The following is a 57,671-nucleotide window of genomic DNA, read 5'->3' as shown; positions in this document are numbered from 1 at the left end:
ATTGCAGATCAAGCAAAAGAAAATATTGAAAAATATGATCCAAAAGCTGATACAGAAGTTAAGAAACCAGATGTAACAAACCTTGATGAAGAAAAAGCGAAAGCAAAAGCTGAAATACTGGAAGAAGCTCAAAAACGCATTGACGAAATCAAGAACAATAAAGATTTATCAGACGAAGCGAAACAAAAAGCTATCGAAGAAATCAATAAGGCCAAAGATAAAGCGATTGAAGACATCAACAAAGGTCAATCTAAAGATGAAATCAACGCGGCGAAAGAAGCTGGTATTCATAAGATAAATGAAGTTCAACCAGATGGCTCTATTGCATCTAAATTCGAGCCGAAAGTTCCTGAAAACAAAGTGGAAGTAGAAAATCCAGCAAAACTTTCAGATGAAGAAAGAGAACAAGTTCGTCAAAACATCGAAGGAGCTAACACATTCCCAGATGGAACAACAGTAGAAGTAAAACCAGATGGAACGGCTGTTATCACATATAAAGATGGTTCAAGCGATACGATTTCTAAAGATAAATTAGTAGCACCAGTTAACAAAGAGACAGGAACAATCGCGTCAAGAACCGAGCCAGTTATCCCAGGAAAAACACAAGTAGGAAATACTACGAAGTTAACACCAGAAGAACAAGCTGCGGTTAAAAAAGCGGTTGAAGAAGCGAACAACTTCCCAGCAGGAACTACGGTAGAAGTAAGACCTGATGGAACAGTAGTCATCACCTATCCAGATAAATCTGTAGACACAATAACAGGGGATAAACTTGTTGAAAAAGGAAGCAAACAAGAAACTCCAAAAGTTCAGACAGATGCAGAGAAGAACCCAGCGCAAGTTCCAGGAAACTTTGTACCTGTTGAAAATACTCACAACTTGACACAGACGGAGCAAGATACTGTAGCAGCTAAGGTTAAAGAAGCAAATCCAGCGGCGACAGATGTTAAGGTATCTAAAGATGGAACAGCAACGCTAACATATGGAGATGGTTCAGTAAACACAATTCCAGGAACCAGTCTAGTAGTAGCCAAAGATACTGACAATGAAGCTTCAACACAAGCCGCGCAAAATCCAGCAGTGGTGCCAGCAACTACAGAAGTTGGAAATGCTCACAGCTTAACACCTGAGGAACAAGCTGCAGTAGCTACGAAAGTGAAACAAGCAAATCCAACTGCGACAGATGTTAAGGTATCTAAAGACGGAACAGCGACATTGACATACTCAGACGGTTCGGTAAATACAATTCCAGGAACCAGTCTAGTAGTTCAAAAAGAGGAAACTCCAACACAAGAGCAACCAACAATTGCAGAGAAGACAAAAGTAATCATCCCAGCTAACCCTACAAAAGTAGCAGAAGCTACAAGATTAACAGATGAAGAAAAAGAAGCTGTTAAAAAAGCTGTAGTAGATGCAAATGGATTCGGAAGCGATGTTAAAGTTGAAGTAGCTGGAGATGGCACAGCGACAATCGTCTTTAAAGATGGTTCAGCTATTACAATTCCAGGAAATCAATTGGTAGCACAAGATCCAAAAGCACAAGATAGCACTAAACCGACTGCTGAAAAATCAACTGTTAAAGCGCCTGCTCAAAGAGTAGATGTAAAAGATATAACTCATTTAACAGATGAAGAAAAAGAAAAAGTTAAGGTTGCTATTTTACAAGCAAATGGTTCAGCATTAGACGGAGCGACAATCACTGTAGCTGGAGATGGTACAGCAACAATCACATTCCCAGATGGTTCAGTAGTGACGATTCTAGGAAAAGATACAGTTCAACAATCTGCGAAAGGTGAATCTGTAACTCAAGAAGCTACACCAGAGTATAAGCCAGAAACTACACCAGGTGGAGATAATGGAGGCAATACTGGAAGCTCAGATGCTAATGCGAATGCAGGCGGTGGTAGCCAGGCAGGCGGACAAGCTAACACAGGTTCACAAAACCCAGCTCAATCACAAGCTTCTAAGCAATTAGCTACTGAAAAAGAATCAGCTAAAAAGGCCATTGAAAAAGCTGCCAAGGACAAGCAGGATGAAATCAAAGGTGCACCGCTTTCTGATAAAGAAAAAGCAGAATTTTTAGCAAGAGTGGAAGCAGAAAAACAAGCAGCTCTCAAAGAGATTGAAAATGCGAAAACTGTGGAAGATGTGAAGGAAGCAGAAACGATTGGAGTGCAAGCAATTGCCATGGTTACAGTTCCTAAGAGACCAGTGGCTCCTAATGCTGCTCCTCAGGCAACAAGTGCACCGCAAGCAACTGCAGGAACAATGCAAGATGTTACCTACCAGTCACCTGCTGGCAAACAACTACCTAACACAGGTTCAGCATCAAGTGCAGCACTTGCTAGTCTTGGTCTAGTGGCGGCAACCAGTGGTTTTGCTTTGCTAGGAAGAAAGGCTAGACGTAGAAAATAGGACAGCTAGAAAATTCTATTCTCTACTTAAAGTGAGATTATAAGGGGGATTTTGAGAAATCATCAATCCTAGTGATGGGTGAGAGAAGAGAGAACCCAAGATAATCACACACTTTAGCTGAGAAGGGATATTCTATCAATGTAACCAGTCTCTTCTGTCTCTAACTGTGGAATAGAAGATGGGCAATATCGGATAGAAAAGCTAGCAGAATAGTTCTCTATTGGAGAGAGGAGGGAAACCGAAAAATTGGGTGCCCCTCCTCTTTTTTGGTATAATAGAAGATAGAAAACGAGGTTAGAAGAGATGATTTTTGATACACATACACACTTGAATGTAGAAGAATTTGCTGGTCGTGAGGCAGAAGAAATTACCTTGGCTGCTGAGATGGGTGTGACACAGATGAATATTGTTGGTTTTGATAAACCGACGATTGAGCGTGCCTTGGAGTTGGTAGATGAGTATGACCAGCTCTATGCGACTATCGGTTGGCATCCGACAGAAGCAGGGACTTACACGGAGGAGATTGAAGCCTACTTGCTTGATAAGCTCAAGCATCCCAAGGTTGTTGCTTTAGGTGAAATTGGATTGGACTACCATTGGATGACAGCACCGAAAGAGGTGCAGGAGCAGGTTTTTTGCCGTCAGATTCAATTATCTAAGGACTTGGATTTGCCTTTTGTTGTCCATACTCGTGATGCGCTGGAAGATACCTATGAGATTATCAAAAGTGAGGGCGTTGGTCCTCGTGGTGGGATTATGCACTCATTTTCAGGGACGCTTGAGTGGGCAGAGAAGTTTGTCGCGCTTGGCATGACTATTTCCTTCTCAGGAGTGGTGACTTTTAAGAAGGCAACTGACATCCAAGAAGCAGCTAAAGAGTTACCTTTGGACAAGATTTTGGTGGAAACGGATGCTCCCTACTTGGCTCCTGTTCCTAAACGTGGTCGTGAAAATAAAACAGCCTACACTCGCTATGTAGTGGACTTTATAGCAGATTTGCGTGGCATGACGACGGAAGAGCTAGCAGCGATAACAACTGCAAATGCAGAACGAATTTTTGGATTGGACAGCAAGTAATGAAAGAAAAAATATCCCAAGTTATCGTGGTCGAAGGGCGCGATGATACGGCCAATCTCAAACGCTATTTCGATGTAGAGACCTATGAGACACGAGGTTCTGCCATCAATGAGCAGGATCTAGAGCGGATTCAGCGCTTGCACCAACGTCATGGAGTCATTGTCTTTACAGACCCAGATTTTAATGGGGAGCGGATTCGTCGCATGATTATGACGGCCATTCCAACAGTTCAGCATGCCTTCCTCAAACGAGATGAAGCTGTTCCCAAGTCCAAGACCAAGGGGCATTCTCTGGGAATTGAGCATGCCAGTTATGAAGACTTGAAAACGGCTCTAGCTCAGGTGACAGAACAATTTGAACATGAGAGCCAGTTTGACATCAGTCGTAGCGACTTGATTCGCCTTGGTTTTCTAGCAGAGGCAGACAGCCGTAAGCGACGAGAATATCTAGGAGAAGCTCTCCGAATCGGCTATTCCAACGGCAAGCAACTCCTCAAGCGCTTAGAGTTGTTTGGGGTCACCTTGGCGGAAGTGGAAGAAGCTATGAAATATTATGAGTAGGAAAGATGTAGCCGTTACAATTTTTTAAGTTTCACAGTATTTTTCGAAGCAGGTAGAAGAGGAGGCGTCTGATGTTAATTGGTCAAAAAATTAAAGAGATTCGGATAGAAAAAGGAATTAGTCGTCCAGATTTTTGTGGAGATGAGCAAGAACTGACAGTTCGTCAACTGTCGCGAATTGAAAGTGGAGCTTCGCAACCGAGTTTGCCCAAGTTAGACTATATTGCTCGCCGGCTAGGAGTTCCAGCTTATAGCCTTATGCCGGATTTTTCAGCTCTTCCTTCTGCTTATTTAGAATTGAAATACCAGATTTTACGTGAACCAATCTATGGTAAAGAAGAGGAGTATGATAAGAAAGAAGCGTGTTTGGAAGAGATTTATAAAACATACTTTGATAATCTTCCTAAAGAAGAACAATTAGCATGTGAAGTATTGCAGGCGTGTTTAGATACTTCTAGAACTAGAAGGCCTGAATATGCAGAGTTAATACTTGAGGAATATATGCCTCAGATTATAGAAAAAGAAGCTTATTCAATAAATGATATGTTGTTGGTTCGTTTGTTTTTTTATCAAATGCTCATTAGAAACGATCTTGCCAAATTTGTGAATCAAATCGAAAAGATAATGTTCCTTCTTTTGGAACAGAAGAAGATAACTCAAATAGAGAATTACTTTATAATTAGAGATACTCTTATTTCAGGAATGTGTTGTCTTGAAAAGGTAGGAGTAACTGATTGTTTTAATGATTATCTATCGTGTTTACAAGAAATTATGGATAAAACTCAAGATTATCAAAAGAAACCTCTTGTATTTATGTTTTTGTGGAAGCAAGCATTAAGAGAAGAAAGAGATTTTAGTTTAGCTGAATCATTTTATCAGTCTTCTAAAACATTTGCGCAGCTAATTGGAGATGGATTTCTAGTAAAGAAATTGACAGAGGAATGGCAAGAGGATGTCAAAAAATATTTATAAACATAGTGAATCAGTGACAAAAATGTCCCTGTTCTCGCATCAAAACAGTTCTAAAGTTCGTCTTTAGAACTGTTTTTTTGAATGTGAGCCAAAAATGACACGAAATAGTTAGATTTTAAGGACATTGATGTCCTTGATAGTTCTTGAAAAAACGGATATAATATATTTGAAGATGTTGCTAGTAGAAAGAACTTAATAAACTTCTTAACATGGCGGTGACTGTGGTCACCTTCTCACTAAGTGACCAAGTAACTTTTTGGAGGAAGTGATGAAACGTTTATTTATTTTGATTTCAATGGTATTGGTATCGCTTTATATGGTGATAAATTCCGTTGATCATCGAGAAGAGATTTTATTTGGTAACTATCCCTCTGTTGACGTGATGGGTACTGGGCTAGACCAGCCAGTAGCTAGTCGCGAAGAGGTGACAGAGGCTTTGAGTAACTTTGCGGTAGAGCACAATAGTCTCATCGCTCGTCGGATTGTTGAGCCAAATGAAGCTGGAGAAACACGCTTTACCTATGCCACTTATGGTCAGGGAGAGCTTCCAGAAGGTTTGACCATTTCCTCCAAGGAGAGTGCAGAAACGAGTGATTTATTAGGGTCTTACTTGATTGTGTCAGGGAGTTTGGATGGAGTGAGCTTACAGACCGCCCTGCAAGAGCTTGGTTATAATGGTGTTGTCTCGAATAGAACAGAGGCATTTTCGATGGTCGTCCTCTTGTCTGCTACCCCAATGGGGCTACTGAGTCTAGCTATTTTTCTGCTGACTTTTATGAGTTTGACCCTGATTTATCGGATCAAGTCCCTTCGTCAGGCAGGGATTCGCTTAATCGCTGGTGAGAGCTTGTTTGGGGTGGTTCTCAGACCAGTGTTAGAAGATGTGAGACAGCTTATCTGCTCAGTGCTGGTATCCAGTCTTGTGGGATTGGGGCTTCTCTGGTATCAAGGTGCCTTGTTTATGGCAACGGTGCAACTTGTCATCATTGCTCTCCTACTTTATGGATTGACTTTGGCCGGGATTTCTACCTTACTAAGTGTCGTCTATCTACTCGGTTTACAGGAAAATAGTCTGGTGGATTTATTGAAAGGGAAACTCCCTCTCAAACGTATGATGACATTGATGATGGTGGGGCAACTCTTAGCTGTATTGGTGGTCGGATCGAGTGCGACAGCTCTCCTCCCCCACTACCGTGAAATGCAGGAGATGGAGAAGGCAAGCGATAAATGGAGCCAGTCCTCAGACCGTTACCGTCTATCCTTTGGTTGGTCTAGTGCATTTGCCGATGAAGAAGGAATGCGTAAGGATAATCGTGAGTGGCAGACATTTACTGAAGAACGGTTAGCCAATACAGACTCTTTTTATATCATGAGCAATGTTGACAATTTCTCAGATGGAGCAGAAGTGGACCTAGATGGCAATCGTCTCAGTGACTACACACCGTCAGGGAATGTTATCTATGTCTCACCGCGCTATCTGATAGAAGAAAAGATTACCGTTTCTTCAGAGTTTATGGATAAGATGCAAAACTTGTCTGAGGGAGAGTTTGGGCTGATCTTGCCTGAGAGCTTGCGAGAGCAGTCTGCCTACTATCAAAGATTATTTACAGATTACCTGCAAAGATTTTCATCTGAAAGTGTAGAGGCGACGAGTCAGAAACACTACCTTCCACAGTTAAGGCTAGCTTTTACAGAAACAGGACAGGAACGTTTCATCTATAATGATGGGTACAAGACAACACGTCAGTACCTAAAAGATCCGATTATTGTAGTTCTAACGCCGCAAGCGACTGGAACAAGACCTGTTGCAGGGATGTTGTGGGGAACTACGGCTAATAGTGCCTTGAAACTAGATCGATATGGAGACAGCATCACCGCTCTAAAAGAGCAAGGTCTGTATCACAAGGTCTCTTACTTGGTAAAAAGCCAGCTATTTTTTGCCAAGGTACTAAATGACAAACGGGTGGAGTTTTACTCTCTCCTTATTGGGACGATTTTGACCCTATCTACGGCTATCTTGTTATTTGATTCCATGAATCTTCTCTATTTTGAGCAGTTCAGACGGGAGATAATGATTAAACGTCTTTCTGGTATGACAATCTATGAGCTTCATGGCAAGTATTTACTGGCGCAAGGAGGAGTTCTCTTGTTTGGCCTAGTCCTATCTAGTATTTTGACAGGAGATGCTTTGATTAGCGCTCTAGTTGTAACTTTATTTACGCTTAACGCCCTCTTGATTTTAGTAAGGCAGGATAAAAAAGAAGAAGCTGGTAGCATGGCAGTATTGAAAGGAAAATAAGATGATTGATATTCAAGGATTGGAAAAGAAATTTAATGACCGCGCGATTTTCTCTGGTTTAAATCTCAAGCTGGAGAAGGGCAAGGTTTATGCCTTAATCGGAAAGAGTGGAAGCGGAAAGACGACGTTGCTGAATATCTTAGGCAAACTAGAAAAGATAGATGGAGGACGGGTTCTTTATCAGGGGAAAGATTTAAAAACCATTCCCACTCGTGAGTATTTTCGAGACCAGATGGGCTATCTCTTTCAAAATTTTGGCCTCTTAGAAAACCAATCAATCAAAGAGAATTTGGATTTAGGCTTTGTTGGTCAGAAAATCTCAAAAGTAGAACGTTTGGAAAGGCAAGTGGAGGCTTTAGAAAAAGTTAATCTAGGGTATTTGGATTTAGAACAAAAAATTTATACTTTATCTGGGGGAGAGGCTCAACGAGTTGCCCTTGCGAAGACTATTTTGAAAAATCCACCCTTGATTTTGGCAGATGAACCAACAGCAGCTCTTGATCCTGAAAATTCAGAGGAGGTTATGAATCTCTTGGTGGGCTTGAAAGATGAAAATCGAATGATCATCATTGCGACCCATAATCCCCTAGTCTGGAATAAGGCCGATGAAATCATTGATATGAGGGAGCTTGCTCATGTGTGAAAAAATCCGTATTCGCAGGGTGTCTGATTATCCTAGTGCCAGAGGTGGTTTAGAAGATATTCTCATCATGGAAAACATGACCAATCATCTCCTTTTGGTTCAAATCCGAGTGAATGGCTATTTGCTTGATTTTGCTAGCATTGAAGGGCAAAGGCAAAAGCATTATCGTTTGAAAAATTTACCTCAAACGGTTGAATTGACAGTGTACGATGTGGAGGAGGATGTAGATTTGACCCTACCTGAAAATCGAAGTTATCAAGAAGCTGATTTTTTGATACTCAATGAAAATNNTTTGAAGAGATTTTCGAGGAGTATGAACGTATGTTTCGAGAGAACCGCTCAGTCCCCCTTTAAAGATTTCCAAGACTATCTTTCTTCATGAGGAAAGATAGTTTTTTGGTATGATTTTCACCCCCAAAATACAAGGGGAATGTGTTACAATAGTAGTAACGGATAATAGAAAAGAGAATAGATGAGAATTGCAGATTATAGCGTGACCAAGGCAGTGCTGGAGCGTCACGGTTTTACCTTTAAAAAGTCCTTCGGGCAAAATTTCTTGACGGATACCAATATCCTTCAAAAAATCGTGGATACGGCTGAGATTGATGACCAGGTAAATGTTATCGAAATCGGGCCAGGGATTGGTGCCTTGACAGAATTTTTGGCTGAGCGTGCAGCTCAAGTCATGGCATTTGAAATTGACCACCGTTTGGTGCCTATTTTGGCAGATACCCTGCGTGATTTTGACAATGTAACAGTAGTCAACGAGGACATTCTCAAGGTCGATTTGGCGCAGCATATCCAGAATTTTAAAAATCCTGACCTGCCAATCAAGGTAGTGGCTAATTTGCCTTACTACATCACAACGCCTATTCTCATGCACTTGATTGAAAGTGGCATTCCTTTTAGTGAGTTTGTGGTCATGATGCAAAAAGAAGTGGCGGACCGTATCTCGGCTCAACCAAATACCAAGGCTTATGGTAGCTTGTCGATTGCGGTTCAGTATTACATGACTGCCAAGGTTGCCTTTATCGTGCCTCGTACGGTCTTTGTGCCAGCGCCAAACGTGGACTCAGCCATCTTGAAAATGGTGCGTCGTCCAGAACCAGCCGTAGCAGTAGAAGATGAGAACTTTTTCTTTAAGGTTTCCAAGGCTAGTTTTACCCATCGCCGCAAGACCTTGTGGAATAACTTGACAGGTTACTTTGGCAAGACTGAAGAAGTTAAGGATAAATTGACCAAGGCTTTGGATCAAGCAGGCTTGTCACCAAGTGTGCGTGGGGAAGCTCTCAGCTTGGCAGAATTTGCCAGCCTAGCAGACGCACTTAAAGGGCAAGGACTCTAAGATGCAGGGACAAATCATTAAAGCCTTGGCAGGTTTCTATTATGTGGAGAGTGATGGCCAGGTTTATCAAACACGCGCGCGTGGGAATTTCCGTAAAAAAGGCCATACCCCTTATGTTGGGGACTGGGTAGATTTCTCTGCCGAGGAAAATTCAGAAGGCTATATCCTAAAAATTCACGAACGGAAAAACAGTCTGGTCCGTCCGCCTATTGTTAATATTGATCAAGCTGTAGTAATCATGTCCGTCAAGGAACCTGATTTTAACAGTAATTTGCTGGATCGGTTCTTGGTTCTTTTGGAACACAAGGGGATTCATCCCATCGTCTATATTTCCAAAATGGACCTACTGGAAGATCGGTCAGAATTGGATTTTTACCAGCAGACCTATGGTGACATTGGCTATGACTTTGTGACCAGTAAAGAGAGACTCCTGCCTTTGTTAACAGGTAAGATTACAGTCTTTATGGGGCAGACAGGCGTTGGAAAGTCAACTCTTCTTAATAAAATCGCACCAGACCTCAATCTTGAAACAGGAGAAATTTCAGACAGTCTAGGTCGCGGGCGCCATACCACTCGAGCTGTTAGTTTTTACAACCTTAATGGGGGTAAAATCGCAGATACACCAGGTTTTTCATCTCTGGATTATGAAGTGTCAACAGCAGAAGATCTCAATCAGGCCTTTCCAGAGATTGACAGTGTCAGCCGAGACTGTAAGTTTCGTACTTGTACCCATACCCATGAGCCGTCGTGTGCGGTTAAGCCAGCTGTAGAAGAAGGAATTATTGCCACCTTCCGTTTTGACAACTACCTGCAATTCCTCAGTGAGATTGAAAATCGCAGAGAAACCTATAAAAAAGTCAGCAAAAAAATTCCAAAATAAGGAGAAACCTATGTCTCAATACAAGATTGCTCCGTCAATTCTGGCAGCAGATTATGCCAACTTTGAACGTGAAATCAAACGTCTAGAAGCAACTGGGGCAGAATATGCCCATATCGATATCATGGATAGTCATTTTGTACCGCAAATCAGTTTTGGTGCGGGTGTGGTAGAGAGTCTTCGTCCTCATAGTAAGATGGTCTTTGACTGCCACTTGATGGTGTCAAACCCTGAGCATCATTTAGAAGACTTTGCGCGCGCAGGTGCAGATATCATCAGTATCCATGTAGAAGCAACACCCCATATCCATGGCGCCCTCCAAAAAATTCGTTCTCTAGGGGTCAAACCTTCAGTTGTTATCAATCCTGGCACACCAGTTGAAGCCATCAAGCACGTCCTTCATCTAGTTGACCAAGTTTTAGTCATGACAGTTAATCCAGGCTTTGGTGGGCAAGCCTTTCTACCAGAGACCATGGATAAGGTCCGTGAGTTGGTTGCTCTTCGTGATGAAAAAGGCTTGAACTTTGAGATTGAAGTCGATGGTGGGATTGATGATCAAACTATTACCCAAGCCAAAGAAGCTGGCGCGACTGTTTTTGTAGCAGGTTCCTATGTCTTTAAGGGAGATGTCAATGAGCGAGTACAAACTCTCAGAAAACAACTGGACTAGGGTTGCCGTTTTTGCAGGAGGAGACCGCGGTCATTATCGGACGGACTTTGATAGTTTTGTCGGTGTAGATCGAGGATCGCTCTGGGTCTTGGAGGAAAATCTACCTCTTGCTCTAGCGGTTGGAGATTTTGATTCTGTGACGGAAGAAGAGCGACAGGTGATTCAAAAACGTGCCCAGCATTTTATCCAAGCCCGACCAGAAAAGGATGATACAGATCTGGAATTGGCTCTCTTAACTATTTTTGAGAAGAATTCTCAGGCTCAGGTCACTATTTTCGGTGCCTTGGGTGGTCGTATTGACCATATGCTTGCCAACGTCTTTCTACCTAGCAATCCCAAATTAGCACCCTTTATGCGCCAGATCGAAATTGAGGATGGGCAAAACTTGATTGCCTATTGTCCGGAAGGGACCAGTCAGTTACAGCCTCGTTCAGACTACAACTATCTAGCCTTTATGCCAGTTCGGGATAGCCAGCTGACCATTCTCGGTGCCAAGTATGAGTTGACAGAGGAAAATTTTTTCTTTAAAAAAGTGTACGCTTCTAACGAATATATAGATAGGGAAGTTTCGGTGACTTGCCCAGATGGCTATGTGGTCGTGCTACATAGTAAGGACAGGAGGTAGGATGGAAAGTTTACTTGTTCTATTATTGATTGCCAACCTAGCTGGACTCTTTCTGATTTGGCAGAGGCAGTATAAGCAGGAAAAACATCTCAGCAAGAGCTTGGAGGATCAGGCAGATCACTTGTCAGACCAGTTGGATTACCGTTTTGAACAAGCCAGACAAGCCAGCCAGTTGGACCAAAAAGACTTGGAAGTAGCTGTCAGCGACCGTTTGCAAGAAGTTCGAATCGAGTTGCACCAAGGCTTAACTCAAGTCCGTCAAGAAATGACAGATAATCTCTTGCAAACCAGAGACAAGACCGACCAACGTCTCCAAGCCTTGCAGGAATCAAATGAGCAACGCTTGGAACAAATGCGCCAAACAGTCGAGGAAAAACTAGAAAAGACCTTGCAGACGCGCTTGCAGGCTTCCTTTGAGACAGTTTCCAAGCAACTGGAGTCAGTCAATCGTGGCCTTGGAGAAATGCAGACAGTTGCCCGCGATGTCGGAGCCCTCAACAAGGTTCTCTCTGGAACCAAGACGCGAGGAATTCTGGGTGAATTGCAACTGGGACAAATTATTGAAGACATCATGACCCCTGCCCAGTATGAACGAGAATACGCAACGGTTGAAAACTCTAGTGAACGAGTGGAGTATGCCATCAAGTTACCCGGACAAGGCGACCAAGAGTACGTCTATCTACCAATTGACTCTAAGTTTCCACTAGCAGATTATTACCGCCTAGAAGAAGCCTATGAAGCAGGTGATAGGGACGAGATTGAACGCTGTCGCAAGTCACTCCTAGCAAGTGTCAAGCGCTTTGCCAAGGATATCAAGAGCAAGTACATAGCACCGCCTCGGACGACCAATTTTGGAGTTTTGTTTGTTCCGACAGAAGGTCTCTACTCAGAAATTGTCCGCAATCCGGTCTTCTTTGATGATTTGAGACGGGAGGAGCAGATTATTGTCGCAGGACCAAGTACCCTGTCAGCTCTGCTCAATTCCCTATCGGTTGGCTTCAAGACTCTCAATATCCAAAAGAGTGCCGACCATATCAGCAAGACTCTTGCTAGCGTTAAGACCGAGTTTGGCAATTTTGGTGGCATTCTGGTCAAGGCACAAAAACATCTCCAACATGCCTCTGGCAATATTGATGAACTATTAAACCGTCGTACCACAGCTATCGAGCGGACGCTCCGTCACATTGAGTTGTCAGAAGGTGAGCCTGCGCTTGATCTACTCCATTTCCAAGAAAATGAGGAAGAATATGAAGATTAGTCACATGAAAAAAGATGAGCTATTTGAAGGCTTTTACCTAATCAAATCAGCTGACCTGAGGCAAACTCGAGCTGGGAAAAACTACCTAGCCTTTACCTTCCAGGATGATAGTGGCGAGATTGATGGGAAGCTCTGGGATGCCCAACCTCATAACGTTGAGGCCTTTACAGCAGGTAAGGTTGTCCACATGAAAGGGCGCCGAGAAGTTTATAACAACACTCCACAGGTCAATCAAATCACTCTACGCTTGCCTCAACCCGGTGAACCCAATGACCCAGATGATTTCAAGGTCAAGTCGCCAGTTGATGTCAAGGAAATCCGAGAGTATATGATTCAGATGGTTTTCAAAATAGAAAATCCTGTTTGGCAACGAATTGTTCGAAATCTATACACCAAGTATGATAAGGAATTTTACTCCTATCCAGCTGCCAAAACCAACCACCATGCCTTTGAAACGGGTTTGGCTTATCATACGGCAACCATGGTGCGTTTGGCAGATGCTATTAGCGAAGTCTATCCTCAGCTCAATAAGAGTCTGCTCTATGCTGGGATTATGCTGCATGACTTGGCTAAGGTCATCGAGTTGACGGGACCAGAACAGACTGAGTACACGGTCAGAGGCAATCTTCTTGGGCATATCGCTCTCATTGATAGCGAAATTACCAAGACAGTGATGGAGCTCGGTATCGATGATACCAAGGAAGAAGTCGTTCTGCTCCGCCACGTCATCCTCAGTCACCACGGCTTACTTGAGTATGGAAGCCCAGTCCGTCCACGCATTATGGAAGCAGAGATTATCCATATGATTGACAATCTGGATGCCAGCATGATGATGATGTCAACAGCTCTGGCTTTGGTGGATAAAGGAGAGATGACCAATAAAATCTTCGCTATGGATAATCGTTCCTTCTATAAACCAGATTTAGATTAACAATTTAAGAAAAATGAGCATTTTTTAGGATAAGAATGTTCGTTTTTTTATGTGAATATGGTATAATAAGTAAAAGACAAAAATGAATACTCTTCGAAAATCTCTTCAAACTAGGGTAGTATCGCCTTGTCGTATGTATATATACAGGTATATTACAGGAATTGTCAGTTCTATCGACAATCTCAAAACAGTGTTTTGAACCACCAGCGACCAGCTTTCTAGTTTGCTTTTTTGATTTTTTGAATAAAAATGGAATAGGAAATAGAAATGAAATTAAGAAGAAGTGATCGGATGGTTGTCATTTCCAACTATTTGATTAATCATCCTTATAAACTAACTAGTCTCAATACTTTTGCTGAAAAGTATGAATCTGCTAAATCATCCATCTCAGAAGATATCGTGATTATCAAACGCGCCTTTGAGGAAATTGAAATTGGTCACATCCAGACAGTAACTGGTGCTGGCGGAGGTGTCATTTTCACACCATCAATCTCAAGCCATGATGCCAAGGAAATGGTTGAAGACTTGCGTGCCAAGTTGTCAGAAAGTGACCGTATCTTGCCAGGTGGCTATATCTACTTGTCAGATTTGCTTAGCACACCAGCTATCTTGAAAAATATTGGACGCATTATTGCCAAGAGCTTTATGGACCAAAAAATTGACGCGGTTATGACAGTAGCGACCAAGGGTGTGCCACTTGCAAATGCAGTTGCCAATGTCCTCAATGTTCCTTTTGTTATTGTGCGCCGTGACTTGAAAATTACCGAAGGTTCAACTGTCAGCGTCAACTATGTTTCAGGTTCAAGTGGTGACCGCATTGAGAAAATGTTCCTTTCAAAACGCAGTCTCAAGGCTGGCAGCCGTGTCTTGATTGTGGATGACTTCTTGAAAGGCGGAGGAACTGTCAACGGGATGATTAGTCTCTTGCGTGAGTTTGATTCAGAATTGGCAGGTGTAGCGGTCTTTGCGGATAATGCTCAAGAAGAACGCGAAAAGCAGTTTGACTACAAGTCACTCTTGAAGGTAACCAATATTGATGTCAAGAACCAAGCCATCGATGTTGAGGTTGGTAATATCTTTGACGAAGATAAATAAGAGATAGAACTAAAGGTTGGAACGATTGTCCCAGCCTTTCTTTGCAAATAGAATAGAAGGAAACTTATGAAAACACCATTTATCAATAAAGAAGACTTAGAAAAGATTGTTGCTGAGTTCCCGACACCTTTTCACTTGTATGATGAGAAGGGGATTCGTGAGAAGGCAAGAGCCGTCAACCAAGCATTTTCGTGGAACAAGGGCTTTAAGGAATATTTTGCAGTAAAGGCTACTCCCACCCCAGCTATTTTGAAAATTCTCCAAGAGGAAGGTTGCGGTGTGGACTGCTCTAGTTATGTGGAGCTTTTGATGAGCCATAAACTGGATTTTCCAGGTTCTGAGATCATGTTCTCTTCAAACAACACGCCAGATAAGGAATATGCCTATGCGCGTGAATTGGGTGCTACCATTAACTTGGATGCCTTTGAAGATATTGAACATCTGGAGCGTGCAGCAGGCATTCCAGAAATCATCTCTTGTCGTTACAATCCTGGAGGCGTTTTTGAACTGGGAACAGACATTATGGACAATCCTGGAGAAGCCAAGTTTGGTATGACCAAGGACCAGCTCTTTGAAGCCTTTGTCATCTTGAAGGAAAAAGGAGCTAAGACTTTTGGGATTCACTCCTTCCTAGCGTCCAATACCGTGACCCATCTCTATTATCCAGAGTTAGCGCGTCAGCTTTTTGAATTGGCTGTTGAAATCAAGGAAAAGTTGGGCATTTCGCTAGACTTTATCAATCTTTCTGGTGGTATTGGTGTCAACTATCGTCCAGACCAGAAGCCGAACGATATCGCCTTGATTGGTGAGGGGGTTCGTAAGGTGTATGAAGAGGTTCTTGCGCCAGCAGGTCTTGGTCAGGTCAAGATTTTTACCGAATTGGGTCGTTTTATGTTGGCACCTCACGGTGCCTTGGTCACAAGAGTCACTCATAAGAAGAAAACTTACCGTACCTATCTAGGTGTGGATGCATCAGCAGTCAACCTTATGCGCCCAGCTATGTACGGAGCTTATCATCACATTACTAACGTGACCCATCCAGATGGACTAGCTGAAGTGGTAGATGTGGTCGGCTCACTCTGCGAAAACAATGATAAATTTGCAGTAAATCGCGAACTGCCTCATACAGAAATCGGTGATTTGCTGGTAATTCATGATACAGGTGCTCACGGTTTTTCAATGGGCTACCAGTACAACGCCAAACTTCGTTCTGCGGAAATCCTCTATACCGAAGAAGGAAAAGCCCGTCAAATCCGCCGTGCAGAGCGCCCTGAGGACTACTTTGCAACCTTGTATGGCTTTGATTTTGAAGAATAAAATGATAATTAATTGAAAATAAAATTGAAAAACAGATTGCTTTCTAAAAAATAGGCAAAAATCTTGTTTTTCCTTCAAGTCGTGATATAATAAAACTATAAAACGTTTTCAAGGAAGGTAACGATATGTCTGAAGAAACAATTGATTATGGACAAGTGACAGGAATGGTGCATTCGACAGAAAGCTTTGGGTCAGTAGATGGGCCTGGTATTCGCTTTATTGTCTTTTTGCAGGGCTGTCACATGCGTTGCCAGTATTGCCACAACCCGGACACTTGGGCTATGGAGTCCAATAAGTCACGTGAACGGACGGTAGATGATGTCTTGACGGAAGCCTTGCGCTACCGCGGTTTCTGGGGAAATAAGGGGGGGATTACAGTCAGTGGAGGAGAAGCCCTCTTGCAGATTGATTTCTTGATTGCCCTCTTTACCAAGGCCAAGGAACAAGGAATCCACTGTACCTTGGATACCTGTGCACTGCCTTTCCGTAATAAACCACGTTACCTTGAAAAGTTTGACAAACTCATGGCTGTCACTGACTTGGTCCTCTTGGATATCAAGGAAATCAACGAAGAACAGCACAAGATTGTCACTAGCCAAACCAATAAAAATATCTTGGCTTGTGCCCAGTATCTATCAGATATTGGAAAACCTGTCTGGATTCGCCACGTGCTAGTTCCAGGATTGACAGATAGAGATGATGACTTGATTGAACTTGGGAAGTTCGTCAAGACCCTCAAAAATGTTGATAAGTTTGAAATTCTACCTTATCATACTATGGGTGAGTTTAAATGGCGTGAATTGGGAATTCCATATTCCCTCGAAGGGGTCAAACCTCCAACAGCAGACCGCGTCAAGAACGCTAAACAACTCATGGATACCGAAAGTTACCAAGACTATATGAAACGTGTACATGGATAAAAAAAAGCTTGATGGAAACATCGGGCTTTTGATACTCAATGAAAATCAAAGAGCAAACTAGGAAGCTAGCCGCAGGTTGCTCAAAGCACTGCTTTGAGGTTGTAGATAGAACTGACGAAGTTAGCTCAAAACACTGTTTTGAGGTTGTGAATAGAACTGACGAAGTCAGTAACCATACGTACGGCAAGGCGAAGCTGACGTGGTTTGAAGAGATTTTCGAAGAGTATGACTTGCAAAAAAGACTTAGCAAACAAGCTAAGCCTTTTTCTTCTTATCTCGAACGTTGTTTTCCAGCGTTGCGATTTTTGTGTTTTTTCTTGCTTGTGATAGCAGTTGGTTGTTCAGGGGTAACGTCTTTTCGTCCACTTGGTGTAGAGAAAGCACGTGCTTTTGGTGGGTTCTTGGCTAGTTCTTCACGGACTTTTTTGCGAAGTTTTGGACGAACGATATAGTTGACGATAAACTGTTGGAGAATCATCATGAAACCACCGACAACCCAGTAAAGTGTGACGCTGGCTGGTGAGAAGAGGGAGAAGACGACGATCATGAGTGGGCTCATGTAAATCATTTTCTTGATTTGTTCTCTTTGCATTTCATCTTCTACTCCGTGAAGTGAAAGGAGCGATTGAAGATAGTAAAGAATACCAGCGAAGGCAACCAAAATCATACTTGGAGAACCTAGAGGAATTCCTAGGTAGCTTGCTTGAGCAACACCTTCAGTATGTTGGGCAGCAAAGTAGATAGCAGAGAAGAAAGGCATTTGAAGGAGGATAGGGAAGCATCCTACACCGCCAAACATGCTGATGCCGTGCTCTTTTTGAGCAGCAAAGAGAGCTTGTTGGGCTTCGAGTTTTTCTTCTTGAGTAGTCGCTTCCTTGAGACGAGTTTGATGTGGCTCAAGGACGTGCTTGAGGGCGTTCATCTTTTCAGAGTGAAGCGTTGCCTTCCATGATTGGTAGATACCAAGTGGCAAGATAATCAAGCGCACGATAATGGTTACGATGATGATAGCGACACCAAAGCCTAGACCTTTATCAGTAGCGAAGTACTTGATAGCTTCTCCCATTGGGGCACCCAAGAAATCCCAAACGGGACCAATTGGCTTACCTGTTGCTTTATCAATCTGAACGCAACCTGCCAAAACTAGCAACATAGCCACTCCCATAGCTGAGAGTGCAAAACGTTTAATAGATTTCACTGTTTTTATTCCTTCTTTAAAAATTATACCTTTCTATTCTACTGTTTTTTTACAAAATATACAATAGTTCTAGAGACTTAATTTGCGATTTTAAAGTCAGGGTAAGGAGGAAAGTTACTCAGTTTGACATCTAAGTAGCTGACTTTTGAAAAAGGTGTGGGTCCTTTGCGGATTTCTTGGATAAATTTTGCCATGATAGCAGATGAGTCTGCTTGGGCTAAGATTTCCACTGTGCCATCGTCGTTATTCCATACCCGACCTGTTATGCCACCAATTTCAAGCGCCAAGCTGTAAACACCCCAACGAAAGCCGACTCCCTGCACCCTACCTTGTGCAATCATTCTAACCTTTTGCATACCAATCCCCTTTGATTGTGTTATAATATTTCTATGACTATTATAACCTCAAAAGCCAATTCTGTGGTAAAAAATGCCAAGAAATTACACCAAAAAAAATACCGCAAGTCTGCCTATTTGATTGAAGGCTGGCACTTGTTTGAAGAAGCTGTGCAAGCTGGGGTGACGATTGAGAAAATCTTTGCCCTAGAAAATTACCGAGATCAGTTAGCTGCTTTTCCGCAAACTGTCTGGGTTTCAGAGGATATTTTGCTAGATTTGGCAGATTCTCAGACTCCACAAGGAATTGTTGCGGTGGTTCAAAAAGAAGAAGTAGGACAAGCTGACTTTAGTCAGGGCAAGTTCTTGTTTTTGGAAGATGTGCAAGATCCTGGTAATGTGGGAACTATCATTCGAACTGCAGATGCAGCAGGTTTTACTGGAGTGATTGTTTCAGAAAAGTCGGCAGATATCTATAGTCTCAAGACTCTACGTTCCATGCAAGGCAGTCATTTTCATCTGCCTATTTACCGAATGTCTAGTCAAAGGCTTCTCGAGGAAGCTAAGGAAGCAACTATCCCAGTGCTGGCAACAACCCTATCTAAAGATTCTGTTGATTACAGAGAACTGCCTCCTATAGAAAATTTTGTACTAGTCATGGGAAATGAGGGTCAAGGAATTAGTCGCCTCATGGCTGAAAGTGCAGATCAATTGGTCCACATTAGTATGAAGGGGCAGGCAGAGAGTTTGAATGTTGCCGTTGCAGCCGGTATTTTAATCTTCCATTTAAGCTAATTTTAACTTTTTTTGCTATAATCAAGGAAAGATGTTCATAGAAAAGGAGAAAAGGATGAATCACACTATTATACATGACCGTGCAGGTCTCAATCAATTTTACGCTAAGGTTTATGCCTTTGTTGGTCTGGGAATCGGACTATCTGCTTTGGTATCGGGCCTTATGTTGACGGTCTTTCAGTCTCAGTTAGTTTACTTTTTGATGCAGGGGCGTCTCTGGTTGACCATTGCTACTTTTGCGGAGTTGGCCTTGGTTTTCGTTGCCAGTAGCATGGCTTCAAGAAATAGTCCAGCGGCTCTTCCAGTATTTTTACTTTACTCAGTATTAAATGGCTTTACCCTCAGTTTTGTGGTGGCCTTCTATACTCCAGGTACGGTTTTGTCTGCCTTTGTATCAAGCGCCCTTCTCTTCTTTGTCATGGCGGCAGTCGGTATGTTCACTAAGAAAGATTTGAGTGGCCTTGGTCGTGCTATGATGGCAGCCCTCATCGGTTTGATTATTGCTATGATAGTCAATATTTTCTTGGCTAGTGGCTTCTTTGATTATATGATCAGCGTAGCCATGGTCTTGGTCTTCTCTGGGCTGATTGCTTGGGACAACCAAAGAATTCGTCTCGCTTATGAACAATCACAAGGTCGTGTAGCGACAGGTTGGGTTGTGTCAATGGCTCTCAGTCTCTATCTTGATTTTATCAATCTCTTCCTAAGTATTTTGCGTATCTTTGGTCGCAATGACTAGAAGGTACCTAACATCAGTGTTCGAAGGAGCACTGATTTTTTTAAATTTTCTCTTTTCTTTTCTTGGAAATAGGTGTATAATGCTTTTAACTAATTTTTGAGGAGTAGCCTATGAAGAAAAGTTTTATCCACCAACAAGAAGAAATTTCCTTTGTCAAAAACACTTTTACCCAGTATTTGAAAGATAAGTTAGAAGTTGTCGAAGTTCAAGGTCCTATCTTGAGCAGGGTCGGCGACGGGATGCAGGACAACTTATCAGGTATTGAGAATGCCGTATCGGTCAAGGTTCTCCAAATCCCTGACGCTACTTATGAAGTGGTGCACTCCCTTGCTAAATGGAAACGCCATACCTTGGCTCGTTTTGGTTTCGGTGAGGGTGAAGGTCTTTTCGTCCACATGAAGGCCCTTCGTCCAGACGAAGATTCGCTGGATGCGACTCACTCTGTTTATGTTGACCAGTGGGACTGGGAGAAGGTTATCCCAAATGGTAAGCGTAACATCGCTTATCTAAAAGAAACAGTTGAGAAGATTTACAAGGCTATTCGCCTGACAGAGCTAGCTGTTGAAGCTCGCTATGACATCGAATCTATCTTGCCAAAACAAATCACCTTTATCCACACAGAAGAGTTGGTAGAACGCTACCCAGACTTGACACCGAAAGAACGTGAAAATGCTATTTGTAAAGAATTTGGAGCCGTCTTCTTGATCGGTATCGGTGGTGAGTTGCCAGATGGTAAACCGCACGATGGACGTGCACCAGACTACGATGACTGGACAAGTGAGTCTGAAAATGGCTACAAGGGTCTAAATGGTGATATTCTTGTTTGGAATGAGTCTTTAGGTGGAGCCTTTGAGTTGTCTTCTATGGGGATTCGTGTAGATGAAGAAACGCTTCGCCGTCAGGTCGCCATCACAGGTGATGAAGACCGCTTGGAATTGGAATGGCACAAGGCTTTGTTGAATGGTCTATTCCCATTGACAATCGGTGGAGGAATTGGACAATCTCGTATGGCCATGTTCCTACTTCGCAAGAAACATATCGGAGAAGTGCAAACAAGTGTTTGGCCTCAAGAAGTCCGCGATACTTACGAAAATATTTTGTAGAGAATCGAACCGCAAGGTTCGGTTTTCTTTCTCTTTTTGTCTATAATTTGGTATAATAAACGGTATGAAAATCGTATCAGGAATCTATGGGGGACGCTCCCTCAAGACACTAGAAGGCAAGACGACAAGACCTACTTCGGATAAGGTTAGGGGAGCTATTTTTAACATGATTGGTCCCTACTTTGAAGGGGGACGAGTCTTAGACCTTTATGCAGGTAGTGGTGGTTTATCTATTGAGGCAGTCTCGCGTGGCATGTCCAGCGCTGTTTTGGTGGAGAGAGACCGTAAGGCTCAGACTATCGTGGCTGAAAATATTCAGATGACCAAGGATGTTGGAAAATTTCAACTCCTCAAGATGGATGTAGAGAGGGCATTGGAACAGGTATCTGGGGAATTTGACCTCGTTTTCTTAGACCCTCCTTATGCCAAGGAACAAATCGTAGCAGATATTGAAAAAATGGCTGAGAGAGCACTTTTTTCTGAAGATGTCATGGTCGTGTGTGAGACGGATAAGGCCGTTGAACTTCCAGAAGAAATTGCCTGTCTGGGCATCTGGAAGGAAAAGATTTATGGAATTAGTAAGGTGACAGTCTATGTCAGATAAGATTGGCTTATTCACAGGCTCATTTGATCCGATGACAAATGGGCATCTGGATATGATTGAACGGGCTAGCAAACTCTTTGATAAGCTCTATGTCGGTATTTTTTTTAATCCTCACAAACAAGGATTTCTCCCTATCGAAAGTCGTAAACGGGGGTTAGAAAAGGCTTTGGAAGATTTGGGGAATGTTGAAGTCGTCTCTTCTCATGATGAATTGGCGGTTGATGTTGCAAAAAGACTGGGGGTTACTTTCCTAGTGCGAGGTTTGAGAAATGCATCGGATTTGCAATACGAAGCCAGTTTTGATTACTACAACCATCAGCTGTCTCCTGATATAGAGACCATTTATTTACATAGCCGACCTGAACATCTCTATATCAGTTCATCCGGTGTTCGAGAACTATTGAAGTTTGGTCAGGATATTGCCTGCTATGTTCCTGAGAGTATTTTGGAGGAAATAAGAAATGAAAAAAAAGATTAGATGGCCCTTATATGTCATTGCGGCCTTGATAGCGACTTTCTTGGCATTTGTGGTGCCCTTGCCCTACTATATAGAGGTTCCAGGTGGTTCGGAAGATATTCGCCAAGTCCTTAAAGTAAATGACACAGAAGATCAGGCGGCTGGGGCCTATCACTTCGTTACGGTTGGTGTCCAGCATGCCACTTTAGCCCATATGGTTTATGCTTGGTTGACGCCTTTTACAGATATTCGTAGTGCTCAGGAGACTACAGGTGGTTCTTCAGATGTAGAATTTATGCGAATCAATCAATTCTACATGCAAACATCACAAAATATGGCCAAGTATCAAGGTCTAAAAACAGCTGGTAAGGATATCGAACTCAAGTACTTTGGGGTTTATGTCTTGAATGTGACGGATAATTCAACCTTTAAAGGGATTCTCAATATCTCTGATACGGTCACAGCAGTCAATGATCAGACCTTTGATAGTTCCAAAGACTTGATTGATTACGTCAGTTCTCAAAAATTAGGGGACTCCGTCAAGGTCACCTATGAAGAGGATGGGCAAACCAAGTCTGCAGAAGGAAAGATTATCAGCTTGGAAAATGGAAAAAATGGGATTGGAATCGGCTTGATTGATCGTACAGAGGTAATCAGCAATATCCCAATTAGCTTTTCAACAGCTGGTATTGGCGGCCCAAGTGCTGGTCTCATGTTTAGTCTAGCTATCTATACTCAAATAGCTGACCCAGGTCTTCGTAATGGTCGTATTGTTGCCGGTACAGGAACCATTGACCGTGATGGGAATGTGGGGGACATTGGAGGTATTGATAAAAAGGTTGTAGCTTCGGCTAGGGCAGGTGCTGCTATTTTCTTTGCCCCTGATAACCCTGTTAGCGAAGAAGAACAAAAAGCGCATCCGAATGCGAAAAACAACTACCAAACAGCCCTAGAAGCAGCTAAAACAATCAAGACAGATATGAAAATCGTGCCAGTTAAAACCTTACAAGATGCAATTGATTACTTGAAAAACAACCCCTAGTTTTAAGTTAAGTTTCCAAACTAGCGCACAAACAGAGAAGATGGTATAATAGTCAAATGGTTCAATTATTATTCACTCTAAGCAGTCACATGCTCTTTATTTATGTGAGTTTTTACCTTTTAAAGAATCTTGTTAGATGGGAAAAGGTTTTAAAAGTGACAGCTGAGAATACAGGAAAAGTTCGTTTATTAGTAGCCTTTTTTAGCATTGTCATGGGCTACATCCTGAGTTCTTTCTTTATCAGCCTGTATCAGTTGTGGCAAGAAGCGCTTAGAGGATTATTATAAAATCAAGAGTAAAGGAAACGAGTATGGACAAAATTGTGGTTCAAGGTGGCGATAATCGTCTGGTAGGAAGTGTTACTATCGACGGAGCAAAGAATGCAGTCTTGCCCTTGTTGGCAGCGACTATTCTAGCAAGTGAAGGAAAGACAGTCTTACAGAATGTACCGATCTTGTCGGATGTCTTTATTATGAATCAGGTGGTTGGTGGTTTGAATGCCAAGGTTGACTTTGATGAGGAGGCTCATCTTGTCGAGGTGGATGCTACTGGCGACATCACTGAGGAAGCCCCTTATAAGTATGTCAGCAAGATGCGCGCCTCCATCGTTGTCTTGGGACCAATTCTTGCCCGTGTAGGTCATGCTAAGGTATCCATGCCAGGTGGTTGTACGATTGGTAGCCGTCCTATTGATCTTCATTTGAAAGGTCTGGAAGCTATGGGGGCTAAGATTAGCCAGACAGCTGGTTACATCGAAGCCAAGGCTGATCGCTTACACGGTGCCCATATCTATATGGACTTTCCAAGTGTTGGTGCTACGCAGAACTTGATGATGGCTGCAACTCTAGCTGATGGGGTGACAGTGATTGAAAATGCTGCGCGTGAGCCTGAGATTGTGGACCTAGCCATTCTCCTCAATGAAATGGGAGCCAAGGTTAAGGGTGCTGGTACAGAGACCATTACCATTACTGGTGTTGAGAAACTTCATGGTACGACTCACAATGTAGTCCAAGACCGTATCGAAGCAGGAACCTTTATGGTAGCTGCTGCCATGACTGGTGGTGATGTCTTGATTAAAGACGCTGTTTGGGAGCACAACCGTCCCTTGATTGCCAAATTGCTTGAAATGGGAGTGGAAGTGACGGAGGAGACGGAAGGAATTCGCGTTCGCTCTCAACTAGAAAATCTAAAAGCTGTCCATGTGAAAACCTTGCCCCACCCAGGATTTCCAACAGATATGCAGGCTCAATTTACAGCCTTGATGACAGTTGCAAAAGGCGAATCAACCATGGTGGAGACAGTTTTCGAAAATCGTTTCCAACACCTAGAAGAAATGCGTCGTATGGGCTTACACTCGGAGATTATCCGTGATACAGCTCGTATTGTTGGTGGGCAACCTTTGCAGGGAGCGGAAGTTCTTTCTACTGACCTTCGTGCCAGTGCAGCCTTGATTTTGACAGGTTTGGTAGCACAGGGAGAAACTGTAGTTGGTAAATTGGTTCACTTGGATAGAGGCTACTACCGTTTCCATGAGAAATTGGCGCAGTTAGGTGCTAAGATTCAGCGGATTGAGGCAAGTGATGAAGATGAATAAGAAATCAAGCTACGTAGTCAAGCGTTTACTTTTAGTCATCATAGTACTGATTTTAGGCGTTCTAGCCCTAGGAATCGGTTTAATGGTCGGTTATGGAATCTTGGGCAAGGATCAAGATCCGTGGGCTATCCTGTCTCCAGCAAAATGGCAGGAATTGATTCATAAATTTACAGGAAATTAGGCTGGGAGACCAGCCTTTTTCTAAAGATAAGGAGAAATATGAACAAAAAAACAAGACAGACACTGATTGGTTTGCTAGTGTTATTGCTCTTATCTGCGGGGAGCTACTATATTAAGCAGACTGAACTAGGAAATCAGGCTGCTAAGACAAAAATGAGTCAGAAAAGTCAATCACCAGACGCGCCTGGTCAAGAATTGGCAGAAAGTGTCTTAACAGACGCAGTCAAAAGCCAAATAAAAGGGAGTCTGGAGTGGAACGGGGCTGGTGCTTTTATCGTCAATGGTAATAAAACAAACCTAAATGCCAAGGTTTCAAGTAAGCCCTACGCTGATAATAAGACAAAGACAGTGGGCAAGGAAACAGTGCCAACCGTAGCTAATGCCCTCTTGTCTAAGGCTACTCGCCAGTACAAGAATCGTGAAGAAACCGGGAATGGTTCGACTTCTTGGACTCCACCAGGTTGGCATCAGGTCAAGAATCTAAAGGGCTCTTATACCCATGCAGTCGATAGAGGTCACTTGTTAGGCTATGCCTTAATCGGTGGTTTGGATGGTTTTGATGCCTCGACAAGCAATCCTAAAAACATTGCTGTTCAGACAGCCTGGGCAAATCAGGCGCAGGCCGAGGATTCGACTGGTCAAAACTACTATGAAAGTAAGGTGCGTAAAGCCTTGGATAAAAACAAGCGTGTCCGTTACCGTGTAACCCTTTACTACGCTTCAAACGAGGATTTAGTTCCTTCAGCTTCACAGATTGAAGCCAAGTCTTCGGATGGAGAATTGGAATTCAATGTTCTAGTTCCCAATGTTCAAAAGGGACTTCAACTGGATTACCGAACTGGAGAAGTAACTGTAACTCAGTAAAATATGAAATAAACTCCTATGTCACTTGTGGATATAGGAGTTCTTTTCTGGACAATTTAAGTAGAACTAGAATAGACACTGATAAAAAATAATATGTACTGGACTAGATTTTGTGATATAATAAAGGATAAGATACTATTTTAGGAGAAGAACTATGGAAGACCCAAGTAGTCAGAATTTGTTGCTACAATTTGTTTTATTGTTTATCTTGACGGTATTAAATGCCTTTTTCTCAGCCACAGAAATGGCCATGGTTTCTCTTAATCGTGCCCGAGTTGAACAAAAGGCGGAAGAAGGAGACAGACGCTACATCCGCCTGCTGAAGGTACTAGAAAATCCTAACCACTTTTTATCAACCATTCAGGTAGGAATCACCCTGATTACAATCTTATCAGGGGCGAGTTTAGCTGATACTCTAGGCCGTGTGATTGCCTCTTGGATTGGAAATGGCGAAACAGCACAAGCCGTGGCAACTTTTCTATCCTTGGCATTTTTGACCTATATTTCCATCGTTTTTGGGGAATTATATCCTAAGAGAATCGCTCTTAATCTAAAGGATGCCTTGGCAATTCGTACAGCGCCGGTTATCATTGGGATCGGAAAACTAGTCAGTCCTTTTGTTTGGCTTTTAGCTGCTTCGACCAATTTCTTGAGCCATTTGACTCCTATGTCATTCGATGATGCGGATGAAAAGATGACCCGTGATGAAATTGCCTATATGCTGACAAATAGTGAAGAAACATTGGATGCTGATGAGATTGAGATGCTACAAGGTGTCTTTTCGCTCGATGAACTGATGGCACGAGAGGTTATGGTTCCTCGAACGGATGCCTTTATGGTGGATATTCAGGATGATAGTCAAGCCATTATCCAAAGTATTTTAAAACAAAATTATTCTCGTATCCCGGTTTATGATGGGGATAAGGACAATGTGATTGGAATCATTCACACCAAGAGTCTCCTTAAGGCTGGTTTTGTGGACGGTTTTGATAATATTGTTTGGAAGAAAATCTTACAAGATCCACTTTTTGTACCTGAAACTATTTTTGTGGATGACTTGCTAAAAGAATTGCGAAACACTCAAAGACAAATGGCAATCTTGCTGGATGAATACGGTGGGATGGCTGGTTTGGTAACCTTGGAAGACCTTTTAGAGGAAATTGTTGGTGAAATCGATGATGAAACGGACAAAGCAGCAATAGATGTTCATCAGATTGGCGAGGATACCTATATTGTTCAAGGAACTATGACCCTCAATGATTTCAATAATTACTTTGATGTTGAACTGGAAAGTGATGACGTTGATACCATCGCTGGTTATTATTTGACAGGAATTGGAACCATTCCAACGACTGAGAAACTCAGTCATGAATTGGTCAGCCAAAACAAACAGCTTATCTTAACCAATGATAAAGTGAAGAATGGACGTGTTACCAAGGTAAAGGTCCAAATTACCGAAGTCGAAATAGAAGAAGAAACAGAGTAAACTAGAGGCTTTTGTCACCAGGCGTGACGAAGCTTTTTTCAGTTGATTTCATGAGGGAATTATGTCATGGAAAGAACTTTGTCCCAAAAGTTTTTTAAAGTTATCCTTTTTTATCATGAGATAAAAATAAAAAAGCCCTATTTTACGGGCTTTTTGTCTTGATAAATTCCGATAAATTCGGTATTGAAAGGCGGTAGACGGATTTGAACCGACGATCAAGCTTTTGCAGAGCCGTGCCTTACCACTTGGCTATACCGCCTTAACGTTTATTATTATACCTTGAAAATCATTCTCAGTCAATAGTTTTTTCAGTTTTTTGTACCATAGTGTGATTCGAATGTGATGCCAAGTTTTCTATGGGAAAAAATTACCAAAAAACTACTGAATCCCCTTGAAAAATCTAGCTAATTAGGGTATAATATAAATAATCATTTGTCGTAGGTTTTGTCTGAAATATTGTCCAGACAAGGCTCACAGCAGTTAAATCTTCTGAAAAAGTCAGATTTAGCTGCTCTTTTTGTGCTTTTTTTCAGTATTTTGAGTATTTGTAACAAAGGCTTAAAGATTCTGAAAATTCATCAAGAGGACACGGTGATAGGGGTTTTACAACCATATGACGATTAGAAAAGCCTGATTGACAAGGCTTGGAACTTATTTACAAAGGAGAATCATCTTGGCAGGACATGACGTTCAATACGGGAAACATCGTACCCGTCGTAGTTTTTCAAGAATCAAAGAAGTTCTTGACTTACCAAATTTGATTGAAATTCAAACTGACTCATTCAAAGATTTCCTAGACCATGGTCTTAAGGAAGTGTTTGAAGATGTATTGCCAATTTCAAACTTCACAGATACGATGGAGTTGGAATTTGTTGGATATGAAATCAAGGAACCAAAATATACGCTAGAAGAAGCTCGTATCCACGATGCTAGCTACTCAGCACCAATTTTTGTAACTTTCCGCTTGATCAATAAAGAAACAGGCGAAATCAAAACTCAAGAAGTTTTCTTTGGTGATTTCCCAATCATGACTGAAATGGGTACTTTCATCATCAATGGTGGTGAACGTATCATCGTATCTCAGTTGGTTCGCTCACCAGGTGTTTACTTTAACGACAAAGTAGACAAAAACGGTAAAGTGGGCTACGGTTCAACGGTTATCCCTAACCGTGGAGCTTGGTTGGAACTTGAAAGTGACTCAAAAGACATCGCCTACACTCGTATCGACCGTACTCGTAAGATTCCATTTACAACCTTGGTTCGTGCCCTTGGTTTCTCAGGTGATGATGAAATCTTTGATATTTTTGGTGATAGCGAATTGGTTCGCAACACTGTTGAAAAAGATATCCACAAGAACCCAATGGATTCTCGTACAGACGAAGCCTTGAAAGAAATTTACGAACGCCTTCGTCCAGGTGAGCCTAAGACTGCTGAAAGCTCACGCAGCTTGCTTGTAGCTCGTTTCTTTGATCCACGTCGCTATGACTTGGCAGCAGTTGGTCGCTACAAAATCAATAAAAAACTCAATGTTAAAACACGTTTGCTCAATCAAACCATTGCTGAGCCATTGGTAGACCCTGAAACAGGAGAAATCTTGGTAGAAGCTGGAACTGTTATGACTCGTAGTGTGATTGAAAGCATTGAAAGCCATTTGGATGGTGACTTGAACAAGATTGTTTATATTCCAAATGATGCAGCCGTTGTGACTGAGCCTGTTGTTCTTCAAAAATTCAAGGTTGTTGCTCCAACTGATCCAGACCGTGTTGTAACAATCATTGGTAATGCTAATCCAGATGACAAGGTTCGTATCGTCACTCCTGCAGATATCCTTGCTGAAATGAGCTACTTCCTCAACTTGGCTGAAGGACTTGGCCGTGTAGATGATATCGACCACCTTGGAAACCGTCGTATCCGTGCGGTTGGTGAATTGCTTGCCAACCAAGTACGTCTTGGACTTTCTCGTATGGAACGTAATGTCCGTGAACGTATGTCTGTTCAAGATAATGAAGTCTTGACACCACAACAAATCATCAATATCCGTCCTGTAACAGCTGCGGTTAAAGAATTCTTTGGTTCATCACAGTTGTCACAGTTCATGGACCAACACAACCCACTTTCTGAGTTGTCTCACAAACGCCGTTTGTCCGCCTTAGGACCTGGTGGTTTGACTCGTGACCGTGCCGGATATGAAGTACGTGACGTGCACTACACTCACTACGGCCGTATGTGTCCAATCGAGACACCTGAAGGACCTAACATCGGTTTGATCAATAACTTGTCATCTTACGGACACTTGAATAAGTATGGATTTGTTCAAACACCATACCGTAAAGTTGACCGTGAAACAGGTGTTGTTACAAACGAAATCGTTTGGTTGACAGCCGATGAAGAAGATGAATTTACTGTAGCACAGGCTAACTCTCGTCTGAATGAAGATGGAACATTTGCTGAGAAGATTGTCATGGGACGTCACCAAGGGGTCAACCAAGAGTATCCAGCGAATGTTGTTGACTACATGGACGTATCACCAAAACAGGTAGTTGCCGTTGCGACAGCATGTATTCCTTTCTTGGAAAACGATGACTCCAACCGTGCCCTCATGGGAGCCAACATGCAACGTCAGGCTGTGCCATTGATCAATCCTCAGGCACCTTACGTTGGTACTGGTATGGAATATCAAGCAGCCCACGACTCTGGAGCGGCTGTGATTGCTCAGTATGATGGTAAAGTTACTTACGCAGATGCTGACAAGGTAGAAGTTCGTCGTGAAGATGGTTCATTGGATGTTTACCACATCCAAAAATTCCGTCGCTCAAACTCAGGTACTGCTTACAACCAACGCACTCTCGTAAAAGTTGGCGATGTCGTTGAAAAAGGCGATTTCATTGCTGATGGACCTTCTATGGAAAATGGAGAAATGGCGCTTGGACAGAACCCAATCGTTGCCTACATGACTTGGGAAGGTTACAACTTCGAGGATGCCGTTATCATGAGCGAACGCTTGGTCAAAGACGATGTCTACACATCTGTCCACCTTGAAGAATACGAATCAGAAACGCGCGATACAAAGCTTGGGCCTGAAGAAATTACTCGCGAAATTCCAAACGTTGGGGAAGATGCCCTTAAAGACCTTGACGAAATGGGGATTATCCGTATCGGTGCTGAAGTTAAAGAAGGCGATATCCTTGTAGGTAAAGTAACACCTAAGGGTGAGAAAGACCTTTCAGCTGAAGAACGTCTCTTGCACGCTATCTTCGGAGACAAATCTCGTGAAGTGCGTGATACTTCTCTTCGTGTACCACACGGTGCCGATGGTGTCGTTCGTGATGTTAAGATCTTTACACGTGCAAATGGAGATGAATTGCAATCAGGTGTTAATATGCTGGTTCGCGTCTACATCGCTCAAAAACGTAAGATCAAGGTCGGAGATAAGATGGCCGGACGTCACGGAAATAAAGGGGTTGTCTCTCGTATCGTTCCTGTAGAAGACATGCCTTATCTTCCAGATGGAACTCCAGTCGACATCATGTTGAACCCACTTGGGGTGCCATCACGTATGAATATCGGTCAGGTTATGGAGCTTCACCTTGGTATGGCAGCTCGTACTCTTGGTATTCACATCGCAACACCAGTCTTTGACGGAGCAAGTTCTGAAGACCTTTGGTCAACTGTTAAAGAAGCAGGTATGGATAGTGATGCTAAAACAATCCTTTACGATGGACGTACTGGTGAACCGTTTGATAACCGTGTGTCAGTTGGTGTCATGTACATGATCAAACTCCACCACATGGTCGATGATAAATTGCACGCGCGTTCAGTCGGACCTTACTCAACCGTTACTCAACAACCACTCGGAGGTAAAGCTCAGTTTGGTGGACAACGTTTCGGTGAGATGGAGGTTTGGGCTCTTGAAGCTTATGGTGCATCAAATGTCCTTCAAGAAATCTTGACTTACAAGTCTGACGATATCAATGGACGTTTGAAAGCTTATGAAGCTATTACAAAAGGAAAACCAATTCCAAAACCAGGTGTTCCAGAATCCTTCCGAGTTCTTGTCAAAGAATTGCAATCTCTTGGTCTTGATATGCGTGTCCTAGACGAAGATGACCAAGAAGTGGAACTTCGCGACTTGGATGAAGGAATGGACGAAGATGTCATCCACGTAGATGACCTTGAAAAAGCCCGCGAAAAAGCAGCCCAAGAGGCTAAAGCAGCCTTTGAAGCTGAAGAAGCTGAGAAAGCAACAAAAGCGGAAGCAACAGAAGAAGCTGCTGAACAAGAATAAGCAGTTCACTTAGAATAGAAAGGGAAGAAATAGTGGTTGATGTAAATCGTTTTAAAAGTATGCAAATCACCCTAGCTTCTCCAAGTAAAGTCCGTTCATGGTCTTATGGAGAAGTCAAAAAACCTGAAACAATCAATTACCGTACTTTGAAACCAGAACGTGAAGGTCTCTTTGATGAAGTTATCTTTGGACCTACAAAAGACTGGGAATGTGCTTGTGGTAAATATAAACGCATTCGTTACAGAGGGATTGTTTGTGACCGCTGTGGGGTTGAAGTAACGCGTACAAAAGTTCGTCGTGAGCGTATGGGGCACATCGAATTGAAAGCTCCTGTATCTCACATCTGGTACTTCAAGGGGATTCCAAGCCGTATGGGCTTGACCCTTGATATGAGCCCTCGTGCCCTCGAGGAAGTTATCTACTTTGCGGCTTATGTGGTGATTGATCCGAAGGATACACCACTTGAGCACAAGTCTATCATGACAGAGCGCGAATACCGTGAGCGCTTGCGTGAATATGGTTATGAATCATTCGTTGCCAAGATGGGTGCCGAAGCTATCCAAGACCTTTTGAAACAAGTAGATCTTGAAAAAGAAATTGCTGAACTCAAAGAAGAGTTGAAAACAGCTACTGGACAAAAACGTGTCAAAGCTATCCGTCGTTTGGATGTTTTGGATGCCTTTTACAAGTCTGGAAACAAACCTGAATGGATGATTCTTAACATCCTTCCGGTTATTCCACCAGATCTTCGTCCAATGTTGCAGTTGGATGGTGGCCGTTTTGCCTCATCTGACTTGAATGACCTTTACCGCCGTGTTATCAACCGTAACAACCGTTTGGCTCGTTTGCTTGAGTTGAATGCACCAGGTATCATCGTTCAAAATGAGAAGCGTATGCTTCAAGAAGCGGTTGACGCTTTGATTGACAATGGTCGTCGTGGTCGTCCAATCACAGGACCAGGTAGCCGTCCACTGAAATCTTTGAGCCACATGCTTAAAGGTAAACAAGGACGCTTCCGTCAAAACTTGCTCGGTAAACGTGTTGACTTCTCAGGACGTTCCGTTATCGCCGTTGGTCCAACGCTTAAGATGTACCAATGTGGTGTGCCACGTGAAATGGCGATCGAGCTCTTTAAACCATTCGTCATGCGTGAAATTGTCGCTCGTGACATCGTGCAAAACGTGAAAGCAGCTAAACGCTTGGTGGAACGCGGAGATGAGCGTATCTGGGATATCCTTGAAGAAGTGATCAAAGAACACCCAGTGCTTTTGAACCGCGCACCGACCCTTCACCGTTTGGGTATCCAAGCCTTCGAGCCAGTCTTGATTGATGGTAAGGCCCTTCGCTTGCACCCGCTTGTCTGTGAAGCCTACAATGCCGACTTTGACGGGGACCAAATGGCCATCCATGTACCACTTTCAGAAGAAGCCCAAGCAGAAGCTCGTATCCTCATGCTCGCTGCTGAGCACATCTTGAACCCGAAAGATGGTAAACCAGTTGTTACTCCATCTCAGGACATGGTTTTGGGTAACTACTACTTGACCATGGAAGAAGCTGGTCGTGAAGGTGAAGGAATGGTCTTCAAAGACCGTGACGAAGCGGTTATGGCTTACCGTAATGGTTATGTTCACCTTCACTCACGTGTTGGTATCGCAACAGACAGCCTCAACAAGCCTTGGACAGAAGAGCAAAAACACAAGGTCTTGCTTACAACAGTTGGTAAAATCCTCTTCAACGACATCATGCCAGAGGGTCTACCATACTTGCAAGAACCAAACAATGCCAACTTGACAGAAGGCGTTCCAGCTAAATACTTCTTGCCACTTGGTGGAGATATCAAGGAAGCTATCAGCAATCTTGAACTTAACCCTCCATTCAAGAAGAAAAACCTTGGAAATATCATCGCTGAAATCTTCAAACGTTTCCGTACGACAGAAACTTCTGCCCTACTTGACCGTATGAAGAACCTCGGTTACCACCACTCAACTCTTGCAGGATTGACAGTGGGTATTGCCGATATCCCAGTCGTTGATGACAAGGCTGAAATCATTGAAGAATCACACAAACGTGTAGAACAAATCACCAAACAATTCCGTCGTGGTATGATCACAGACGACGAGCGTTACAATGCTGTTACAGCTGAATGGCGTGCTGCCCGTGAAAAACTAGAGAAACGTTTGATTGCCAACCAAGATCCTAAGAACCCAATCGTTATGATGATGGACTCAGGAGCCCGTGGTAATATCTCAAACTTCTCACAGCTTGCCGGTATGCGTGGTCTGATGGCTGCTCCGAACGGACGTATCATGGAATTGCCAATCCTTTCAAACTTCCGCGAAGGTTTGTCGGTACTCGAAATGTTCTTCTCAACTCACGGTGCCCGTAAAGGTATGACCGATACGGCCCTTAAGACAGCCGACTCAGGTTACTTGACTCGTCGTTTGGTTGACGTTGCCCAAGACGTTATCATCCGTGAGGACGACTGTGGAACTGACCGTGGTCTCTTGATCCGTTCTATCGCAGAAGGAAAAGAGATGATCGAGTCTCTCGAAGAGCGTCTCAATGGTCGTTACACTAAGAAAACTGTTAAACATCCAGAAACTGGTGCAGTGATCATTGGTCCAAATGAATTGATTACAGAAGACAAGGCGCGTGAAATTGTCAATGCTGGTGTGGAAGAAGTGACTATCCGTTCCGTATTTACATGTAACACTCGTCACGGTGTCTGCCGTCACTGTTACGGTATCAACTTGGCGACTGGTGATGCGGTTGAAGTTGGTGAAGCAGTTGGTACAATCGCTGCCCAATCTATCGGGGAACCTGGTACACAGCTTACAATGCGTACCTTCCACACGGGTGGGGTTGCCTCAAATACCGATATCACTCAGGGTCTTCCTCGTGTCCAAGAAATCTTTGAAGCCCGTAATCCTAAAGGGGAAGCGGTTATCACAGAGGTTAAAGGACAAGTTACTGCTATCGAAGAAGATGCGTCAACTCGTACCAAGAAAGTCTTTGTTAAGGGTGAAACTGGCGAAGGTGAATACGTCGTTCCATTTACAGCTCGTATGCGTGTTGAAGTTGGAGACCAAGTAGCGCGTGGTGCTGCTCTTACAGAAGGTTCTATCCAACCAAAACGTCTCCTTGCAGTCCGCGATGTCTTGTCAGTTGAAACTTATCTTCTCGGTGAAGTACAAAAAGTTTACCGTAGCCAAGGGGTAGAAATCGGTGACAAACACATCGAGGTAATGGTTCGTCAAATGATCCGTAAAGTACGTGTCATGGATCCAGGTGATACAGATCTTCTCATGGGTACCCTCATGGATATCAATGACTTTACAGATGCTAACAAAGATGTCCTTATCGCAGGTGGGGTTCCAGCGACAGGTCGCCCAGTCCTTATGGGAATTACCAAAGCCTCACTTGAAACCAACAGTTTCTTGTCAGCGGCTTCCTTCCAGGAAACAACTCGTGTCCTTACTGACGCGGCTATCCGTGGTAAGAAAGACCATCTCCTTGGACTTAAAGAAAATGTTATCATCGGTAAAATCATCCCGGCAGGTACTGGTATGGCTCGTTACCGTAACCTTGAACCACATGCTATCAACGAAGAAGAATACCTTAACCCTCCAGTAGAGGAAGAAGGAAACGAAGAAACAACAGAAGTAGTTGTGGATACTACCGTTGAAACTGTGGAAGAAACAGTAGAATAAGAGAGAATGAGAGAGCCTTCGGGTTCTCTTTCTCTTTTCTGAAAACTTTCTACATTTTTCCATGAAATATGGTAAAATAATACTCAATGAAAATCAAAGAGCAAACTAGGAAACTAGCCGCAGGTTGCTCAAAGCACTGCTTTGAGGTTGTAGATAAGACTGACGAAGTCAGTAACATATACCTACGGCAAGGCAACGTTGACGTGGTTTGAAGAGATTTTCGAAGAGTATAAAAGAAAGAAGCTGACAAAGGAGACGGGTATGGAACAAACATTTTTTATCATTAAACCAGACGGTGTAAAAAGAGGGCTAGTTGGTGAAGTGTTGAAACGCATCGAACAACGTGGATTTACAATCGAAAAATTGGAGTTGCGTACAAAGGTTTCAGAAGAGTTAATTGACCAGCACTATCAGGACTTGGTTGGTCAAAGTTTTTACCCACCGATTCGTGAATTTATGACTTCAGGCCCAGTTCTTGTGGGCATCATTTCTGGTTCCAAAGTAATTGAAACTTGGCGGACTATGATGGGTGTGACTCGTCCAGAAGAAGCTTTACCAGGAACGATTCGAGGTGATTTTGCAAAAGCTGCTGGAGAAAATGAGGTTATCCAAAATGTTGTACATGGTTCAGATTCAGAAGAGTTAGCTAAGCGAGAAATTGCTCTTTGGTTTTAAGAGTTGATTGGCTCAATCAATTGGTTAAAAGCTCATTTGAATAGAAAGTATAGTCAATTAGTTTAAGACATGACGCATAATATCAAATTTTTAGTTTTTGATATGGTGCGTTTTTTGATTAAGTGACTATTAGTTCGTCTCGCTCCGTTAGGTGCGAGACGAAAAAAACACCCGCTATGCGGGTGCGCGTCGAAGGTTATACCAAAAAAACTCCAAATGCGATACAATAAAGGTGTTCAAGCCAATTGTAAAGCGAAAGGAGAAAAATATGGCACAAAAGGTTCTTTTGTCCAGTTCTTGTTTCAATTGACTATATTTTTATACTTTTTCTTCCTTTCTCTGTGAAAATCGCAAGTTTTTCCCACTTTTTCTCAATACTGAAACAACATCTTTCCAGAACTTCAATAATTTCTTTTTGTGTTAAATCATTATTTAACTCAATCTTTGGAGGCAATACGTTTTCAAAGCTACTTTTTTACCATAGGTTTTGAGCCTTCAACACAGATTACTAAGCCAAAAATGCTCTAAATTTTTGAAATTCTAACAAATTCCACTCAACTTTATCATCATCTTTGACTTTCACAATATCTTCCTCAAAATAACATGGAATAAAGATAGTTTTCTTTTGAAACGGTTGTAGGAGGAAAATCTCTCCTACACTATTATTGATTCATGATAATATTTCAGTAACTCATCGTGCAATTAAAAACAAGGATTTTTATTTCAGACGATCCATCGTGAACACTTCATCAGCCATCTCCCAAATTGCCGGATTATGTGTTGCGATAATGATTAGCCTATTATCATCTCGAAGAGATAGCAAAATCTCCATAATCAACTGAGAGGTTGCTGGGTCTATTGAAGCTGTTGGCTCATCTGCCAGAATAAAGGGTGGATTCTTTAAGATAATTTTTGCCAAGGCAACCCGTTGCGATTCTCCGCCCGATAACTCAAAGATGCGCTTATCTAGGTCAAGATAAGCCAGGCCGACCTGTTCTAAAGCCTGCTTCTGCCTCAACCGCTGTTCCGACCGACTCAACTTTTGACCAATGAGACCTAGCTTAAGGTTTTCTTCAATACTTTGGTTTTCAATTAAGCCAAAGTTCTGGAAGAGGTAGCCCAATTCGTGACGGAAAAAATCACTCGATTTATAATTGGCCAAGTCTTTACCTCGGTAAAAAATCGTCCCATCATAAGATTCTAATTTCCCAATCATGTTCATCAAGGTTGTTTTTCCGCTACCACTTGAACCAATTAAGGCATAGACTTTTCCAGCCTCAAATGTCATTGAAAGATTCGAAAATAACTCTCGTTCTCCAAAAGATTTACTCACCTGTTTAAGTTCAATCATATTAACCTCCCTTCAAAACAAGCATGGACATCTTGTTTTCTTTCTGCATTTGGACATGTAACTGTAAAAGAGATAGACCAGTAAAGAGTAACGAGACTAAGAAAGCAACTACTATCTCTACCATAAGAAATACACTCGCAACAAATCCCAGTAAAAACACACCCAGTTGAGCAAAGAGATAAGTGCGATGGATTTCTAAGAACCTGAGACCTGCAATGCGTTTGATAAAAATGGCACGTCTAAATTCTTCAAAGTAGAGCCTATTCATAGTGTTAAACAACAAGATTGAAGTTGTAATCCCAAGCACAGCTCCTGCTAGCATTACCCAACGTTCCCTCTGGATATTATCCGATAATGTGATGTAGTTGTGGTAACCTGTTTGCATTTCTGAGACCCAATTTTCAATGCCTTGTCTCTGGATAAGCTCCTGGGCATCAGACAATTGATTAAAGAGAACGTAATTCTGTACTGCGTCTACCCAAAAGAAAATGGACTGTGGACCAGTTGATTGGGGTGTTATAACAATGATGATTGGATCTTTCAAAAACTGCTGGTAAGAAATAGGGGTCGTATTATACACAAAACGATCCTGACCTGATTCCAAATAACCTACCGTAGCAGTCATTTGCTGTCGTTCATCTTTACTAGACATGCGACTGGTTAAGTCGTCTTCAAAAACAGATTTATAATGTTCTTCCTCTGAACGGAGGTGTTCAGGCAGCAATAAGACAAACTCCCCTACATCAAGGTGATTCATCTTTTGCTCAATAGTTGTATCTACAGGAATGTTTTGACGCTCCAAGTATTGCGGTGTGACGATAAGGACATTGCCATTCGGGTTGTAATCGTGCCATTCTGTAGAGGTTATAAAGTTTTTGGAGGAAGCCATGCCATTTTGCAAAGAACGGTCAATTAACTGGTGTCTAGATAAGAAAGCCTTTTTTTCTGAAACAGCCAGATCCATCAATTGATACCAAGTTCTGAGTTTCCTTTGAGCTTGTTCATCAAAACCAGGACTCGTTCCTTCACGGCTGAATGATAGGGTAATCAGTTGCCTTTCCTGGCTCCAAGCCTCTTGTCCAATCCGATGCTGTTGCCAGGCTTGGGAATACTTTAAGCTACTCCCTATTCCCAGCGTTACAATAATAATCGCTAATAGTTGACCGATTAAAATCAAACTAATGATTCCTCTGACAGGCACTTGCCCTTTTATAATCTGCATCAGGTGTATCTTTTTTATCCCAACTGCGAAGAGTTGAGCGAAAAACAGGGAGATCAACAACAAGATGAGATTATAACTGAGCAAGCCTTCTCCTATGGTCATTAGGGATTGCGTTGGAAGCGACAGAATTTTTTGCATAAGAATGGCGAGCACGCCAGCTAAACTGAAACCAACAGCTATCCCTTTCAAATCCTCACCAACTGGTCTAAGGAAAATGGACCACCGTTTCTCTCCTGAAATGAGGCGAATGCCCGACGACCGTAATTGGCTAATTTGACTAATTAAAGTCAGTGCTCCAAAGGTTAAGATGAAAATCAATAAACCGATTAACTGAAATCCGTTACTAAAGATAGCCATTAACGTAGATAGTTTAGATGGAATTATCAGGTGCATGTTAGTCAAGCCAAGTTGACTTAGCTCCTCTCTTAGCAAGTGAATATCTAGGTTTCCATCGAATACAAAATAGTTTGTTTCAACACTACTACTTTGGGCATCTTCTAGATTTTTTTCCTGTAGCCCATCAGGCAACTTTCCGTCCCCAAAGGTCGTATAAGAAAAAACTGGAGTACCTTCTGAGTTGGGATCTTGGTGTTGAATCGCAATAAAGCTATCCGTTTCTTCTGCTAGTTTTTCCAAGCGTGTAGCAACATGCTGAAAAGTTGTTTCAGGGGAAGAATCACGTACAACAACGTTGGGGTAATAATGGGAAACATATGTATCAGTCCAAATGGTAAATACCCAAACAAAGAACAAACTAGCAAGCAGGTTGGATATGAGTATAAATAATTTTTTCATAGTGCATTCCTTATTCTAAAACAGAGGGCAGAAATACCCCTGCCCTCTATAAACTAACAAGCTTACTAAACTATTGATAAAAGAATCTTCTTCAATTATTCTTGCAATCCCGCATCAAATGTAACTTGCTCCCCAAAATTTGTATTAACAAACGCATAGGCCGCACTATGTGCTCCTGCATAAGCTGTTTTTTGATTGTCACGTCCATTACTTCCAACATAGGCCCAGTGATCCTCTGAACCATGATAATAATTCGAAAATGCTCCCCAATTATTTGGATCATGATAGCCTCCATAGGTCCACTCGCCACCATGGAGAGAAACTGCCAAAACAGGAAGAGCCAAACTACATGCCAAAACGGCAAGGGATGATGCAACTACTTTTCTAAATTTTAACATATTATTACTCCTCTGAATGAAATATTATGAAAATGAGCGAAATGCAACTACATATTTTAATTAGAAATCTCAGTCTGAATTATAGTATCCTATTTTTTCCTCCTTTCTAACTGCACGTTCCTTTCTACAGGCAGAGACCTAATTTTATAAACCAATCTTAAATACTTTAGATTTTGTAACTCATAATTTTCAACAGTTGGTTAGCTATGAAAGCATTTTATCAAACATCTCCATTCTTATATCTATCTGGTATTGTTACAAGCTCTCATAAGAATACCTTTCTCTAAATAGTTGAATTTTAAAGTAATACGAAATCAATCTGCCTTCCCAACATCAAGACCATTGGAATTCTTTTGTAATTGCACTCGAATCTCCAATCGTTTATTCTTCTGAACAAACTGTTGGTAAGGAATTGTGTTACTAAACGTAAAAACACCTAGTAATACTAATATAGCTAATTTTTGAATTCCACGATTTTTCTTTATTCGTGAAACCCCTTTCTGTTTCCTTGTTTTTATTTTAACATATGTATATTATTCAGTCAAGTATTTTTATTATATTTTGAACTTTTTTTATTATTTCTATTTGTAATTTTATCGAGCAAATATTTGCCGTCTTTAACTAAATGATATATAATTGACAAATATAAATTAGGAAGGTTTTTTGTTTTTATGACTACATTAGCTGAAAAATTCAGATTGAAAAGAAAAGAGTTGAGACTCTCCCAACAAACTCTTGCAGAAGGAATTTGTGAACAAAGCCAGATTAGTAAAATTGAGAGAGGGCATTTCATTCCCTCCGCAGACCTTTTGTTCAAACTCTCACAACGACTTGAAGTCCCTTTGGATTACTTTTTCAATGAACAAATTGAAATTAAATCTAACCTCTCTAATTTCAAGCAATTATCTGCTCGACTATTAGATGACAGAAATTATGACGATTTGGAATATATTTATAGAATAGAGATTGAACGAAGTACTTTTCTAACACTAGAAGACCGAACTTACCTTGAATGGATTAAAGCTATTATTGACTTCTATCAATATGACAGTAAGTGTGAGGCTATTTCTTCATTGGAAAATATATTATTAAAAGTCTCCTCAAATACTCTGATTTATTTAAAGGCATTGAATACTCTATCTAATTTCTATTCCTTAGTGGGTCGTGAACAAGAATATGAGGCAAACTACTCTCATTTGATGGAGTTATATCAGACAAAAAATTTTGAGCATCAAGAGTTTTTATTTGGCTACATCAGAGTTCGTTACAACTACGCTCACTACCTAGTATCAAAGGAAAAATATAACGAAGCCATCCAAGAAGCTCTTGAGACGATTGAACTCTGTAAACAAAGACAGACAAGCTACCAACTGGCTCCTCTACTTATTCTTGTAGGAAATGCTGGAGCCAAATTTCTAGACAAAGAACAAGTCAAAAATTATTATATAGAAGCAAAAGAGTTATGTAAGATTTATAACAATCCTTTAATGTTGATGAAGATAGAAAATTATTTGAAGGAATTAGATACTGTTTAGTTAATCTTGACATTATAGTTTTTCTGAAACGTTAAATAACCTGTAAGGCTGATAGTGAAATGAATACTATCAGCCTTATTTCAAATTTATATTCTTCCAAAATCTCTTCAAACCACATCAGTTCTATCTGCAATCTCAAAACAGTGTTTTGAGCAACCTGTGGCTAGCTTCCTAGTTTGCTCTTTGATTTTCATTGAGTATTAGTCTCTGGTGTTTGTTTAGCGTCTTAAAAAGACATTTGAGAAGATTAGAAACAGTTCTCTCTTTTCTCCTAGTATAATGATTGGTAGGAAGGGAGAGAAAAGATGAAATCAATGAGAATCTTATTTTTGTTAGCTTTAATTCAAATCAGTTTGAGTAGTTGTTTCCTATGGAAAGAATGCATCTTGTCCTTTAAACAAAGTACAGCTTTTTTTATTGGAAGTATGGTCTTCGTTTCAGGAATCTGTGCTGGAGTAAATTATCTTTATACCCGTAAGCAAGAAGTTCATAGTGTCCTAGCCAGTAAGAAGTCGGTAAAGCTTTTTTACAGTATGTTACTCTTAATTAATTTGTTAGGAGCTGTCCTTGTTTTGTCAGACAACTTGTTCATCAAAAATACGTTGCAGCAAGAATTAGTTGACTTTTTATTGCCATCCTTCTTTTTCCTATTTGGACTAGATTTGCTGATTTTTTTACCCTTGAAAAAATACATGCGCGATTTTCTTGCTATTCTAGACAGAAAAAAGACAGTGTTGGTGACTATTTTAGCAACACTTCTCTTCTTAAGAAATCCAATGACCATTGTCTCTCTTCTGATTTATATTGGACTGGGCTTGTTTTTTGCAGCCTATCTTGTCCCGAATTCTGTTAAAAAGGAAGTTTCCTTTTATGGTCATATTTTCCGAGATCTTGTATTGGTCATTGCTACGCTCATTTTCTTTTAGAGAAAGCTTGTTTTTATGGATGTTATGATGGTAAGTTTAGCAGGAAAATAGACACAAAAGAAAAGTTTTTGGTATAATAAGAGTATGTACACAAAAAATGAAGAAGAGCTACAAGCCTTAGGGGAGCGTTTGGGTCATCTATTAGCAAAGAATGATGTCTTAATCTTAACTGGAGAACTGGGTGCAGGTAAAACGACCTTTACTAAAGGACTTGCTAAAGGTTTACAGATTTCTCAAATGATTAAAAGTCCAACCTATACTATCGTAAGAGAGTATGAAGGCAGACTGCCACTTTATCACCTAGATGTTTATCGTATTGAAGGAGATGCGGATTCTATCGACTTGGATGAATTTCTCTTTGGTGGCGGAGTGACTGTTATTGAGTGGGGAAATCTCTTAGGAGATGCCTTGCCAGATACTTATTTAGAGTTGGAAATTTTAAAAGAAGAAGACGGTCGCAGATTACATTTCCAAGCAAAGGGTTTGCGTGCAGAAAAGCTTTTAGAGGAGCTTCAACATGGAGTATGAATTGCTCATTAGGGAAGCAGAGCTTAAAGATGCAGCTGAATTAGTGGCCTTTTTAAATCGTGTAAGTTTGGAGACAGATTTTACCAGCCTAGACAGAGATGGTATTCTCTTGACCAGTGAGGAGATGGAAATATTCCTCAACGAGCAAGCTAGTTCGGACAATCAGATAACCTTACTTGCATTCTTAAATGATAAAATTGCTGGTATTGTAAATATTACAGCTGACCAGCGCAAGAGAGTCCGTCATATTGGAGATCTCTTCATTGTGATTGGAAAAAGATATTGGAATAATGGATTGGGAAATTTGTTGCTAGAGGAAGCGATAGAGTGGGCACAAGCAAGTGGCATTCTGCGTCGTCTCTAACTGACTGTCCAAACTCGTAATCAAGCTGCAGTTCATCTTTATCAAAAGCATGGCTTTGTCATTGAAGGTCGCCAAGAGCGTGGAGCATATATAGAAGAAGGGAAATTTATCGATGTTTACTTGATGGGTAAACTGATCGATTAGTAGAAATATGGTTAAAAAAATTATTGGAATGGTGCTAGCTTTACTTTCTGTAACTGTAGTAGGAGCAGGTATTTTTGCTTATACTATTTATCAACAAGGGACAGAAACCTTAGCTAAAACCTATAAAAAAATCGGCGAAGAAACCAAGGTTATTGAAGCGACTGAACCTTTGACCATTCTGTTAATGGGGGTTGATACTGGAAATGCTGAACGAACTGAAACTTGGGTCGGTAGAAGTGATAGCATGATCTTGATGACAGTGAATCCTAAAACAAAAAAAACAACGATGATGAGTTTAGAGCGGGATATTCTGACCCGCATTGAATCAGGGAATGGTCAGGCTCATGAAGCGAAACTGAATTCAGCATATGCAGATGGTGGAGCAGAGCTTGCTATAGAAACCATTCAAAAAATGATGAATATCCATATTGATCGCTATGTGATGGTCAATATGAAAGGGTTGCAAAAACTAGTGGATGCAGTAGGTGGTATTACAGTCAATAATACCCTAGGTTTCCCAATTTCTATCAGTGACCAAGAAGAATTTAATACCATTTCTATCGGTGTTGGGGAGCAACATATTGGGGGAGAAGAAGCCCTAGTCTATGCACGAATGCGTTACCAAGATCCTGAGGGGGATTATGGTCGTCAAAAACGTCAACGTGAAGTTATTCAAAAAGTCATGGAAAAAGCTCTCAGTTTAAATAGCGTTGGTCATTATCAAGAGATTCTAAAAGCTTTGAGTGACAATATGCAGACCAATATTGATTTGTCTGCAAAAAGTATCCCTAACTTGCTAGGCTATAAAGATTCATTTAAAACCATTGAAACTCAGCAGTTGCAGGGTGAAGGAGAGATGCTTCAAGGTGTTTCTTACCAGGTTGTTTCGAGAGCCCATATGTTGGAAATGCAAAATCTACTCCGACGTTCTTTGGGACAAGAAGAAGTTACCCAGGTCGAAACCAATGCGGTCTTATTTGAAGATTTGTTTGGACGGGTGCCTGTTGGTGATGGAGATAATCAAGAACAAGGTGTCTTTGTAACAAATGAAGTAGAATAGTTCATTTGTTGATAAAAATAAAAAATCAATCGTAGGAAAATTCCTGCGATTTTTTCAAAAAAATACGAATAGATAGGTAGGAGGAAACATGAAAGCAGAAATCATTGCTGTTGGAACAGAGATTTTGACAGGACAGATTGTCAACACCAATGCCCAGTTTTTATCGGAAAAACTAGCAGAGATTGGGGTAGATGTTTATTTTCAGACGGCTGTAGGAGACAATGAAGCTCGTCTCTTGTCTTTACTTGAGATTGCCAGTCAACGCAGCAGTCTGGTGATTTTGACAGGCGGTTTGGGGCCGACTGAGGACGATTTGACCAAACAAACTCTAGCTAAATTTTTAGGGAAAGAATTAGTCTTCGATCCTCAGGCTCAGGAGAAGTTGGATGTTTTTTTTGCCCAGAGACCAGACTATGCCCGAACACCGAATAACGAAAGACAAGCTCAAATTGTAGAAGGAGCGACTCCACTGCCAAACGAAACAGGACTGGCTGTGGGAGGCATTTTGGAAGCCAATGGAGTGACCTACGTCGTCCTTCCTGGTCCGCCAAGTGAATTGAAACCCATGGTCTTAAACCAACTTCTACCCAAGTTGATGACAGGGAGCAAGCTGTATTCCCGAGTTCTTCGTTTCTTTGGAATTGGAGAAAGTCAGCTGGTGACGATTTTGGCTGATTTAATTGATAATCAGACCGATCCGACCTTGGCACCTTATGCCAAGACAGGAGAGATAACCTTGCGTCTGTCAACAAAGGCTAGCAGTCAAGAAGAGGCAAATCAGGCGCTGGATATCTTGGAATATCAAATCTTGAATTGCCAAACTTTTGAAGGCCTTTCTTTACGAGAACTTTGTTATGGTTATGGGGAAGAGACTAGTTTAGCCAGCATTGTGGTAGAGGAACTGAAAAAACAAGGGAAAACCATCACGGCTGCAGAGAGTTTGACAGCAGGTCTTTTCCAAGCTAGGGTAGCGGATTTTTCAGGAGCTTCAAGTATATTTAAGGGTGGTTTTGTGACCTATAGCTTGGAAGAAAAATCAAAAATGTTGGATATTCCTATCAAGGATTTGGAAGGGCACGGTGTGGTGTCTGAATTTACAGCTCAGAAGATGGCTGAGCAGGCGCGAAGCAAGACCCAGTCTGATTTTGGAATTAGTTTGACTGGAGTGGCAGGACCAGATAGCCTAGAAGGGCACCCAGCTGGGACAGTCTTCATAGGCTTGGCTCAAGAGCATGGAACTGAGGTCATCAAGGTGAATATTGGAGGCAGAAGTCGAGCAGATGTACGTCACATTGCGGTTATGCATGCCTTTAACCTAGTTCGCAAGGCTTTATTAAGTGACTAACTTTTGATATAATAGTAGATAGGTCCGAGGACCATTAGAATGTAGGAGAATAGAATGGCGAAAAAACCAAAAAAATTAGATGAAATTTCAAAAAAATTCGGGGCTGAACGCGAAAAAGCCTTGAATGATGCTCTTAAATTGATTGAGAAAGATTTCGGTAAAGGCTCAATCATGCGTTTGGGTGAACGTGCCGAGCAAAAGGTGCAAGTGATGAGCTCAGGTTCTTTAGCTTTGGACATTGCCCTTGGTTCAGGTGGTTATCCTAAGGGACGTATCATTGAAATCTATGGACCAGAGTCATCTGGTAAGACAACGGTTGCTCTTCATGCAGTTGCGCAAGCGCAAAAAGAAGGTGGGATTGCAGCCTTTATCGATGCGGAACATGCCCTCGATCCAGCTTATGCTGCGGCTCTTGGTGTCAATATTGACGAATTGCTCTTGTCACAACCAGACTCAGGAGAGCAAGGTCTTGAGATTGCGGGAAAATTGATTGACTCAGGTGCTGTAGATCTTGTCGTGGTCGACTCAGTTGCTGCCCTTGTTCCTCGTGCGGAAATTGATGGAGATATCGGAGATAACCACGTTGGTTTGCAGGCCCGTATGATGAGCCAGGCTATGCGTAAGCTCGGTGCTTCTATCAATAAAACCAAAACAATTGCCATCTTTATCAACCAATTGCGTGAAAAAGTTGGAGTCATGTTTGGAAATCCAGAAACAACACCTGGTGGACGTGCTTTGAAATTCTATGCTTCAGTCCGCTTGGATGTTCGTGGTAATACACAAATTAAGGGAACTGGTGACCAAAAAGAAACCAATGTCGGTAAAGAAACTAAGATTAAGGTTGTAAAAAATAAGGTAGCTCCACCGTTTAAGGAAGCCGTAGTTGAAATTATGTACGGAGAAGGAATTTCTAAGACTGGTGAGCTCTTGAAGATTGCAAGCAATTTGGATATTATCAAAAAAGCAGGAGCTTGGTACTCTTACAAGGATGAAAAAATCGGTCAGGGTTCTGAGAATGCTAAGAAATATTTGGCAGATAACCCAGAAGTCTTTGATGAGATTGACCATCAAGTTCGTGTCCAATTTGGTTTGATTGATGGAGAAGAAGCTTCTGCAGAAGGTGTTGAAACTAAAAAAGATGAGGCAGTTCAAGCAGATTCAGTGGATGAAGAAGTAACCCTTGACCTAGGCGATGAGCTTGAAATCGAAATTGAAGAATAATACTCTTCGAAAATCTCTTCAAACCACGTCAGCGTCGCCTTACCGTACTTAAGTACAGCTTACGGCTAGTTTCCTAGTTTGCTTTTTGATTTTCACTGAGTATAAGCTGTTAAAGTAGTGGAGAAAATTCACTGCTTTTTGTGGTCTTTTTCTAGTTTTCAGCTCACGCATAGTTTGCTGTTTCTTGTCGCTCCACTAGAAAGCTGATATAATAGCCTTATGAATAAAAAACGAACAGTGGATCTGATTCATGGTTCTATTCTTTCCTCACTCTTAAGCTTTGCATTCCCAATCTTGCTATCCAATATTTTTCAGCAACTCTATAACACTGCTGATGTCTTGATTGTTGGGCGTTTTCTTGGTCAAGATTCCTTGGCGGCGGTAGGGGCGACGACAGCGATTTTTGACCTGATTGTAGGATTTACTCTTGGTGTTGGCAATGGCATGGGGATTGTCATTGCCAGATATTACGGAGCTCGGAATTTTACTAAAATCAAGGAAGCAGTAGCAGCCACCTGGATTTTAGGTGCTCTGTTGAGTATTGTGGTTATGTTGCTGGGTTTTCTGGGACTGTATCCTCTCTTGCAATACTTAGATACTCCCGTAGAAATTCTTCCTCAATCCTATCAATATATATCTATGATTGTGACCTGTGTCGGTGTTAGCTTCGCTTATAATCTCTTTGCAGGCTTGTTGCGGTCCATTGGTGACAGTCTAGCTGCCCTTGGATTTTTGATTTTCTCTGCCTTGGTTAATGTGGTTCTGGATTTGTATTTCATTACGCAACTGCAACTGGGGGTTCAATCTGCGGGCCTTGCTACCATCATTTCGCAAGGCTTATCAGCGGTTCTCTGCTTTTACTATATTCGTAAGAGTGTGCCAGAACTTTTGCCTCAGCGCAAGCATTTCAAATGGGATAAGTCTTTGTACGCAGATCTCTTGGAGCAAGGTTTGGCCATGGGCTTGATGAGTTCGATTGTATCTATCGGCAGTGTGATTTTACAGTCTTCTGTCAATACCTTTGGCGCTGTGATTATTAGTGCCCAGACGGCAGCTCGCCGCATTATGGCCTTCGCCCTCCTTCCTATGACCGCTATTTCTGCCTCGATGACGACCTTTGCTTCTCAGAATTTAGGAGCTAAGCGCCCAGACCGTATTGTTCAAGGCCTTCGAATCGGCAGTCGTTTAAGTATATCCTGGGCAGTTTTTGTTTGTATCTTCCTCTTTTTTGCCAGTCCAGCCTTGGTTTCCTTCTTGGCTAGTTCGACAGATAGTTACTTGGTAGAAAATGGAAGTCTCTATCTGCAAATCAGCTCAGTTTTTTATCCTATTTTGAGTCTCTTGTTGATTTATCGCAATTGCTTGCAGGGTTTGGGGCAAAAAATCCTTCCTCTGGTATCTAGTTTTATCGAACTAATCGGGAAAATCGCTTTTGTGGTTTTCATTATCCCTTGGGCAGGCTATAAGGGAGTTATCCTCTGCGAACCCTTAATCTGGGTTGCCATGACCATTCAACTGTATTTCTCACTGTTTCGTCACCCCTTGATAAAAGAAGGCAAGACCATATTGGCAACAAAAGTGTCATCATAGCTCGATTTGCTAAATAAAATCCATTTCCTCTAGTGAAAATCGAAAAAACTTGTGCTGTCATCTTTAGTTTGGTCTTGAAAATAGTTTAATATACTTTTGACTTCTTTTATATGATATAATAAAGTATAGTATTTATGAAAAGGACATATAGAGACTGTAAAAATATACTTTTGAAAAGCTTTTTAGTCTGGGGTGTTGTTGTAGATAGAATGCAGACCTTATCAGTCCTATTTACAATGTCAAAATAGTGCGTTTTGAAGTTCTATCTACAAGCCTAATCGTGACTAAGATTGTCTTCTTTGTAAGGTAGAAATAAAGGAGTTTCTAGCTCTGGATTGTAAAAAAATAAGTTGTTTTAATTGATAAGGAGTAGAATATGGAAATTGATGTGAGTAAATTAAGAACAGATTTGCCTCAAGTCGGCGTGCAACCATATAGGCAAGTCCATGCCCATTCCACAGGCAACCGCAACTCAACGGTTCAAAATGAGGCTGACTACCATTACAGAAAAGATCCTGAATTGGGCTTCTTTTCTCACGTAGTCGGTAATGGTCGTGTTATGCAGGTAGGACCTGTTGATAATGGTGCCTGGGACGTTGGGGGCGGTTGGAATGCAGAAGGTTATGCACAAGTTGAACTGATTGAAAGCCATGAATCAAAAGAAGAGTTTCTGATTGACTATCGTCTCTATATCGAACTCTTGCGCAATCTAGCGGATGAAGCTGGTATACCGAAAACACTTGATACAGACGACTTGGCAGGTATCAAGACACACGAATACTGCACCAATAACCAACCTGACAACAACTCAGATCACATTGACCCCTATCCTTATCTTGCCAAATGGGGTATTAGCCGTGAGCAATTCAAGCAGGATATTGAAAACGGCTTGACGATTGAAGCAGGATGGCAACAGAACGATACTGGCACCTGGTATGTACACTCAGACGGTTCTTATCCAAAAGATAAGTTTGAGAAAATCAATGGTACCTGGTATTACTTTGACGGTTCAGGCTATATGCTTGCAGACCGCTGGAAGAAGCACATAGACGGCAACTGGTACTGGTTTGATCAGTCAGGCGAAATGGCGACAGGCTGGAAGAAAATCGCTGAGAAGTGGTACTATTTCGACGCAGAAGGAGCCATGAAAACAGGCTGGATCAAATACAAGGAGACTTGGTACTATCTTGATAGTCAAAATGGGGACATGGTTTCCAATGCCTTTGTCAAATCAAATGATGGCTGGTATTACCTTAAAGAAGATGGCACGATAGCAGAAAAACCAGAATTTACAGTCGAGCCTGAAGGCTTGATAACAGTAAAATAATAATGGAATGTCTTTCAAATCAGAACAGCGCATATTATTAGGCCTTGAAAAAGCTTAATAGTATGCGTTTTCTTGTGGAGATATTTCCTTCAATTTTTGCTACTATATTAAATAAAAATCAAAAAGCAAACTAGAAAGTTATGCTCAAATAAAATCTAAATTTGACAATGTAAACCGAGTCGGATAGCTTTAAGTACTGTTTTGAGGTTGAAGATATGATTTTTGATAGGAACTCATCAAATAGGTTTACTATCATCACTTTTGGATTTTTAAGCAGCACCAATAAATTGCTTCCTTGTTTTGTCATAATTTTTTTATTTAAAAAATTGACTTTATGACAAGAGTGTGCTATTCTTTTTATGAGAGGTGTATGAATATGATAAATGTATGTGATGTTGGAAAAAGAATAAAAGAACTTAGAATATCTTCAAATCTTACTCAAGATAAGATTGCTGAATATTTGTCTTTGAATCAAAGCATGATTGCCAAAATGGAAAAAGGTGAAAGGAATATCACGTCGGATGTTATTGAGAAACTATCTGCCCTGTTTTGCTGTACGGTTGAATATCTTTTGTTTGGCGAACAAGCTGAACAACAGTGTGTAATATCGTTTAGAAAAAATAAAATAGTAGACCAAGATCTTAAAGTTTTAGCGAAAATCAATAAAATTGTATTGAATCAATTTGAGATAGATCAGCTATTGGAGACAAAATAAATGATTGATAAAATGGATTTAAGTAATAAAGCTTCAAATCTTAGAAAAAAGTTGGGAGCTGATGGTGAAGCGCCGATAGATATTTTTAAATTGGTACAAAAGATAGAAAATTTGACGCTGGTATTTTATGGACTCGGAAAGAATATTAGCGGAGTCTGTTATAAAGGAACTCAGTCCAGTCTCATTGTAATCAATTCAGACATGTCATTAGGAAGGCAAAGATTTTCTTTAGCACATGAATTGTATCATCTTTATTATGATGAGGTGAAGAAGAGTTCAGTCAGTCTTATCTTGATTGGTGAAGGAGATGAAACTGAAAGAAAAGCGGATCAGTTTGCTTCATATTTTTTAATTTCCCCATCTTCACTGTATAGGATGGTTGAGGAAATAAGAGAAAATGCTAATAGAACTCATCTTGAAGTAGAAGATATTATAAAATTAGGTCAGTTTTATGGTATCAGTCATAAAGCTATGTTATATAGATTGCGGAATGATGGATACCTTGATGCAGAAGAAATTAAAAAGATGGATATTAGTGTTATAGAGACAGCTTCAAGATTAGGCTATGATACAAGTTTATATCGTCCTTTGTCAGAAAGTAAAAAGGAAATGGTATTAGGACACTATATTAAATCGACTGAACAACTTTTAGAAAATAACAGAATTTCGCAAGGGAAGTATGAGGAACTGCTATTAGATGCTTTCAGATATGATATTGTATATGGGCTAGATGAAGAGGGGGAGTTGTCGTTTGACTAGTCGTGTATTTATTGATACAGATTGTATTTCAGCATTTTTATGGGTTGGCACTGAACATCTTTTAGAAAAGCTCTATTCGGGTAAAATTGTTATTCCACAAGAGGTGTATGATGAAATCAATATACCTACAATTCCCCACTTAAAATCTAGGATAGACCAGTTAGTAGCTAAGGGTTCGGCTGAGATTGTGAGCATAGACATTGGAACTGAGGAATACGAATTATATAGAAATTTAACAAGAAATCATGATAGTAACAAGGTTATTGGTAAGGGAGAAGCGGCTTCTATTTCCTTAGCGAAAAAGCATAACGGGATATTAGGAAGTAATAACCTAAGAGATGTTGAACCATATGTAGAAGAATTTTCTTTAGAACATATGACGACAGGAGATATACTGGTTGAAGCGTTTAAAGCGCAATTTATTACTGAACAAGAGGGCAATCATATCTGGAATAATATGCTTAAAAAGAGAAGGAAAATTGGGGCGGATTCTTTTTCAGACTATCTTCGTGGAAGTGTTCATCAAAATAGACAAAAATAAATTTGGATAAATCGAACTCACTATTCAGTAGGCATATGAGCAATTCGAAGAAGAAAAGTGTCAAATTGAGCCTATAGGAGTAGAAATGAAATCGTAAGTCCTGCATAGGGGATGAGAGAAAAGTTGTCCTTGAAGTTTCCCTGAACTATCAGTCGCATATCAAACGATATGTAGGGTAATGTGAGAAGGGATAGCGAGTAGTTTTTGGTTATTTTGTCAAAAAACTTGTATTTTATCATACTGAATGATAAAATACAAGAAAAATAGTAGAATAAAGGAAAGCTTTTCTAAAATGTGTATCTCCCCACAGGATTCGTTCTTGTGGGATTTTTTTCGTTAAAGAAAGCGATAAATATTGACTTTTTTAAAGAAAGATGTCATAATTAAGTTGGAAAAAACGTAAAAGTATCACTTTTCTCGTTATCCCGACTCCCAAAACGTCGTTAAACCGCTCGGCAATCCATGGAGACATGGACACATAGTAGTAAGCACGCTATGTGGCTTGGCAGAGCTAAAAACTGTTCCCTTGCGATAAGCCTAATAAGCACAACATAGGGAGTTAGAGAAGCCGACTCTAATCATCCACTTTGGGCAGTAGTGAGAACTGCCCCGTGCTTTTTTTATTTTGAGAAAATATGGAGTTTGTCGTTGAAATTACTTGATTGTATTTTAGATTATCAAGAGAAATTCGATGGAAAAACATGTCAAGTATCAACGAATTATAAGCATTTAGAGACTTTCGAAGTAGATTTTTGCTTGACTGATTTACATCACTTATTTGGCTTGCACAAAATCACACGAGATTATGCTAGTTAAACAATACCTGCTATTCAAGCTGGTGTTTTTATTTTGGAAGAATATAAAAATAATCCCATGTACAACGATGTTATAGAAAGGCTATCTTTGTATAGTTTTATCGGTGATATCTTCTATTCTAAGATAACAAGTTGTTGTATCCTAGCCAAAGATTTATCTAAAAACACTATGAAGTTGGACGTCATATTTTTTGAAGATAGAAACAAAAGATCCGCAATTTTAGGTTTACGAAGAGATAAAAGTGGAGTGTTTAAACCGGTTACTCTACATTTTACAAGCGCTAAGAAATATGCTAAAGTTCGTAAAACAGATGTGAAAGAAATTAAATGGTTATAAAAAAAACTTTTCGCAGGCTTCGGCTTGCGTTTTTTTTGTTTGATAAAATTAAAAAAATGTGCAAAAATAAGTAGAATTGAAAACAGGAAAAAACACCTCCTTTCGATTCGCCAAGCCTCTTCGCAAGGCAATGAGGGGGCGGAGAGACGCGCTCGTCAACAGAAGTATCTCATTGGAAATGTTGCTCACTTTTTTAGTGAGCTTTTTATTTAAGGAATAGGAATGAAAAATAAGAAGTTAAAATTATACTCTTCCAAAATCGCATCAACCCCGTCAGCGTCGCCTTGCCGTAGGTATCTTACTGACCAAGCTAGTGATGGACTTAAATAGGTGGTTTGGAGCGTCCTAGTGGCTAGGAAATGCTGATCATAGTCCTTTGCTGAGGATAGGGTGTCACACTCAACTGGTTGACCTAGTTTATAGAGAGGGAATTACTATAAAATACTCAGGCTTCTATCATATATTTTGAAATGTTTGTGTAATCAAAATGTAACAATAATGTAATATTGACACAAGAGAAGATATACATAAATAAACATAGTAGAACCATCGTATATTTGTTGAAAAATAGGTTGTATCAAAAGGTTTTATATGCCTGTGCATATATATATATATATATATATATATATATATGTCGCTTTTTTCTTGCCTTTCCTGACTCTATCTTGTCAGCGAGGGGGTTGATTTGTATGTCAGAAGTGTTACTATATAGTTGATATATTATCGTCTATCGGCTTTTTGCGCGCTTTCTAAGCTCGGGGAAGCTCTCAGGCGAGGAAAGGATTCACTTATGTTTAAGAAAAAGAATGATGGTAATGGAGAGAAAATTTTCCGTTATTCCATTCGTAAATACCATTTTGGGGCTGCTAGTGTTGCTGTGGCGGCTCTGATGTTTTTTGCAAATGGGGTGCAAGCGCAGGCACCTGCAGTATCTTCGGCAACAGCCAGTGATGTAGTTGCTGGATCTGCTGGAAATTCAGATGGGGAACCACAGGAGTCAGATGGGGAAGAGCCAGAGAAGGTCTCTCAGACTGAACCGTCGGCTGAGCTCCAGTCTACAGGGGAGTCAAAGTCTCCAGAGACTAAAGCCGAGGACGCTAGTAAGGGGCAGGAAACAGATGCCCTTGCTCCTACCAAACCAGAGGCAAAACCAGCTGCTCAAGAAACTTCTCAATCAGAGAGAGAAAAAGAGCAAGACCAGCCCACATCTGCCACTAAAACGACAGAAGCTAAATCACTCCAAGGCAATCTGCAAGCTTTGTTGGAAAAACTAACTCTTAGCTCCATGAAAGCGCTCCACGATGAAGTGGAAGCAGGTCTAGCAGCAGCTAAGGCAGTTTTGGACGACCCAAAAGCGACGCAAGCGCAGGTTGATGAGCAAGTAAGAGCTATGGAAGAACTTACGCGCCGTGTCAATCAAGCCTTGAATCCGTCGCTACCAAGCTCTACAGTCTCAGAGGAAGCAAGTCTGACAAATCATGGGCTTTCTGCACCAGACGGAGCTGTGACCAATCAAGGAAGTGGAGGAAAGCGTCGTAAAAGAGGTGGTTTGAGCCAAGCCACACCAGCTGTGGATCAGGTGAGCCCAGAAACTGTAGGTAACTCAGAAAAAACTGAATCTAGTGAAAAGCCTAGTCGACAAGAACTTCCAACCTACACCAATACGACAGAAGGTGAAAACGGCGTCTATGGACTAAAAGATGAATTAGAGTCTATTGTCAAACGACTTAAAGAAAATCAAGCGTCGGAAGATAAAATCCAAGCAGCAAAAGCAGCAGCTGATAAGTTTAATGAAGCATTTTCTAAGGGTGATACCATCAGCCAAGAAGATTTTGCCGCTGCCCTAGTCGACCTGAAAAAATCCCGAGACCTCATCGAAGGAGTGCTGGAAGAAAAATATGGTGAGGAAACTACAGCTGGAGGAGTAACTCCTAAACCACGTGATGGTGGCTACTCTGACTTTCGTAATGCTACCTACAGTGGAAGGTCTGCAAGGGCGACAAGTCCCTTAGATCGACATGAAAGTTACATTGAAAACGGTAAGTCGGGAGATAAAACCTACGATAGATACACCTATGTGTTTTTCTCTAGTAGAAGACTGATAAACAAAAAGACCGATCCTGTCTATCATGCAAAAACCTATATTCTTGCAAAAGTAACTCCTACAAAGGATGGTTTCCATTGGGAGTTGGAGATAAATAATGGACATAGAGGAGTACCTGGAACGGGTGTTTGGTTTACGATCCCTTCGGGGCAGGCATACAAGCCAGGTACAGATAGTATTAGTATTTATCGCAAAGGTGGCGGCACCACTGCTGTATCTTCTAATGCCGGGGATTTACTTTCCCTTCTAAAACACTCTGCAACAGGCTTTGGAAATCAGACTAAAGGAACAGTTAGTAATACTGGTATCGATAGCAGGCATAGTCCGAGCGGCCTACCAGTAGCAACCTTTGAGGATTTAGCTCGTCATGGTGCAGGACGCAACCAACCATATGAGAGAAAAAATGAGACTCAGGCGATGCAAGAGCAATCAAATGAAAAATTTAGACATATAAATAATAGTGGTTCGGATTTATATTATTTTTCGCTGGGAAATGGTGACAATAGTTACAAAATAACTTTCGATACTCAAGGGAATAACGATATCAACAAGCTTGACTATGCTGTAGGTACGAGAGGAAATGAAGGTGCATGGACGTTCCTTGTCAATCAGTGGCATTCCAGAACATATCAGGAGGCGAAAGAGGGTGCCAAGGATGACATAGAGCAAGCTAGACGAGTAAAAAACGACTCTATTAGCAAGAATAAACAATTATCCCAAGTGGAGCAAAATAGTGCTACTGCAAAAGTTGATACCTATGCACGTCAAGCTACACGTGAGCTTGACAATGCCAGCAGCTTTGTTGAGGTGGATGATGCCTTGCAACGGGGATTGGATAATATAAACGGAGTGAACCCAGTAGGGAAAGAGAAAGCGATAGCTGAGCTAGAGCAGAAAGCTAAAGAGAAGAAAGCAACGATCAATGGTCTTGAACACGTAACAACAGAAGAAAAAGCCATCGCAACAAACCAAGTAAATCAAGCTTTAGAGAAAGCCAAAACGAATGTTGGTAATGCAAGCAATAAAGCAGGCGTTGACAGTGCTAAGCAGGATGGACTAAATGCCATCAACAACATCAATCCAAGCGTGCAAACTAACAATGGTGGTAACACTAACAATGGTGGCAACACTAACAATGGTGGCAACACTAATAACGGTGGGGACATCAACAATGGTGGCAACACTAATAACGGTGGGGACACTAACAATGGTGGTAATACCAACAATGGTGGCAACACTAATAACGGTGGCAACACTAACACCGGTGGCAACACTAACAATGGTGGTAACACCAACACCGGTGGTAATACCAACAATGGTGGCAACACTAATAACGGTGGCAACACTAATAATGGTGGCAACACTGACAACAGTGTGACACCACCAGCCCGTAGCCGTAGAAGTGTAGCCTTTGCTGGAGGCACTCAATCGAGTCAAGAGAAACAGGTTGATAAATCAGTCTTAAGAGATTTGATTCAAGACTTGGAAACTCGTTTGAAAGACTTGGATGGTATTGATCAATCTGTCATCGACGCTGCGAAGGTCATTCTCGGAGAGGGGCAAGAAGCCCTTAGAAATGCTGACTTGACAGAGGCAGGCTTGAAAGAGATGACTGCTAAGGTCAAGGAAGCACTCGAATCCTTGAAAGGCAAGCAAGCAACTAAGGATGAAGAAGAAACGAAAGAAATAAGGAAAGAGCAAGGTCATCTTCCATACGGTACGATGATTGGCAGCCTGCTAGCCCTTCTTGGTCTCCTTCTCTTCCTCATCGCTCGTCGTAAGAAAGAGTCAGAACTCAAGAAATTGACCAAGGAATTGACTAAGGTTCTGCAAGAAAGCGACCTTACAAATGTAGATGCCAAAGTTCTCGACCAAGCACGAGAAGCTCTCGCTCAAGCAGTTGCTTTCCTAGCCAATGAGAAAGAGTCTGACCACACAGAAGATGAGTTGATTGAGAAACTCAAAGCTATTCTTGCTCAGTTAAGATAAGTAAAGCCTAGACTAGTCAGAAGCCGGCTAGAATAGTGATTGATAGAATGTTGGAAAAACTCAATTTGAGGTGAACATTCAGAAAATCTTTCTCTGATAAAACGCATAATATCAAGCTTTTTAAGGCAAGGTATTATGCGCTTTTATCATTTTGAAACTTTTTGTTCCATCCTTTTTGTGATATTTTTCCCTTATTTCACAAATATTTCATATTTGGATTTTATAATAAGCTATAGTCCAGTTTTTACTATACTTTGATATTCAAATATGTTATACTATGATTATCAAAGTAAATGAAAGGGGTTACGAACATGACGCCAGAAGAAATGTACTTGACAGAGCGATTAGACGTACAGATAGCTCATTTTTTAAAGAAAAGCGTTCAACATCGTAGACGCTATAAGGTATTAAAAATAACAGAAATCGTGGCAGGTTTCCTCATAGCTGTCTTTTGTGCTATTCCTATGCCAGGTGATCGCTACCGTTTGATTTCGGTTGCCTTATCCAGTCTCGGCTTGCTGTGTGAGGGGATTCT

General features: G+C 41.4%; 47 protein-coding genes, 1 tRNA gene and 5 pseudogenes (1 of these 53 running past the window's edge). 46 read left to right on the top strand and 7 right to left on the bottom strand.

Annotated elements, in window-relative coordinates; translation table 11 throughout:
- The 17 genes and pseudogenes from HT698_RS08165 to pflA form a co-directional block, all read left to right on the top strand.
- Window positions 1-1,263: pseudogene (locus HT698_RS08165) on the top strand (DUF1542 domain-containing protein) (its annotated part extends 6,927 nt beyond the left edge of the window); the annotation flags it as partial.
- The gene (locus tag HT698_RS10535; RefSeq protein WP_345789469.1) at window positions 1,246-2,415 is read left to right on the top strand and encodes a DUF1542 domain-containing protein; all 1,170 of its coding nucleotides are present in this window, start codon (window positions 1,246-1,248) and stop codon (window positions 2,413-2,415) included. The pseudogene HT698_RS08165 and the gene HT698_RS10535, both read left to right, overlap by 18 nt.
- Before the next feature lie 303 nt (window positions 2,416-2,718).
- Window positions 2,719-3,492, top strand: coding sequence for a TatD family hydrolase (locus tag HT698_RS08160; protein ID WP_173219853.1), 774 nt, complete (start codon window positions 2,719-2,721; stop codon window positions 3,490-3,492).
- The gene (rnmV, locus tag HT698_RS08155) at window positions 3,492-4,052 is read left to right on the top strand and encodes a ribonuclease M5 (RefSeq protein WP_173219857.1); all 561 of its coding nucleotides are present in this window, start codon (window positions 3,492-3,494) and stop codon (window positions 4,050-4,052) included. Before HT698_RS08160 ends, rnmV begins: the two co-directional genes overlap by 1 nt.
- Window positions 4,053-4,123: 71 nt before the next feature.
- Window positions 4,124-5,023 carry an XRE family transcriptional regulator gene (locus HT698_RS08150; RefSeq protein ID WP_173219859.1) on the top strand — a complete coding sequence of 300 codons (900 nt, stop codon included), beginning with the start codon at window positions 4,124-4,126 and terminating at the stop codon, window positions 5,021-5,023.
- A 268-nt stretch (window positions 5,024-5,291) separates the two neighbouring features.
- Window positions 5,292-7,322, top strand: coding sequence for a bacteriocin-associated integral membrane family protein (locus HT698_RS08145; RefSeq protein WP_173219862.1), 2,031 nt, complete (start codon window positions 5,292-5,294; stop codon window positions 7,320-7,322).
- Between the two features lies 1 nt (window position 7,323).
- Complete coding sequence (locus tag HT698_RS08140; protein ID WP_000565529.1) at window positions 7,324-7,965, top strand: ABC transporter ATP-binding protein; 642 nt, start codon at window positions 7,324-7,326, stop codon at window positions 7,963-7,965.
- A pseudogene (locus HT698_RS08135) lies at window positions 7,958-8,236 on the top strand (hypothetical protein); the annotation flags it as partial. The gene HT698_RS08140 and the pseudogene HT698_RS08135, both read left to right, overlap by 8 nt.
- 201 nt (window positions 8,237-8,437) lie before the next feature.
- A complete protein-coding gene (rsmA, locus tag HT698_RS08130; RefSeq protein ID WP_004255823.1) occupies window positions 8,438-9,310 on the top strand; it encodes a 16S rRNA (adenine(1518)-N(6)/adenine(1519)-N(6))-dimethyltransferase RsmA in 873 nt (290 codons plus the stop codon).
- A gap of 1 nt (window position 9,311) precedes the next feature.
- On the top strand, window positions 9,312-10,190 hold the full coding sequence (rsgA, locus tag HT698_RS08125; RefSeq protein ID WP_173219338.1) for a ribosome small subunit-dependent GTPase A: 879 nt from the start codon (window positions 9,312-9,314) through the stop codon (window positions 10,188-10,190).
- Window positions 10,191-10,200: 10 nt separating this feature from the next.
- The gene (gene rpe, locus HT698_RS08120) at window positions 10,201-10,857 is read left to right on the top strand and encodes a ribulose-phosphate 3-epimerase (RefSeq protein ID WP_173219341.1); all 657 of its coding nucleotides are present in this window, start codon (window positions 10,201-10,203) and stop codon (window positions 10,855-10,857) included.
- On the top strand, window positions 10,820-11,482 hold the full coding sequence (locus tag HT698_RS08115) for a thiamine diphosphokinase (RefSeq protein WP_173219344.1): 663 nt from the start codon (window positions 10,820-10,822) through the stop codon (window positions 11,480-11,482). Before rpe ends, HT698_RS08115 begins: the two co-directional genes overlap by 38 nt.
- Window position 11,483: 1 nt before the next feature.
- Window positions 11,484-12,740 carry a DNA recombination protein RmuC gene (locus HT698_RS08110; protein ID WP_173219347.1) on the top strand — a complete coding sequence of 419 codons (1,257 nt, stop codon included), beginning with the start codon at window positions 11,484-11,486 and terminating at the stop codon, window positions 12,738-12,740.
- Window positions 12,730-13,671 carry a 3'-5' exoribonuclease YhaM family protein gene (locus HT698_RS08105; RefSeq protein WP_173219351.1) on the top strand — a complete coding sequence of 314 codons (942 nt, stop codon included), beginning with the start codon at window positions 12,730-12,732 and terminating at the stop codon, window positions 13,669-13,671. Before HT698_RS08110 ends, HT698_RS08105 begins: the two co-directional genes overlap by 11 nt.
- Window positions 13,672-13,938: 267 nt before the next feature.
- Window positions 13,939-14,766, top strand: a complete 828-nt coding sequence (gene purR / locus HT698_RS08100) for a pur operon repressor (RefSeq protein WP_001825276.1) — start codon at window positions 13,939-13,941, stop codon at window positions 14,764-14,766.
- Window positions 14,767-14,832: 66 nt separating this feature from the next.
- Entirely contained in the window at window positions 14,833-16,083 is a 1,251-nt protein-coding gene (locus tag HT698_RS08095; protein ID WP_173219355.1) for a diaminopimelate decarboxylase, read from the top strand.
- Window positions 16,084-16,208: 125 nt separating this feature from the next.
- Window positions 16,209-17,003 carry a pyruvate formate-lyase-activating protein gene (gene pflA, locus HT698_RS08090; protein ID WP_001288289.1) on the top strand — a complete coding sequence of 265 codons (795 nt, stop codon included), beginning with the start codon at window positions 16,209-16,211 and terminating at the stop codon, window positions 17,001-17,003.
- Between the two features lie 271 nt (window positions 17,004-17,274).
- On the opposite strand, the gene yidC is transcribed toward pflA, so the two are convergent.
- A complete protein-coding gene (yidC, locus tag HT698_RS08085) occupies window positions 17,275-18,201 on the bottom strand; it encodes a membrane protein insertase YidC (RefSeq protein ID WP_173219358.1) in 927 nt (308 codons plus the stop codon).
- Window positions 18,202-18,278: 77 nt separating this feature from the next.
- A complete protein-coding gene (locus HT698_RS08080; protein ID WP_001174612.1) occupies window positions 18,279-18,557 on the bottom strand; it encodes an acylphosphatase in 279 nt (92 codons plus the stop codon).
- A 33-nt stretch (window positions 18,558-18,590) separates the two neighbouring features.
- Between HT698_RS08080 and HT698_RS08075 the strand changes: the two genes are divergently transcribed.
- The 11 genes from HT698_RS08075 (at window position 18,591) to HT698_RS08025 (ending at window position 27,400) form a co-directional block, all read left to right on the top strand.
- Window positions 18,591-19,331, top strand: coding sequence for an RNA methyltransferase (locus HT698_RS08075; RefSeq protein WP_173219361.1), 741 nt, complete (start codon window positions 18,591-18,593; stop codon window positions 19,329-19,331).
- Between the two features lie 55 nt (window positions 19,332-19,386).
- The gene (locus tag HT698_RS08070) at window positions 19,387-20,070 is read left to right on the top strand and encodes a Bax inhibitor-1/YccA family protein (protein ID WP_173219364.1); all 684 of its coding nucleotides are present in this window, start codon (window positions 19,387-19,389) and stop codon (window positions 20,068-20,070) included.
- Between the two features lie 110 nt (window positions 20,071-20,180).
- Window positions 20,181-21,173 (top strand): aspartate--ammonia ligase, encoded by a 993-nt coding sequence (gene asnA, locus HT698_RS08065; protein WP_173219367.1) that lies wholly within the window; start codon window positions 20,181-20,183, stop codon window positions 21,171-21,173.
- A gap of 64 nt (window positions 21,174-21,237) precedes the next feature.
- Window positions 21,238-21,777 carry a 16S rRNA (guanine(966)-N(2))-methyltransferase RsmD gene (gene rsmD / locus HT698_RS08060; RefSeq protein WP_173219370.1) on the top strand — a complete coding sequence of 180 codons (540 nt, stop codon included), beginning with the start codon at window positions 21,238-21,240 and terminating at the stop codon, window positions 21,775-21,777.
- Window positions 21,767-22,255, top strand: a complete 489-nt coding sequence (coaD, locus tag HT698_RS08055) for a pantetheine-phosphate adenylyltransferase (RefSeq protein WP_173219373.1) — start codon at window positions 21,767-21,769, stop codon at window positions 22,253-22,255. The genes rsmD and coaD overlap by 11 nt, the downstream gene beginning before the upstream one ends.
- Window positions 22,239-23,276 (top strand): SepM family pheromone-processing serine protease, encoded by a 1,038-nt coding sequence (locus HT698_RS08050; RefSeq protein ID WP_173219376.1) that lies wholly within the window; start codon window positions 22,239-22,241, stop codon window positions 23,274-23,276. Before coaD ends, HT698_RS08050 begins: the two co-directional genes overlap by 17 nt.
- Window positions 23,277-23,332: 56 nt before the next feature.
- Window positions 23,333-23,563 carry a DUF1146 family protein gene (locus tag HT698_RS08045; RefSeq protein ID WP_138706243.1) on the top strand — a complete coding sequence of 77 codons (231 nt, stop codon included), beginning with the start codon at window positions 23,333-23,335 and terminating at the stop codon, window positions 23,561-23,563.
- Window positions 23,564-23,586: 23 nt separating this feature from the next.
- Complete coding sequence (gene murA, locus HT698_RS08040) at window positions 23,587-24,870, top strand: UDP-N-acetylglucosamine 1-carboxyvinyltransferase (protein WP_112445124.1); 1,284 nt, start codon at window positions 23,587-23,589, stop codon at window positions 24,868-24,870.
- The gene (locus HT698_RS08035; protein WP_173219379.1) at window positions 24,863-25,051 is read left to right on the top strand and encodes a DNA-directed RNA polymerase subunit beta; all 189 of its coding nucleotides are present in this window, start codon (window positions 24,863-24,865) and stop codon (window positions 25,049-25,051) included. Before murA ends, HT698_RS08035 begins: the two co-directional genes overlap by 8 nt.
- A gap of 38 nt (window positions 25,052-25,089) precedes the next feature.
- Window positions 25,090-25,914: a DNA/RNA non-specific endonuclease gene (locus HT698_RS08030; protein ID WP_112445122.1), complete on the top strand. Its 825-nt coding sequence runs from the start codon at window positions 25,090-25,092 to the stop codon at window positions 25,912-25,914.
- A gap of 154 nt (window positions 25,915-26,068) precedes the next feature.
- Window positions 26,069-27,400 (top strand): hemolysin family protein, encoded by a 1,332-nt coding sequence (locus HT698_RS08025; protein WP_173219382.1) that lies wholly within the window; start codon window positions 26,069-26,071, stop codon window positions 27,398-27,400.
- Window positions 27,401-27,588: 188 nt separating this feature from the next.
- Here the strand turns inward: HT698_RS08025 and HT698_RS08020 are convergent.
- Window positions 27,589-27,659: transfer RNA gene (locus HT698_RS08020), tRNA-Cys, on the bottom strand.
- Window positions 27,660-28,073: 414 nt separating this feature from the next.
- Here HT698_RS08020 and rpoB point away from each other — a divergent pair.
- From rpoB to ndk, 3 genes are all read left to right on the top strand, one after another.
- The gene (gene rpoB / locus HT698_RS08015; RefSeq protein ID WP_173219386.1) at window positions 28,074-31,685 is read left to right on the top strand and encodes a DNA-directed RNA polymerase subunit beta; all 3,612 of its coding nucleotides are present in this window, start codon (window positions 28,074-28,076) and stop codon (window positions 31,683-31,685) included.
- Window positions 31,686-31,717: 32 nt separating this feature from the next.
- Window positions 31,718-35,395: a DNA-directed RNA polymerase subunit beta' gene (gene rpoC, locus HT698_RS08010; protein WP_173219388.1), complete on the top strand. Its 3,678-nt coding sequence runs from the start codon at window positions 31,718-31,720 to the stop codon at window positions 35,393-35,395.
- A 261-nt stretch (window positions 35,396-35,656) separates the two neighbouring features.
- Window positions 35,657-36,070, top strand: a complete 414-nt coding sequence (gene ndk, locus HT698_RS08005; RefSeq protein WP_173219391.1) for a nucleoside-diphosphate kinase — start codon at window positions 35,657-35,659, stop codon at window positions 36,068-36,070.
- Window positions 36,071-36,788: 718 nt separating this feature from the next.
- Here the strand turns inward: ndk and HT698_RS08000 are convergent.
- The 4 genes from HT698_RS08000 to HT698_RS10505 all read right to left on the bottom strand — a co-directional run bounded on the left by HT698_RS08000 (window position 36,789) and on the right by HT698_RS10505 (window position 40,321).
- Window positions 36,789-37,421 (bottom strand): ABC transporter ATP-binding protein, encoded by a 633-nt coding sequence (locus HT698_RS08000; RefSeq protein WP_000571433.1) that lies wholly within the window; start codon window positions 37,419-37,421, stop codon window positions 36,789-36,791.
- Between the two features lies 1 nt (window position 37,422).
- A complete protein-coding gene (locus HT698_RS07995) occupies window positions 37,423-39,438 on the bottom strand; it encodes a DUF1430 domain-containing protein (protein WP_173212188.1) in 2,016 nt (671 codons plus the stop codon).
- A gap of 95 nt (window positions 39,439-39,533) precedes the next feature.
- Window positions 39,534-39,836 (bottom strand): lactococcin 972 family bacteriocin, encoded by a 303-nt coding sequence (locus tag HT698_RS07990; RefSeq protein WP_045611574.1) that lies wholly within the window; start codon window positions 39,834-39,836, stop codon window positions 39,534-39,536.
- A 314-nt stretch (window positions 39,837-40,150) separates the two neighbouring features.
- Window positions 40,151-40,321, bottom strand: a complete 171-nt coding sequence (locus HT698_RS10505) for a PhrA family quorum-sensing system peptide (RefSeq protein WP_267241016.1) — start codon at window positions 40,319-40,321, stop codon at window positions 40,151-40,153.
- 186 nt (window positions 40,322-40,507) lie between these two features.
- Between HT698_RS10505 and HT698_RS07985 the strand changes: the two genes are divergently transcribed.
- The 15 genes and pseudogenes from HT698_RS07985 to HT698_RS07910 all read left to right on the top strand — a co-directional run.
- On the top strand, window positions 40,508-41,371 hold the full coding sequence (locus tag HT698_RS07985) for a helix-turn-helix transcriptional regulator (RefSeq protein WP_164226804.1): 864 nt from the start codon (window positions 40,508-40,510) through the stop codon (window positions 41,369-41,371).
- Between the two features lie 305 nt (window positions 41,372-41,676).
- Window positions 41,677-42,297: a hypothetical protein gene (locus HT698_RS07980; protein ID WP_173219394.1), complete on the top strand. Its 621-nt coding sequence runs from the start codon at window positions 41,677-41,679 to the stop codon at window positions 42,295-42,297.
- 84 nt (window positions 42,298-42,381) lie between these two features.
- Window positions 42,382-42,825: a tRNA (adenosine(37)-N6)-threonylcarbamoyltransferase complex ATPase subunit type 1 TsaE gene (tsaE, locus tag HT698_RS07975; protein ID WP_023945393.1), complete on the top strand. Its 444-nt coding sequence runs from the start codon at window positions 42,382-42,384 to the stop codon at window positions 42,823-42,825.
- A pseudogene (locus HT698_RS07970) lies at window positions 42,815-43,333 on the top strand (GNAT family protein). The gene tsaE and the pseudogene HT698_RS07970 overlap by 11 nt, the downstream one beginning before the upstream one ends.
- A gap of 7 nt (window positions 43,334-43,340) precedes the next feature.
- The gene (locus HT698_RS07965; RefSeq protein WP_000239275.1) at window positions 43,341-44,393 is read left to right on the top strand and encodes an LCP family protein; all 1,053 of its coding nucleotides are present in this window, start codon (window positions 43,341-43,343) and stop codon (window positions 44,391-44,393) included.
- An 88-nt stretch (window positions 44,394-44,481) separates the two neighbouring features.
- Window positions 44,482-45,738, top strand: coding sequence for a competence/damage-inducible protein A (locus HT698_RS07960; RefSeq protein WP_173219397.1), 1,257 nt, complete (start codon window positions 44,482-44,484; stop codon window positions 45,736-45,738).
- A gap of 54 nt (window positions 45,739-45,792) precedes the next feature.
- Complete coding sequence (gene recA, locus HT698_RS07955) at window positions 45,793-46,959, top strand: recombinase RecA (protein WP_173219400.1); 1,167 nt, start codon at window positions 45,793-45,795, stop codon at window positions 46,957-46,959.
- Window positions 46,960-47,178: 219 nt separating this feature from the next.
- Window positions 47,179-48,549 (top strand): MATE family efflux transporter, encoded by a 1,371-nt coding sequence (locus HT698_RS07950; RefSeq protein WP_173219402.1) that lies wholly within the window; start codon window positions 47,179-47,181, stop codon window positions 48,547-48,549.
- Between the two features lie 376 nt (window positions 48,550-48,925).
- Complete coding sequence (locus HT698_RS07945; protein ID WP_112445108.1) at window positions 48,926-49,876, top strand: N-acetylmuramoyl-L-alanine amidase family protein; 951 nt, start codon at window positions 48,926-48,928, stop codon at window positions 49,874-49,876.
- Between the two features lie 370 nt (window positions 49,877-50,246).
- Entirely contained in the window at window positions 50,247-50,591 is a 345-nt protein-coding gene (locus HT698_RS10500) for a helix-turn-helix transcriptional regulator (protein WP_001056000.1), read from the top strand.
- A gap of 12 nt (window positions 50,592-50,603) precedes the next feature.
- Complete coding sequence (locus HT698_RS07935) at window positions 50,604-51,350, top strand: ImmA/IrrE family metallo-endopeptidase (RefSeq protein ID WP_306416195.1); 747 nt, start codon at window positions 50,604-50,606, stop codon at window positions 51,348-51,350.
- Window positions 51,343-51,765: pseudogene (locus tag HT698_RS07930) on the top strand (hypothetical protein); the annotation flags it as partial. The gene HT698_RS07935 and the pseudogene HT698_RS07930, both read left to right, overlap by 8 nt.
- 999 nt (window positions 51,766-52,764) lie before the next feature.
- Window positions 52,765-53,043, top strand: coding sequence for a hypothetical protein (locus tag HT698_RS07925; protein WP_173219404.1), 279 nt, complete (start codon window positions 52,765-52,767; stop codon window positions 53,041-53,043).
- A 790-nt stretch (window positions 53,044-53,833) separates the two neighbouring features.
- Window positions 53,834-57,136, top strand: a complete 3,303-nt coding sequence (locus tag HT698_RS10380; protein WP_240147158.1) for a DUF1542 domain-containing protein — start codon at window positions 53,834-53,836, stop codon at window positions 57,134-57,136.
- A gap of 311 nt (window positions 57,137-57,447) precedes the next feature.
- Window positions 57,448-57,671 (top strand): annotated as a pseudogene (locus HT698_RS07910) (DUF4231 domain-containing protein); the annotation flags it as partial.

This window comes from Streptococcus sp. 3109 (genome assembly GCF_013276905.1).
GTDB lineage: Bacteria > Bacillota > Bacilli > Lactobacillales > Streptococcaceae > Streptococcus.
Note: the sequence above shows the minus strand (reverse complement) of the source record. Positions and strands in the feature narration are given on the sequence as shown.

Excerpts from the sequence above, each read along its gene's own strand:
- tsaE (WP_023945393.1), top strand. The coding sequence starts at position 42,382 with ATGTACACAAAAAATGAAGAAGAGCTACAAGCCTTAGGGGAGCGTTTG.
- HT698_RS08050 (WP_173219376.1), top strand. The coding sequence starts at position 22,239 with ATGAAAAAAAAGATTAGATGGCCCTTATATGTCATTGCGGCCTTGATA.
- recA (WP_173219400.1), top strand. The coding sequence starts at position 45,793 with ATGGCGAAAAAACCAAAAAAATTAGATGAAATTTCAAAAAAATTCGGG.
- HT698_RS08140 (WP_000565529.1), top strand. The coding sequence starts at position 7,324 with ATGATTGATATTCAAGGATTGGAAAAGAAATTTAATGACCGCGCGATT.
- coaD (WP_173219373.1), top strand. The coding sequence starts at position 21,767 with ATGTCAGATAAGATTGGCTTATTCACAGGCTCATTTGATCCGATGACA.
- murA (WP_112445124.1), top strand. The coding sequence starts at position 23,587 with ATGGACAAAATTGTGGTTCAAGGTGGCGATAATCGTCTGGTAGGAAGT.
- HT698_RS10380 (WP_240147158.1), top strand. The coding sequence starts at position 53,834 with ATGTTTAAGAAAAAGAATGATGGTAATGGAGAGAAAATTTTCCGTTAT.
- HT698_RS08095 (WP_173219355.1), top strand. The coding sequence starts at position 14,833 with ATGAAAACACCATTTATCAATAAAGAAGACTTAGAAAAGATTGTTGCT.
- ndk (WP_173219391.1), top strand. The coding sequence starts at position 35,657 with ATGGAACAAACATTTTTTATCATTAAACCAGACGGTGTAAAAAGAGGG.
- HT698_RS07965 (WP_000239275.1), top strand. The coding sequence starts at position 43,341 with ATGGTTAAAAAAATTATTGGAATGGTGCTAGCTTTACTTTCTGTAACT.
- HT698_RS07945 (WP_112445108.1), top strand. The coding sequence starts at position 48,926 with ATGGAAATTGATGTGAGTAAATTAAGAACAGATTTGCCTCAAGTCGGC.
- asnA (WP_173219367.1), top strand. The coding sequence starts at position 20,181 with ATGAAGAAAAGTTTTATCCACCAACAAGAAGAAATTTCCTTTGTCAAA.
- HT698_RS07925 (WP_173219404.1), top strand. The coding sequence starts at position 52,765 with ATGTACAACGATGTTATAGAAAGGCTATCTTTGTATAGTTTTATCGGT.
- HT698_RS08035 (WP_173219379.1), top strand. The coding sequence starts at position 24,863 with ATGAATAAGAAATCAAGCTACGTAGTCAAGCGTTTACTTTTAGTCATC.
- rpe (WP_173219341.1), top strand. The coding sequence starts at position 10,201 with ATGTCTCAATACAAGATTGCTCCGTCAATTCTGGCAGCAGATTATGCC.
- purR (WP_001825276.1), top strand. The coding sequence starts at position 13,939 with ATGAAATTAAGAAGAAGTGATCGGATGGTTGTCATTTCCAACTATTTG.
- rsmD (WP_173219370.1), top strand. The coding sequence starts at position 21,238 with ATGAAAATCGTATCAGGAATCTATGGGGGACGCTCCCTCAAGACACTA.
- HT698_RS08145 (WP_173219862.1), top strand. The coding sequence starts at position 5,292 with ATGAAACGTTTATTTATTTTGATTTCAATGGTATTGGTATCGCTTTAT.
- HT698_RS07960 (WP_173219397.1), top strand. The coding sequence starts at position 44,482 with ATGAAAGCAGAAATCATTGCTGTTGGAACAGAGATTTTGACAGGACAG.
- rsmA (WP_004255823.1), top strand. The coding sequence starts at position 8,438 with ATGAGAATTGCAGATTATAGCGTGACCAAGGCAGTGCTGGAGCGTCAC.
- HT698_RS07985 (WP_164226804.1), top strand. The coding sequence starts at position 40,508 with ATGACTACATTAGCTGAAAAATTCAGATTGAAAAGAAAAGAGTTGAGA.
- HT698_RS08070 (WP_173219364.1), top strand. The coding sequence starts at position 19,387 with ATGAATCACACTATTATACATGACCGTGCAGGTCTCAATCAATTTTAC.
- rnmV (WP_173219857.1), top strand. The coding sequence starts at position 3,492 with ATGAAAGAAAAAATATCCCAAGTTATCGTGGTCGAAGGGCGCGATGAT.
- HT698_RS08045 (WP_138706243.1), top strand. The coding sequence starts at position 23,333 with ATGGTTCAATTATTATTCACTCTAAGCAGTCACATGCTCTTTATTTAT.
- HT698_RS08160 (WP_173219853.1), top strand. The coding sequence starts at position 2,719 with ATGATTTTTGATACACATACACACTTGAATGTAGAAGAATTTGCTGGT.
- rsgA (WP_173219338.1), top strand. The coding sequence starts at position 9,312 with ATGCAGGGACAAATCATTAAAGCCTTGGCAGGTTTCTATTATGTGGAG.
- HT698_RS08025 (WP_173219382.1), top strand. The coding sequence starts at position 26,069 with ATGGAAGACCCAAGTAGTCAGAATTTGTTGCTACAATTTGTTTTATTG.
- HT698_RS08105 (WP_173219351.1), top strand. The coding sequence starts at position 12,730 with ATGAAGATTAGTCACATGAAAAAAGATGAGCTATTTGAAGGCTTTTAC.
- HT698_RS08110 (WP_173219347.1), top strand. The coding sequence starts at position 11,484 with ATGGAAAGTTTACTTGTTCTATTATTGATTGCCAACCTAGCTGGACTC.
- HT698_RS08000 (WP_000571433.1), bottom strand. The coding sequence starts at position 37,421 with ATGATTGAACTTAAACAGGTGAGTAAATCTTTTGGAGAACGAGAGTTA.
- pflA (WP_001288289.1), top strand. The coding sequence starts at position 16,209 with ATGTCTGAAGAAACAATTGATTATGGACAAGTGACAGGAATGGTGCAT.
- HT698_RS08075 (WP_173219361.1), top strand. The coding sequence starts at position 18,591 with ATGACTATTATAACCTCAAAAGCCAATTCTGTGGTAAAAAATGCCAAG.
- HT698_RS07950 (WP_173219402.1), top strand. The coding sequence starts at position 47,179 with ATGAATAAAAAACGAACAGTGGATCTGATTCATGGTTCTATTCTTTCC.
- HT698_RS07980 (WP_173219394.1), top strand. The coding sequence starts at position 41,677 with ATGAAATCAATGAGAATCTTATTTTTGTTAGCTTTAATTCAAATCAGT.
- HT698_RS08115 (WP_173219344.1), top strand. The coding sequence starts at position 10,820 with ATGAGCGAGTACAAACTCTCAGAAAACAACTGGACTAGGGTTGCCGTT.
- HT698_RS07935 (WP_306416195.1), top strand. The coding sequence starts at position 50,604 with ATGGATTTAAGTAATAAAGCTTCAAATCTTAGAAAAAAGTTGGGAGCT.
- HT698_RS10500 (WP_001056000.1), top strand. The coding sequence starts at position 50,247 with ATGAATATGATAAATGTATGTGATGTTGGAAAAAGAATAAAAGAACTT.
- HT698_RS08030 (WP_112445122.1), top strand. The coding sequence starts at position 25,090 with ATGAACAAAAAAACAAGACAGACACTGATTGGTTTGCTAGTGTTATTG.
- HT698_RS08080 (WP_001174612.1), bottom strand. The coding sequence starts at position 18,557 with ATGCAAAAGGTTAGAATGATTGCACAAGGTAGGGTGCAGGGAGTCGGC.
- HT698_RS07990 (WP_045611574.1), bottom strand. The coding sequence starts at position 39,836 with ATGTTAAAATTTAGAAAAGTAGTTGCATCATCCCTTGCCGTTTTGGCA.
- HT698_RS07995 (WP_173212188.1), bottom strand. The coding sequence starts at position 39,438 with ATGAAAAAATTATTTATACTCATATCCAACCTGCTTGCTAGTTTGTTC.
- HT698_RS08150 (WP_173219859.1), top strand. The coding sequence starts at position 4,124 with ATGTTAATTGGTCAAAAAATTAAAGAGATTCGGATAGAAAAAGGAATT.